The sequence below is a fragment of the Nocardioides astragali genome (genome assembly GCF_024436375.1).
In the GTDB taxonomy this organism is placed as follows: Bacteria; Actinomycetota; Actinomycetes; order Propionibacteriales; family Nocardioidaceae; genus Nocardioides; species Nocardioides astragali.
Map to the genome: position 1 here is coordinate 220828 of NZ_JAFMZM010000001.1, position 55483 is coordinate 276310.

At 70.6% G+C, this 55483-nt stretch carries 56 protein-coding genes, 2 tRNA genes and 2 pseudogenes (2 of these 60 running past the window's edge); 30 read left to right on the forward strand and 30 right to left on the reverse strand.

Annotated elements, in window-relative coordinates; translation table 11 throughout:
- The 3 genes from J3P44_RS01155 to J3P44_RS01165 all read left to right on the forward strand — a co-directional run.
- Positions 1–423, forward strand: partial view of a GNAT family N-acetyltransferase gene (locus J3P44_RS01155; protein WP_255888396.1) — the 3' portion only. The gene continues 123 nt to the left of window position 1, outside the view; only the last 423 of its 546 coding nucleotides appear in the window; the start codon falls outside the window, past its left edge; its stop codon occupies positions 421–423.
- A gap of 23 nt (positions 424–446) precedes the next feature.
- Positions 447–815 (forward strand): thiol-disulfide oxidoreductase DCC family protein, encoded by a 369-nt coding sequence (locus J3P44_RS01160; protein WP_255888397.1) that lies wholly within the window; start codon positions 447–449, stop codon positions 813–815.
- 148 nt (positions 816–963) lie between these two features.
- On the forward strand, positions 964–1602 hold the full coding sequence (locus J3P44_RS01165) for a VldE C-terminal domain-containing protein (RefSeq protein ID WP_255888398.1): 639 nt from the start codon (positions 964–966) through the stop codon (positions 1600–1602).
- Between the two features lie 34 nt (positions 1603–1636).
- On the opposite strand, the gene J3P44_RS01170 is transcribed toward J3P44_RS01165, so the two are convergent.
- Positions 1637–2740 (reverse strand): citrate synthase 2, encoded by a 1104-nt coding sequence (locus J3P44_RS01170; protein ID WP_255888399.1) that lies wholly within the window; start codon positions 2738–2740, stop codon positions 1637–1639.
- A gap of 93 nt (positions 2741–2833) precedes the next feature.
- On the opposite strand from J3P44_RS01170, the gene pdxH reads away from it, so the two are divergent.
- The 6 genes from pdxH to J3P44_RS01200 all read left to right on the forward strand — a co-directional run bounded on the left by pdxH (position 2834) and on the right by J3P44_RS01200 (position 10394).
- Positions 2834–3469: a pyridoxamine 5'-phosphate oxidase gene (gene pdxH / locus J3P44_RS01175; RefSeq protein WP_255888400.1), complete on the forward strand. Its 636-nt coding sequence runs from the start codon at positions 2834–2836 to the stop codon at positions 3467–3469.
- Between the two features lie 54 nt (positions 3470–3523).
- Positions 3524–4099 (forward strand): TetR/AcrR family transcriptional regulator, encoded by a 576-nt coding sequence (locus tag J3P44_RS01180; protein WP_255888401.1) that lies wholly within the window; start codon positions 3524–3526, stop codon positions 4097–4099.
- Between the two features lie 2 nt (positions 4100–4101).
- Positions 4102–5835, forward strand: coding sequence for an ABC transporter ATP-binding protein (locus tag J3P44_RS01185; protein WP_255889147.1), 1734 nt, complete (start codon positions 4102–4104; stop codon positions 5833–5835).
- Entirely contained in the window at positions 5832–7829 is a 1998-nt protein-coding gene (locus J3P44_RS01190) for an ABC transporter ATP-binding protein (protein ID WP_305121859.1), read from the forward strand. Before J3P44_RS01185 ends, J3P44_RS01190 begins: the two co-directional genes overlap by 4 nt.
- Positions 7830–8355: 526 nt before the next feature.
- Positions 8356–9942, forward strand: a complete 1587-nt coding sequence (locus tag J3P44_RS01195) for an MDR family MFS transporter (protein WP_255888402.1) — start codon at positions 8356–8358, stop codon at positions 9940–9942.
- Positions 9943–9950: 8 nt separating this feature from the next.
- The gene (locus J3P44_RS01200; protein WP_255888403.1) at positions 9951–10394 is read left to right on the forward strand and encodes a MarR family winged helix-turn-helix transcriptional regulator; all 444 of its coding nucleotides are present in this window, start codon (positions 9951–9953) and stop codon (positions 10392–10394) included.
- 18 nt (positions 10395–10412) lie between these two features.
- Here the strand turns inward: J3P44_RS01200 and J3P44_RS01205 are convergent, their stop codons facing one another.
- Genes J3P44_RS01205 through J3P44_RS01220 form a run of 4 tightly spaced genes read right to left on the reverse strand, consistent with a single transcriptional unit; the run spans position 10413 to position 14359 of the window.
- On the reverse strand, positions 10413–11999 hold the full coding sequence (locus J3P44_RS01205) for a glycoside hydrolase family 13 protein (protein ID WP_255888404.1): 1587 nt from the start codon (positions 11997–11999) through the stop codon (positions 10413–10415).
- 34 nt (positions 12000–12033) lie between these two features.
- Positions 12034–12741 carry a hypothetical protein gene (locus tag J3P44_RS01210; protein ID WP_255888405.1) on the reverse strand — a complete coding sequence of 236 codons (708 nt, stop codon included), beginning with the start codon at positions 12739–12741 and terminating at the stop codon, positions 12034–12036.
- 53 nt (positions 12742–12794) lie between these two features.
- Positions 12795–13796: a hypothetical protein gene (locus J3P44_RS01215; RefSeq protein ID WP_255888406.1), complete on the reverse strand. Its 1002-nt coding sequence runs from the start codon at positions 13794–13796 to the stop codon at positions 12795–12797.
- Positions 13793–14359 (reverse strand): RNA polymerase sigma factor, encoded by a 567-nt coding sequence (locus tag J3P44_RS01220; RefSeq protein WP_255888407.1) that lies wholly within the window; start codon positions 14357–14359, stop codon positions 13793–13795. Before J3P44_RS01220 ends, J3P44_RS01215 begins: the two co-directional genes overlap by 4 nt.
- A 169-nt stretch (positions 14360–14528) precedes the next feature.
- On the opposite strand from J3P44_RS01220, the gene J3P44_RS01225 reads away from it, so the two are divergent.
- Complete coding sequence (locus tag J3P44_RS01225; protein ID WP_255888408.1) at positions 14529–15209, forward strand: iron-dependent transcriptional repressor DtxR; 681 nt, start codon at positions 14529–14531, stop codon at positions 15207–15209.
- 70 nt (positions 15210–15279) lie between these two features.
- On the opposite strand, the gene J3P44_RS01230 is transcribed toward J3P44_RS01225, so the two are convergent.
- Genes J3P44_RS01230 through J3P44_RS01240 form a run of 3 tightly spaced genes read right to left on the reverse strand, consistent with a single transcriptional unit; the run spans position 15280 to position 18269 of the window.
- Positions 15280–16113, reverse strand: coding sequence for a Sir2 family NAD-dependent protein deacetylase (locus tag J3P44_RS01230; RefSeq protein WP_255888409.1), 834 nt, complete (start codon positions 16111–16113; stop codon positions 15280–15282).
- Complete coding sequence (locus J3P44_RS01235; protein ID WP_255888410.1) at positions 16110–16379, reverse strand: DUF2277 domain-containing protein; 270 nt, start codon at positions 16377–16379, stop codon at positions 16110–16112. The genes J3P44_RS01230 and J3P44_RS01235 overlap by 4 nt, the downstream gene beginning before the upstream one ends.
- 30 nt (positions 16380–16409) lie before the next feature.
- Positions 16410–18269, reverse strand: a complete 1860-nt coding sequence (locus J3P44_RS01240) for a beta-propeller domain-containing protein (RefSeq protein WP_255888411.1) — start codon at positions 18267–18269, stop codon at positions 16410–16412.
- Between the two features lie 52 nt (positions 18270–18321).
- Here J3P44_RS01240 and J3P44_RS01245 point away from each other — a divergent pair, with 52 nt between their 5' ends.
- Positions 18322–19482, forward strand: a complete 1161-nt coding sequence (locus tag J3P44_RS01245) for a saccharopine dehydrogenase family protein (RefSeq protein ID WP_255888412.1) — start codon at positions 18322–18324, stop codon at positions 19480–19482.
- Between the two features lie 2 nt (positions 19483–19484).
- Here the strand turns inward: J3P44_RS01245 and J3P44_RS01250 are convergent, their stop codons facing one another.
- A complete protein-coding gene (locus J3P44_RS01250; RefSeq protein WP_255888413.1) occupies positions 19485–19910 on the reverse strand; it encodes an SRPBCC family protein in 426 nt (141 codons plus the stop codon).
- Positions 19911–19948: 38 nt separating this feature from the next.
- A tRNA-Arg gene (locus J3P44_RS01255) sits at positions 19949–20024 on the reverse strand.
- A 179-nt stretch (positions 20025–20203) separates the two neighbouring features.
- Between J3P44_RS01255 and J3P44_RS01260 the strand changes: the two genes are divergently transcribed.
- Together J3P44_RS01260 and J3P44_RS01265 are read left to right on the forward strand one after the other, a co-directional pair.
- Positions 20204–21487, forward strand: a complete 1284-nt coding sequence (locus J3P44_RS01260) for an LCP family protein (RefSeq protein ID WP_255888414.1) — start codon at positions 20204–20206, stop codon at positions 21485–21487.
- Complete coding sequence (locus J3P44_RS01265; protein ID WP_255888415.1) at positions 21484–21666, forward strand: hypothetical protein; 183 nt, start codon at positions 21484–21486, stop codon at positions 21664–21666. The genes J3P44_RS01260 and J3P44_RS01265 overlap by 4 nt, the downstream gene beginning before the upstream one ends.
- Positions 21667–21693: 27 nt before the next feature.
- Here J3P44_RS01265 and J3P44_RS01270 read toward each other — a convergent pair whose 3' ends face one another.
- From J3P44_RS01270 to J3P44_RS01280, 3 genes are all read right to left on the reverse strand, one after another.
- Positions 21694–22047 (reverse strand): MscL family protein, encoded by a 354-nt coding sequence (locus J3P44_RS01270; protein WP_255888416.1) that lies wholly within the window; start codon positions 22045–22047, stop codon positions 21694–21696.
- Positions 22048–22112: 65 nt separating this feature from the next.
- Positions 22113–22745 (reverse strand): SAF domain-containing protein, encoded by a 633-nt coding sequence (locus J3P44_RS01275; protein ID WP_255888417.1) that lies wholly within the window; start codon positions 22743–22745, stop codon positions 22113–22115.
- A gap of 61 nt (positions 22746–22806) precedes the next feature.
- Positions 22807–23118, reverse strand: coding sequence for an FmdB family zinc ribbon protein (locus J3P44_RS01280; protein ID WP_255888418.1), 312 nt, complete (start codon positions 23116–23118; stop codon positions 22807–22809).
- Positions 23119–23225: 107 nt separating this feature from the next.
- Here J3P44_RS01280 and J3P44_RS01285 point away from each other — a divergent pair, with 107 nt between their 5' ends.
- Positions 23226–25868 carry a penicillin acylase family protein gene (locus J3P44_RS01285; RefSeq protein WP_255888419.1) on the forward strand — a complete coding sequence of 881 codons (2643 nt, stop codon included), beginning with the start codon at positions 23226–23228 and terminating at the stop codon, positions 25866–25868.
- Here J3P44_RS01285 and J3P44_RS01290 read toward each other — a convergent pair.
- Positions 25849–26469 carry a 5-formyltetrahydrofolate cyclo-ligase gene (locus J3P44_RS01290; RefSeq protein WP_255888420.1) on the reverse strand — a complete coding sequence of 207 codons (621 nt, stop codon included), beginning with the start codon at positions 26467–26469 and terminating at the stop codon, positions 25849–25851. The two genes, J3P44_RS01285 and J3P44_RS01290, sit on opposite strands and share 20 nt — an antisense overlap.
- 22 nt (positions 26470–26491) lie before the next feature.
- Between J3P44_RS01290 and J3P44_RS01295 the strand changes: the two genes are divergently transcribed.
- The 7 genes from J3P44_RS01295 (at position 26492) to J3P44_RS01325 (ending at position 31789) form a co-directional block, all read left to right on the forward strand.
- The gene (locus J3P44_RS01295; RefSeq protein ID WP_255888421.1) at positions 26492–27895 is read left to right on the forward strand and encodes a UTP--glucose-1-phosphate uridylyltransferase; all 1404 of its coding nucleotides are present in this window, start codon (positions 26492–26494) and stop codon (positions 27893–27895) included.
- Positions 27888–29117: a molybdotransferase-like divisome protein Glp gene (glp, locus tag J3P44_RS01300; protein ID WP_255888422.1), complete on the forward strand. Its 1230-nt coding sequence runs from the start codon at positions 27888–27890 to the stop codon at positions 29115–29117. Before J3P44_RS01295 ends, glp begins: the two co-directional genes overlap by 8 nt.
- Positions 29117–29596, forward strand: coding sequence for a cyclic pyranopterin monophosphate synthase MoaC (moaC, locus tag J3P44_RS01305; RefSeq protein ID WP_255888423.1), 480 nt, complete (start codon positions 29117–29119; stop codon positions 29594–29596). Before glp ends, moaC begins: the two co-directional genes overlap by 1 nt.
- A 13-nt stretch (positions 29597–29609) precedes the next feature.
- Complete coding sequence (locus J3P44_RS01310) at positions 29610–30086, forward strand: MogA/MoaB family molybdenum cofactor biosynthesis protein (protein ID WP_255888424.1); 477 nt, start codon at positions 29610–29612, stop codon at positions 30084–30086.
- Entirely contained in the window at positions 30083–30691 is a 609-nt protein-coding gene (locus J3P44_RS01315; RefSeq protein ID WP_255889149.1) for a GNAT family N-acetyltransferase, read from the forward strand. Before J3P44_RS01310 ends, J3P44_RS01315 begins: the two co-directional genes overlap by 4 nt.
- A 60-nt stretch (positions 30692–30751) precedes the next feature.
- Complete coding sequence (sepX, locus tag J3P44_RS01320) at positions 30752–31633, forward strand: divisome protein SepX/GlpR (RefSeq protein WP_255888425.1); 882 nt, start codon at positions 30752–30754, stop codon at positions 31631–31633.
- Between the two features lie 80 nt (positions 31634–31713).
- Positions 31714–31789, forward strand: a tRNA-Ala gene (locus J3P44_RS01325).
- A 107-nt stretch (positions 31790–31896) separates the two neighbouring features.
- Here J3P44_RS01325 and J3P44_RS01330 read toward each other — a convergent pair.
- The 5 genes from J3P44_RS01330 to J3P44_RS01350 all read right to left on the reverse strand — a co-directional run bounded on the left by J3P44_RS01330 (position 31897) and on the right by J3P44_RS01350 (position 36445).
- Positions 31897–32202, reverse strand: coding sequence for a tyrosine-type recombinase/integrase (locus tag J3P44_RS01330; RefSeq protein ID WP_255888426.1), 306 nt, complete (start codon positions 32200–32202; stop codon positions 31897–31899).
- A gap of 5 nt (positions 32203–32207) precedes the next feature.
- Positions 32208–32993: a tyrosine-type recombinase/integrase gene (locus J3P44_RS01335; protein ID WP_255888427.1), complete on the reverse strand. Its 786-nt coding sequence runs from the start codon at positions 32991–32993 to the stop codon at positions 32208–32210.
- 511 nt (positions 32994–33504) lie between these two features.
- Positions 33505–34611, reverse strand: a complete 1107-nt coding sequence (locus tag J3P44_RS01340) for a DUF4238 domain-containing protein (protein ID WP_255888428.1) — start codon at positions 34609–34611, stop codon at positions 33505–33507.
- A gap of 173 nt (positions 34612–34784) precedes the next feature.
- Positions 34785–35468 carry a hypothetical protein gene (locus J3P44_RS01345; RefSeq protein WP_255888429.1) on the reverse strand — a complete coding sequence of 228 codons (684 nt, stop codon included), beginning with the start codon at positions 35466–35468 and terminating at the stop codon, positions 34785–34787.
- 386 nt (positions 35469–35854) lie between these two features.
- Positions 35855–36445 carry an ABATE domain-containing protein gene (locus J3P44_RS01350; protein WP_255888430.1) on the reverse strand — a complete coding sequence of 197 codons (591 nt, stop codon included), beginning with the start codon at positions 36443–36445 and terminating at the stop codon, positions 35855–35857.
- Positions 36446–36625: 180 nt separating this feature from the next.
- Here J3P44_RS01350 and J3P44_RS24810 point away from each other — a divergent pair, with 180 nt between their 5' ends.
- The 5 genes and pseudogenes from J3P44_RS24810 to J3P44_RS01375 all read left to right on the forward strand — a co-directional run bounded on the left by J3P44_RS24810 (position 36626) and on the right by J3P44_RS01375 (position 39067).
- Entirely contained in the window at positions 36626–37174 is a 549-nt protein-coding gene (locus J3P44_RS24810; protein WP_305121863.1) for a carboxymuconolactone decarboxylase family protein, read from the forward strand.
- 221 nt (positions 37175–37395) lie between these two features.
- A complete protein-coding gene (locus J3P44_RS01365; protein WP_255888431.1) occupies positions 37396–38250 on the forward strand; it encodes a PNPOx family protein in 855 nt (284 codons plus the stop codon).
- A 37-nt stretch (positions 38251–38287) separates the two neighbouring features.
- Positions 38288–38404: pseudogene (locus J3P44_RS24815) on the forward strand (DUF1348 family protein); the annotation flags it as partial.
- Positions 38405–38429: 25 nt separating this feature from the next.
- Entirely contained in the window at positions 38430–38864 is a 435-nt protein-coding gene (locus J3P44_RS01370) for a DUF1348 family protein (protein ID WP_255888432.1), read from the forward strand.
- Positions 38780–39067, forward strand: coding sequence for a MarR family winged helix-turn-helix transcriptional regulator (locus J3P44_RS01375; protein WP_255888433.1), 288 nt, complete (start codon positions 38780–38782; stop codon positions 39065–39067). The genes J3P44_RS01370 and J3P44_RS01375 overlap by 85 nt, the downstream gene beginning before the upstream one ends.
- A gap of 104 nt (positions 39068–39171) precedes the next feature.
- On the opposite strand, the gene J3P44_RS01380 is transcribed toward J3P44_RS01375, so the two are convergent.
- Genes J3P44_RS01380 through J3P44_RS01415 form a run of 8 tightly spaced genes read right to left on the reverse strand, consistent with a single transcriptional unit; the run spans position 39172 to position 47582 of the window.
- A complete protein-coding gene (locus J3P44_RS01380; RefSeq protein WP_255888434.1) occupies positions 39172–40287 on the reverse strand; it encodes an SMP-30/gluconolactonase/LRE family protein in 1116 nt (371 codons plus the stop codon).
- Positions 40284–41630 carry an FAD-binding protein gene (locus J3P44_RS01385; RefSeq protein ID WP_255888435.1) on the reverse strand — a complete coding sequence of 449 codons (1347 nt, stop codon included), beginning with the start codon at positions 41628–41630 and terminating at the stop codon, positions 40284–40286. The genes J3P44_RS01380 and J3P44_RS01385 overlap by 4 nt, the downstream gene beginning before the upstream one ends.
- On the reverse strand, positions 41627–42430 hold the full coding sequence (locus tag J3P44_RS01390; protein WP_255888436.1) for an aspartate/glutamate racemase family protein: 804 nt from the start codon (positions 42428–42430) through the stop codon (positions 41627–41629). The genes J3P44_RS01385 and J3P44_RS01390 overlap by 4 nt, the downstream gene beginning before the upstream one ends.
- On the reverse strand, positions 42427–43860 hold the full coding sequence (locus J3P44_RS01395; protein WP_255888437.1) for an FAD-dependent oxidoreductase: 1434 nt from the start codon (positions 43858–43860) through the stop codon (positions 42427–42429). The genes J3P44_RS01390 and J3P44_RS01395 overlap by 4 nt, the downstream gene beginning before the upstream one ends.
- The gene (locus tag J3P44_RS01400) at positions 43860–44456 is read right to left on the reverse strand and encodes a cysteine hydrolase family protein (protein ID WP_255888438.1); all 597 of its coding nucleotides are present in this window, start codon (positions 44454–44456) and stop codon (positions 43860–43862) included. Before J3P44_RS01400 ends, J3P44_RS01395 begins: the two co-directional genes overlap by 1 nt.
- Before the next feature lie 44 nt (positions 44457–44500).
- Positions 44501–45220, reverse strand: coding sequence for an SDR family NAD(P)-dependent oxidoreductase (locus J3P44_RS01405; RefSeq protein WP_255888439.1), 720 nt, complete (start codon positions 45218–45220; stop codon positions 44501–44503).
- Positions 45217–46626, reverse strand: coding sequence for an FAD-dependent oxidoreductase (locus J3P44_RS01410; protein WP_255888440.1), 1410 nt, complete (start codon positions 46624–46626; stop codon positions 45217–45219). The genes J3P44_RS01405 and J3P44_RS01410 overlap by 4 nt, the downstream gene beginning before the upstream one ends.
- Positions 46623–47582 carry an isocitrate lyase/PEP mutase family protein gene (locus J3P44_RS01415; protein WP_255888441.1) on the reverse strand — a complete coding sequence of 320 codons (960 nt, stop codon included), beginning with the start codon at positions 47580–47582 and terminating at the stop codon, positions 46623–46625. The genes J3P44_RS01410 and J3P44_RS01415 overlap by 4 nt, the downstream gene beginning before the upstream one ends.
- Positions 47583–47719: 137 nt before the next feature.
- Here J3P44_RS01415 and J3P44_RS01420 point away from each other — a divergent pair, with 137 nt between their 5' ends.
- Complete coding sequence (locus J3P44_RS01420; protein ID WP_255888442.1) at positions 47720–48571, forward strand: alpha/beta fold hydrolase; 852 nt, start codon at positions 47720–47722, stop codon at positions 48569–48571.
- 114 nt (positions 48572–48685) lie between these two features.
- On the opposite strand, the gene J3P44_RS01425 is transcribed toward J3P44_RS01420, so the two are convergent.
- From J3P44_RS01425 to J3P44_RS25715, 3 genes and pseudogenes are all read right to left on the reverse strand, one after another.
- Positions 48686–49483 (reverse strand): IclR family transcriptional regulator, encoded by a 798-nt coding sequence (locus J3P44_RS01425; protein ID WP_255888443.1) that lies wholly within the window; start codon positions 49481–49483, stop codon positions 48686–48688.
- Between the two features lie 220 nt (positions 49484–49703).
- Positions 49704–50996 (reverse strand): TetR/AcrR family transcriptional regulator, encoded by a 1293-nt coding sequence (locus tag J3P44_RS01430; RefSeq protein ID WP_255888444.1) that lies wholly within the window; start codon positions 50994–50996, stop codon positions 49704–49706.
- 184 nt (positions 50997–51180) lie between these two features.
- Positions 51181–52197, reverse strand: a pseudogene (locus J3P44_RS25715) (multidrug effflux MFS transporter); the annotation flags it as partial.
- Positions 52198–52399: 202 nt separating this feature from the next.
- On the opposite strand from J3P44_RS25715, the gene J3P44_RS01440 reads away from it, so the two are divergent.
- The 3 genes in view from J3P44_RS01440 to J3P44_RS01450 are tightly spaced (each overlapping or abutting the next) and all read left to right on the forward strand, a layout consistent with a single transcriptional unit that may run on beyond the window.
- Positions 52400–53587, forward strand: a complete 1188-nt coding sequence (locus J3P44_RS01440; protein ID WP_255888446.1) for a sugar ABC transporter substrate-binding protein — start codon at positions 52400–52402, stop codon at positions 53585–53587.
- A complete protein-coding gene (locus J3P44_RS01445) occupies positions 53584–55137 on the forward strand; it encodes a sugar ABC transporter ATP-binding protein (RefSeq protein ID WP_255888447.1) in 1554 nt (517 codons plus the stop codon). The genes J3P44_RS01440 and J3P44_RS01445 overlap by 4 nt, the downstream gene beginning before the upstream one ends.
- Positions 55130–55483 carry the beginning of an ABC transporter permease gene (locus J3P44_RS01450; protein WP_255888448.1) on the forward strand. Its footprint extends 675 nt past the window's final position, so the window shows 354 of its 1029 coding nt (coding positions 1–354); the start codon lies at positions 55130–55132; its stop codon lies beyond the right edge, outside the window. The genes J3P44_RS01445 and J3P44_RS01450 overlap by 8 nt, the downstream gene beginning before the upstream one ends.

Sequence of the window (55483 nt, forward strand, 5' to 3'; positions counted from 1 at the left end):
GTGCAGGCCGAGTACGTCGCGCGCTACGGCGGCCAGGACGAGTCGCCCGTCGACCCGGCCGACTTCGAGGACCCGCTCGGCCAGTTCTTCGTGGGCTACCTCGATGGTGCACCCGTCGCGACCGGCGCCTGGCGGCGCAGCTCGGTGAAGGCGCTCCGCGCCGAGGTCACCGCGGAGATCAAGCGGATGTACGTCGTCCCAGCCGCGCAGCGCCGGGGACTGGCCCGCCGGATGCTCGCCCACCTCGAGACCACCGCCGCGGCTGCCGGCATCGAGGCCCTGGTGCTGGAGACCGGGATGAAGCAGCCCGAGGCCATCGCGCTCTACCTCTCCTCCGGCTACGAGCCGATCCCGGGCTTCGGCTACTACTGCGGCTCGGACCTGAGCCGCTGCTTCGGTCGGCGGATCACGTCCGCCGGGTGAGGTCGTCGCCGTAGTCTGGGGACGTGGACCGCGGACTGATGCTCAATGACGCCGACTGCGGCTTCTGCATGCGCACCGCCGCGCTGGTGCCACGGCTAGGGGTCGACGTCGACAGCGCCACGCTGCAGTTGGTCGACCTCGCGGCGTTGGGCGTCGACGAGGAACGGGCCCTGGTCGAGATGCCCTACGTCCACCCGGACGGTCGCGTGGACTACGGCCACCGCGCCTTCGCCGCGATCCTCGCCACCGGCCCGGTGCCGTGGCGGCTCGTCGGCCGACTGATGACGAGTCGGCCGGTCGATCCGGTCGCCCGACGCGTCTACCGCTGGGTCGCCGCCAATCGCTCACGGCTGCCGGGCGGCACTCCGGCCTGCTCCCTCGACGGACGCTGACGCCGGCTGGTGTGGAGGTCCGGGTCTCCGGTCCGAAAGGGCACGGTGAACTACAGCGTTGATGTTCGAGCAATCCACTGACGGTGGCTGGTGGGGCACCTACGGTCACTGAGCCGGAAGTGATCTCAGGGGAAGATGGGGCGTCGACATGGGGGCGATCGTGCGTGCCGTCATCCTGCTCTCCGTCTCCCTGAGCCTGGCGCTGGCCATGACGTTGAGCGGTTCGCTCGCCGCCTCCGCGAAGGACGGGCGGGACACCGTCACCTCCTCGGCGCCCTACCTCATGCCCGTCGAGCCCTACGCCGGCTACCAGCCGCAGACGACCTGCCTCCGAACGCCCAAGACGGGTGTCCTGATGCTGGCCGACTGGCTCGTCGCCCGCGGCGGGGGCTATGGCACGATCAGCCGGTCGTGCGAGGGCTCGAGCACCAGTGAGCACAAGGAGTCGCGCGCCTTCGACTGGATCCTCGACGCGCGCGTCGAGGCCGACCAGGCGCTCGCGGCCGCGCTGCTCGACGAGATCCTCGCCCCGGACGACACCGGCGAGCCGCATGCGCTGGCCCGCCGGATGGGGATCATGTACGTCATCTGGGACGACCACATGTACGCGGCGTACGACGGCTTCGAGCCCAAGCGCTACCTCAGCTCGGGCTGCCGCACCCGCCGGACCTGCTCACCGACGCTGCGCCACCGCGACCACATGCACATCTCGCTGACGCGCAAGGGCGCGCGCGGCAAGACGTCGTGGTACCTCGCTCAGCCGGCGCTGGCGTCCGTGGTCCCGTGACAGGGCTTCGTCCTTCCGCGACCGGCGGTGCGGGTCAGCGGCCCCAGGCCTCGTTCCAGCCCTCGACCTCGCTGGCCGCACGGGTGCTCGGGCCTGCGTAGACCGCGGACGGCCGGATGAGCCGCCCGGTGGTCTTCTGCTCCAGGATGTGCGCCGACCAGCCGCCGGTGCGGGCGCAGGTGAACATCGAGGTGAACATGTGCGAGGGGACCTCGGCGAAGTCGAGGACGATGGCCGCCCAGAACTCGACGTTGGTCTCCAGCACGCGGTCGGGTCGACGCTCCCGAAGCTCCTCGAGCGCGGCTTTCTCCAGGGCGACGGCCACCTCGTAGCGCGGTGCGTCGAGCTCCTTGGCCGTGCGCCGCAGCACCCGTGCGCGGGGGTCCTCGGCGCGGTAGACCCGGTGCCCGAACCCCATCAGCCGCTCGCCGTTGTCGAGGAGCTCCTTGACGTAGGCCGACGCGTCGCCGCGCTTCTCGACCTCCTCGATCATGCCGAGCACGCGCGAGGGCGCGCCGCCGTGCAGCGGGCCTGACATGGCGCCGATGGCGCCGGAGAACGCGGCGGCGACGTCCGCGCCGGTGGAGGTGATGACCCGGGCGGTGAAGGTCGAGGCGTTCATGCCGTGCTCGGCCGCCGAGGACCAGTAGGCATCGATGGCGTGGGCGTGCTGGGGGTCGGCCTCGCCGCGCCAGCGGATCAGGAACCGCTCGGCGAGGGTCGTGCCGGTGTCCACCTCGGTCTGGGTGACGACCGGCCGGCCGAGGCCGCGCGCCGACTGGGCGGCGTACGAGAGCACCATGACGGCGACGCGGGAGAGGTCGAGGCGGGCCTGCTCGTCGGAGATGTCGTAGGTCTGGCCCATGCCCAGCATCGGCGCGAGCATCGCGACCGCGGCCTGGACGTCCGCCCGGACGTCGCCGGTGTGGATGGAGATGTTGTAAGGCTCGGCGGGCGGCAGGCCGGGGTCGTAGGCGCCGTCGACGAGGAGTCCCCAGACCTTCTCGAAGGGCACCCGGCCGACGAGGTCCTCGATGTCCACGCCGCGGTAGCGCAGCGCGGAGCCCTCCTTGTCGGGCTCGGCGATCTGCGTCTCGAACGCGACGACACCCTCGAGGCCGTGCTGGATCTCGGTCATGCCACTCCTCAGTGATCGGGAGTCCCGGAGGGCAGCACGGGACGGCTCATTGTGCACCCCTGGTTTGGCCCGCCCGGCGCTACCCTCGGCGACATGGACCTCACCGGACTGCGCGAGGAGTACGCCCGGGGAGGCCTCGACCTCCCCGACCTGGCCGACGACCCGATCGAGATGTTCGAGCGGTGGATCAGCGAGGTCGTCGGTGCCGGCGTGCACGAGCCCAACGCCATGGTGCTCGCCACCGCGACGCCGGACGGGCGACCGTCGAGCCGGATGGTCCTGCTCAAGGGCGTGGGGCCGGAGGGGTTCGTCTTCTTCACCAACCAGGCGTCGCGCAAGGGTGAGGAGCTCGCGGCCAACCCGCGGTGCGCGCTGCTGTTCCCCTGGCACCCGCTCGAGCGCCAGGTGCGCGTCGACGGGGTCGCCGAGGTGCTCGACGCTGCGCGCGTGGAGGCGTACTTCCGGTCGCGACCGCGCGGCGCGCAGCTCGGCGCGTGGGCCTCGGCCCAGTCGCGCCCGGTGGCGTCGCGCGCCGAGCTCGCCGAGTCGTACGCCGCGATGGAGGCGCGCTTCGGCGACGGCGACGTGCCCGTGCCGCCCGAGTGGGGCGGCTACCGCGTCGTGCCCGAGGCCGTAGAGTTCTGGCAGGGCCGGCCCGGTCGGATGCACGACCGGCTGGTCTACCGGCGCTCCGGTGCCGGGTGGGTGGTCGAGCGGCTCGCGCCGTAGCCGTCGCGCCGAAATCCGTTTGTGAGTGAGTGCTCACTCACTTAGGATCGCAGGGTGACTCCTCGCGCGCGGCCCATGACTCCCGAGGACCGGCGCGAGACGCTGGTCGAGGCCACCATCCCCCTGCTGCTCGAGCACGGTCGGTCCGTCACGACCAAGCAGATCGCCGACGCAGCCGGGGTCGCGGAGGGCACGATCTTCCGGGTCTTCGACTCCAAGGACGACCTCGTGACCGCTGCCGTGGAGAAGGCCCTCGACATGGAGCCGTTCCTCGCCGACCTGCAGTCGATCGACCTGGACCAGGACCTGCGGACCAGGCTGACGGACCTCTGCAGGCACCTCCAGGAACGCTTCCGGGGCATCTTCCTGCTGATGACTGCGATGGGGATGGTCGGCCCGCCCAAGTCTCACCAGCAGATGGAGGCAGGCCGGCGGCGCGCCGAGAAGATCATGGTCGCCGTGGTCGAGGGCGACGCCGACCAGCTCACCTGCACCCCGGTCCAGCTCGTCCACATGCTCCGGATGCTGACCTTCTCCGGGACCCACCCCCACATCAGCGACGGGCACATCCTCACGCCCGAGCAGATCGTGGGGACACTGCTCGACGGCGTGCTGAGGAAGGACTCCTGATGCTGCTCGTGAGGCTCGTACGCACCTACCTCAAGCCGTACGCCGCACCGCTCGCCGCGGTGGTGGCGCTGCAGTTCGTGGGCACCATGGCGGCCCTCTACCTGCCCAGCCTCAACGCCGACATCATCGACAAGGGCGTGGTGACCGGCGACACCGGCTACATCGTGCGCCACGGCGGCCTGATGCTCGTCGTGTCCCTCGTGCAGATCCTCTGCTCCGTCGTGGCCGTGTGGTTCTCCGCGCGCAACGCGATGGGCTTCGGCCGCGACCTGCGCGCCGCGATCTTCCACCGGGTCGGCACCTTCTCCGCGCGCGAGGTGCAGCAGTTCGGCGCACCCTCGCTCATCACCCGCGAGACCAACGACGTGCAGCAGGTCCAGATGCTCGTGCTGATGGCCGGCACCTTGTTGGTGGCGGCGCCGATCATGATGGTAGGCGGCATCATCATGGCGGCCCGCGAGGACGTCGGCCTGTCCTGGCTGGTGCTCGCCGTGGTGCCGGTGCTGGGCATCTCGATCGGCCTGCTGGTGCGCCGGATGGTGCCGAGCTTCCGGCTGATGCAGGAGCGCATCGACGAGGTCAACCGCCTGCTGCGCGAGCAGATCACCGGCGTGCGCGTGGTGCGCGCGTTCGTCCGCGAGCAGCACGAGACCGAGCGGTTCCGCGACGCCAACGAGCAGCTGACCGAGGTCGCCATCCGCGCCGGCCGTTGGCAGGCTGCGATGTTCCCCACCGTGATGATCGTGGCCAACGTGGCGACCGTCGGGGTGCTGTGGTTCGGCGGACACCGGGTCGAGAGCGGCCACATGGAGGTCGGCGCGCTGACCGCCTACATCTCCTACCTGATGCAGATCGTCATGTCGGTGATGATGGCGATGTTCATGCTGATGATGGTCCCGCGTGCCACGGTCTGCGCCGACCGGATCACCGAGGTGCTCGACACCGCGTCGTCGGTGGTGCCGCCCGCCGAGCCGGTCACCGACCTCCCCGACCGGCTGACCCTCGAGCTGGATGCCGTCACCTTCGCCTACCCCGGGGCGGACGAGCCCGTGCTGCGCGGGGTGTCGCTGGCGGCCGGACCCGGTGAGACGGTGGCCGTCGTCGGCTCGACGGGCGCCGGCAAGTCGACCCTGGTCAACCTCGTGCCCCGCCTCTTCGACGCCACCGGTGGGACGGTCCGCGTCGGCGGCGTCGACGTACGCGACCTGCAGCCCGAGACGCTCTGGTCGCGGCTCGGGCTCGTGCCGCAGAAGGCATTCCTCTTCCGGGGGACCGTCGCCGACAACCTGCGCTACGGCAAGCCCGACGCCACCGAGGACGAGATGTGGGCGGCTCTCGAGATCGCCCAGGCCAGGGAGTTCGTCGAGGCCATGCCCGACGGGCTCCAGGCCGAGATCACGCAGGGCGGGTCGAGCCTCAGCGGCGGCCAGCGCCAACGCATGGCGATCGCCCGTGCCGTCATCCGCCGACCGGGCATCTATCTCTTCGACGACTCGTTCTCGGCGCTCGACCTGACCACCGACGCACGTCTGCGCGCCGCGCTGAGACCGGTGACCCGCGACGCGACGGTGGTGATCGTGGCGCAGCGGGTCGCGACCATCCGCCACGCCGACCGGATCGTGGTGATGGAGGACGGAGCCGTCGTCGGCACCGGCACCCACGACGAGCTCCTCGAGGACTGCTCGACCTACCGAGAGATCGTCGCGTCCCAGCTCACCGCGGAGGAGGTGGCATGACCGCCGACGTCGAGGCGCAGGCCGAGCCCGGCACGCTCAAGGAGACCGAGCGCGTCCAGACGGGTCCCGGCGGTCCCGGTCGCGGGCCGATGGGTGGCGGGATGATCGGCCAGAAGGCCGACACGTTCTGGCCCTCGCTCAGGCGGCTGCTCGCCCGGCTGCACCCCGAGCGCCACAAGGCGTACGCCGTCCTGGTCCTGACGCTGCTCAGCGTCGGCGCCACCGCTGTGGGGCCGTGGATCCTGGGCCGGGCGACCGACCTCGTCTTCGCCGGGCTGATCGGCAAGGACGTGCTCGCCGGCGGCGCGACCAAGGAGCAGGCGATCGAGGCCCTGCGCGCCCAGGGCGAGACCAACCAGGCCGACATGCTCGAGTCGATGAGGCTGACCGACGGCGTCGACTTCGCCGCGGTCGCCGACGTGCTGATGGTGGTGCTGGCGGTCTACGTCGCGGCGTCGCTGTTGTCATGGCTCGGCGGCTACCTGCTCAACGACGTCGTCCAGGGCACCGTGCTGCGGATGCGCTCGGAGGTCGAGGACAAGGTCCACCGACTGCCGCTGGGCTACTTCGACAAGCAGCCGCGCGGCGAGCTGCTGAGCCGGGTCACCAACGACATCGACAACATCAGCCAGACGCTGCAGCAGACCATGAGCCAGATGCTCAACTCGCTGCTGACGGTCTTCGCGGTGCTGGCGATGATGTTCTGGATCTCGCCGCTGCTGGCGATGGTGGCCCTGGTCTCGGTCCCGATCTCGATGTGGGTCACCGGCGCGGTGATGAAGCGCTCGCAGGGGCTGTTCATCCAGCAGTGGCGACGCACCGGCACGCTCAACGCCCACATCGAGGAGACGTTCTCGGGCCACTCGATCGTCAAGGTCTTCGGCCGCCAGGCGGAGTCCGAGCGGGTGTTCGCCGAGCAGAACGAGGAGCTCTACGAGGCGTCGTACGGCGCCCAGTTCGTGAGCGGCCTGATCATGCCGATCATGATGTTCGTCGGGAACCTCAACTACGTCGTCATCGCGGTCCTGGGCGGACTCCGGGTCGCCAGCGGCACGATGTCGCTCGGTGACGTGCAGGCCTTCATCCAGTACTCCCGCCAGTTCACCCAGCCGCTGACCCAGGTCGCGTCGATGCTCAACCTGCTGCAGTCCGGCGTCGCGTCGGCGGAGCGGGTCTTCGAGCTGCTCGACGCCCCGGAGGAGCCGGTCGAGGAGCAGGGGAGCCCCGCCGCGGCGTCGGACGCGCACGGCGAGGTCCACTTCGAGGACGTCGCGTTCTCCTACGACCCCGAGAGGCCGCTGATCACTGGCCTGTCGCTGGTGGCGGAGCCCGGCAGCACCGTCGCCATCGTCGGCCCGACCGGCGCCGGGAAGACCACGATGGTCAACCTGGTGATGCGCTTCTACGACCCCCAGTCGGGGCGGATCCTGATCGACGGCGTGGACATCGCTTCGATCCCGCGCGGCGTGCTGCGCAGCCGGATCGGGATGGTGCTGCAGGACACCTGGCTCTTCGCCGGGACGATCCGCGACAACATCGCCTACGGCCGTCCCGACGCCACCGAGGGGCAGATCCTCGAGGCGGCCCGCGCGACGTTCGTGGACCGCTTCGTGCACTCGCTGCCCGACGGCTACGACACGGTGATCGACGAGGACGGCTCCAACCTGTCGGCCGGCGAGCGGCAGCTGGTGACGATCGCCCGCGCGAACCTGTCCGACCCGGCGCTGCTGATCCTCGACGAGGCCACGTCGTCGGTCGACACCCGCACCGAGCTGCTGCTGCAGCACGCCATGGCGGCGCTGCGCTCGGACCGTACGTCGTTCGTGATCGCCCACCGGCTCTCCACGATCCGCGACGCCGACCTCATCCTGGTGATGGAGGACGGCTCGATCGTCGAGCAGGGCTCGCACGAGCAGCTGCTGGAGACCGGAGGGGCGTACGCCCGGCTCTATCGGTCGCAGTTCGAGGCGCCGGTCGAGGAGGCGGTGGGCTGAGCCCCGTTAATCCATTGAGGCCGTCCGCGTGCCGACGTACGGTGGTCGCACACGGAAAGGAGGTGATCCGAAGAATGAGTTCTTTTCGGATGAGTGAGGTGGCTGCCCGCTAGGCAGCCCGGCTACGCCGACAGCTGCCGGCGAAACCACAGCAGTCACCCGACCCGCAGGCCCCCGGTGTCATCCCCCGGGGCCCCTTTCCGAGGGGCAGCAGGCCTGCGGGTCGCTGCTTTTCCCGGCCTGTCTGCTCGTCAGACCGAGGGCCGCTCTCGTCGCGACACGCCCGGCCTACGCGTTGAGTCTCTGAGGAACTCAAGCGCGAGGGGAGGTCCTCTGGGCGCGACACGCCCGGCCTACGCGTTGAGTCTCTGAGCGACTCAAGCGCGAGGGTGCGCCCGCAGGGGGACGCGGGGATGTGGCGCGGCTCTCGTACGCGGCGACTAGGGGTGACGCCAACCGCGGGATATGGTTGTAGAGAGCAACTATTGTGATGCGCAACCACGCCGCAGCCGATCGAAGGAACGCAGTGACCCAGGCCCCCACCATCACCGCCGAGCAGAGCGGGGAGATGACGCACCGCCAGGTGCTCGAAGCGCTGAGCGGCCTCCTGCTGGCGATGTTCGTCGCGATGCTCTCCAGCACGATCGTCAGCAACGCGCTGCCCACCATCGTCGACGACCTCCGCGGCAGCCAGACCGGCTACACCTGGGTCGTCGTCGCCACGATGCTCGCGATGACCGCGACCACCCCGATCTGGGGCAAGCTCGCCGACCTCTTCGACAAGTTGGTGCTCGTCCAGTCGGCGCTGGTGATCTACGCCATCGGCTCGTTGATCGCGGGCTTCGCGCCGTCGATGGAGATCCTGATCGGCGCCCGGGTCGTCCAGGGCCTCGGCATCGGTGGCCTCACCGCGCTCGTCCAAGTGGTGATCGCCACGATGGTGTCCCCCCGCGAGCGCGGTCGCTACAGCGGCTACATCGGGGCGGTCTTCGCCCTCGCGACGGTCAGCGGGCCTCTGGTCGGTGGCGTCCTGGTGGACACGGTCGGGTGGCGCTGGTGCTTCTTCGCCGGCCTTCCGGTCGCGGCGCTCGCCTTCGTGGTCCTGCAGAAGACGCTGCGGCTCCCGGTCGTCAGGCGCGACGTCTCGATCGACTACCTCGGCGCATTCCTGCTCGTCGGCGGAGTGTCGGTCCTCCTGATCTGGGTGTCCCTCGGCGGCCAGAGCTTCGACTGGGTCTCCTGGACCAGCGCGCTGCTGGTCGTGGGCGCCGTGGCCGTCACTGCGGCGGCCGTCCACGTCGAGGCCAACGTCGCGACCGACCCGGTGATCCCGCTGCGCCTCTTCCGTGACCGCACGCTGGCCCTGGCCGCAGTCGCCTCGATGCTGATCGGCCTCGCGATGTTCGGCTCGACGGTCTACCTCAGCCTCTACTTCCAGCGGGCCAAGGACATGAGCCCGACCGAGGCCGGCCTGATGTCGATCTGCATGGTCGGCGGCCTCCTGGCCTCGAGCATCCTCAGCGGCAGGATCATCACAGCGACCGGTCTCTGGAAGCGGTGGCTCGTGGGCGGCATGGTCGCGGTCACCGCCGGCATCGCGCTCCTGGCCACGATCGACGCCGGCACCCCGCTGTGGCACACCGGCATCTTCATGGCCGTCCTCGGCCTGGGCCTCGGCGCCACCATGCAGAACCTCGTGCTCGCCGTGCAGAACACCATCGCGCTCGCCGACATGGGCGCCGGCTCGTCGGTCGTCGCGTTCTTCCGTTCCCTCGGAGGCTCGGTGGGCATCGCGGCGCTTGGCGCCGTGCTGGCCCACCAGGTCGCCGACGCCGTCGAGAGCGGCCTGCGGGCGTTGGTGGCCGAGCACCCAGAGCTCGCCTCGGACGTCGCCCATCAGACCGGTGGCATCCCGGACGTCTCGGGCATGCCGGCGCCGATCCGCGCGATCTTCGAGAGCGCCTTCGGCGACGCCACCGGTCACATCTTCTTGGTGGCGCTCCCGTTCGCGCTCGGTGCGCTCATCGCGGTGCTCTTCATCCAGGAGGTGCCGTTGCGCACCTCGGTCAAGCGCGATGATGAGCTCATGGCCGACTCACGCATGGACGAATGAGCAGCATCGTGAGCACCAGGAACGACGACCTCAGGCGCATCGAGTCCGAGGTCCGCACGCTCATCCGCCGGGTCAGGCGCGTGATGGGCGAACGTGCCCGCGAGGTTCACCCCGATCTCCACCCGATGACGTACGTCATCCTCGCCCACCTCGCGGCCTCCGGACCGCTGCGGGGAGCGGACCTGTCCGACGCGTTCGGCATGGACAAAGGCGGCGTCAGCCGGCAGGTGCAGGCGTTGGTCGACCTCGGACTGGTCGAGCGCCGCCCCGACCCGGAGGACCGGCGGGCCATCCTCCTCGACGCCACGGACGATGGCCGTGCGCGGCTGGCGGCGATGAGTCGCAGCCGCAGCGAGCGCTTCGACCAGCGGCTGGGTGACTGGAGCGACGCCGAGCTGGCCGCCTTCGCCGAACAGCTGGCGGCCTACAACTCCGCCCTCTCCGACGACTGACCTGACCCGCGGCCGCGGTCAGCGAAGCCAGGCAGCCGTGTCGGCCAGCAGCTTCCCGTCGACCGGCCCGCTCGCCATGAGCAGCTCGCCCTCGGGCAGCTCGACCGCGGCCGCGCCACAGTTGAGGAGGACCGTCAGCGGTCCGCGCCGGAACGCGAGCACGCCCGCGCCGAGGTCGAGCATCTCCACCTCGTCCCCGGCCGACCAAGCGAACTCGCGGCGGACCCGCAGGGCGTCGCGGTAGAACGCCAGCGTGGAGTCGGCGTCGGCGGCCTGCGCGGCCACGGTGAGCGGCGCCCAGTCCGCGGGCTGCGGGATCCACGGCTGCGACGAGCCGGGGCCGAAGTCGTACGGCGGCTCGGTGCCACCCCACGGGATGGGCACCCGGCACCCGTCGCGGCCGGCCTCGCCGGTGCGGAGGTAGGACGGGTCCTGGCGGTCCTCGGGCGCGACCTCGACCTGCTCGAGACCGAGCTCCTCACCCTGGTAGAGGTAGCTCGAGCCGGGCAGGGCCAGCATGGTGAGCGTCGCGGCGCGCCCGCGGGCCAGGCCCTGCGCACCGCCGCCGTAGCGGGTGACGTGGCGTACGACGTCGTGGTTGCTGAGCACCCATGTCGGCGAGGCCCCGACCGGCGCGACGGCGGCGAGGGTGCTGGTGATGACATCGGCGAAGGCCTCGGCCGACCAGTCGGTGAGCAGCCACGCGAAGTTGAAGGCTTGGTCGAGCTCGTCGGGACGCACGAACGCCGCCATGGACTCCGGCGTCTGGGTCCAGGCCTCGGCGACGGCCATCCGGTCGGGGCCGGCCTCGTCGAGGAGCCGGTGCCACGAGCGGTAGACGTCGTGGACCTCCGGCTGGTCCCACATCGGCTCGTCCTTGAGCTCGCGCGAGACCATAGAGTGGTCGGTGTTCACCTGCCCGGAGCTCGCGGCCGCGCCCTCGGCGAGCACCTGGTCGCGCAGGCCGGCCTCCTTGAAGAGTCCGTGGGCCACGTCGACCCGGAAGCCGTCGACGCCGCGGTCGAGCCAGAAGCGCAGCACGTCCTCGAACATCGCCGGGACCTCCGGGTTGCGCCAGTCGAGGTCGGGCTGGGTGGAGTCGAAGAGGTGGAGGTACCACTGGCCGTCCTCGACCTGGGTCCACGCGGGGCCGCCGAAGACCGAGCCCCAGTTGTTGGGCGGTCCGTCCGGGCTGTCGCGGAAGATGTAGCGCGCCCGCTCGGGGCTGCCCGGACCGGCGGCCAGCGCCGCCTGGAACCACTCGTGCTCGTCGGAGGTGTGGTTGGGGACGAGGTCGACCACGACACGCAGGCCGAGCTCGTGGGCCCGGGCGATCAGCGCATCGGCGTCGCCCAGCGACCCGAACAGCGGGTCGACGTCGCAGTAGTCGGCCACGTCGTAGCCGTGGTCGTGCTGCGGCGAGGTGTAGAACGGGGTGATCCAGAGCGCGTCCGCGCCCAGCTCGGCGATGTGCGGCAGGCGCGAGGTGATGCCGGGCAGGTCGCCGATGCCGTCGCCGTCACTGTCGGCGAAGCTGCGGACGTAGACCTGGTAGACGACGGCGTGACGCCACCAGTGCGTGCTTGGATCGTTCAAAACGGCCATGCGGGACATCCTCTCAAAGCCGCCCCGCGGCCGGTCAACTCCGCCGCGTGGACGTCCGACCACCGAACAGCCCCGGGTCCACGGCGATCCAGGTGTGCTCAGCGGTGGCGACGACACGCCCGTCGGAGTCGTAGAGCGTGGAGGCCGTGAACGTCTTGCGGCCGTCCTGGCCGCGTCCTTCCCCGACCACCACGTGCGGTTCCCCGATCACGGGGAGGTCGTCGACCCGTGCGGTCATCCGGCCGAGCACCATCAGCCGCTCGGCGAGGTCGCCGGCCCATCCGCCGATGCAGTCCAGCGCGGCCCAGGTCGTGGCGACCGACCCGCGCGGGTGCTCGTCGACGTACGTGTGCCAGTCCTCGCGGAGGGTGGGGTGCGGCGTCCAGGTCGCGGCGACCACGACGCCGTGCGGTCCGGCGCCGACGCGGCCCGGGAAGATCCGCAGCCCGTCGCCCTCCTCCCGCCCGGTGCCGCAGGCGAAGCAGGTGGGGAACGGATGGAAGTCGTGTCCGGGGTACGACGCCTCCGCGGAGGCGGCGACGTCTGGAGCGACGGGGTCGACCTCGACCAGCGCGCGCTCCACCCGCGTCGCCGTGGCGATCGCGGCACCGCCGAATCCCGCGTCGCACCGGTTGCCGGGTGAGTCGGCGTCGTCCAGGGCCGCCAGGGCGCCCGCCGTCCAGCCGCCGTTCCCCGAGTCGGGAGGTCCGCAGAAGCGCCGCGGCACGATCAGCTCGCTCACCGGCCTCACTGTGCCACGAACGTCACGTCCGATGGAGGGGCAACCTCCGCCCGTCACGGGCAGCCGAGACCGTCCTGGTAGCCCTCGGGGACGCGACCGGCGCCGACCTCGTCGGCGAACTGCCAGATCACCTCGGGATAGTCGCCCTCCGCCTTCATCTCCTGGAGCACCGGCCACCGGCGGCTGTCGGCCAGGGCGCCGGCGGCACCGCGGGCGGCTTCCCGGTCACCGTCAGACCTGGCCTCGGCGAAGATGTCGAGCCAGGCGCACGCGACGGCACCGGAGACCTTGGCGCCCAGCTGGTAGCGGTCCTTCTCCTCGAACGCCGGCACCTCGAACCCGCTGGGTGTTGCCATCCCGGCCATCATCTCGGCGACGACCGCGTCCTGCTCGTCGTCGGCGACGAACTCCTCGGGCAGGCGGGCCTCGAAGGTCGCCTCGTCCGTCCAGGCCAGTCGGCCGAGGAGCTCGACGTAGGACGCCCGGTCCATCCCCGAGCCACGGATCTCGGGGAAGACCTTGCCCGCGACCGCTCCGATGGTGGTGTGGTCGGTGGCGGAGTAGGGCCACAACCGGGCTTCGGACCCCAGGAGCTGCACGGGCGTGCCGGGGTCAATCTTCGGGGCGTCGATCAGCTGCCGGTCCTCGACGTAGGTGTCGTAAGAACTCGCTGCCCGCAGGTGGACGTCCAGCGCCGCGTCGCCGTTCTCGTAGCGGACCTCGCGCTCGCCGAGCGCGCCCGCGACGTACGTCACGGTCCACCCCTCGGCCTCGAGCGCGACCCACTCGCCCGGCGTGGCGGGAGCCGACGGGGAGGACGCGGGGGCCTCGCGGGCCTCCTCCGGTCCGGCCAGCAGCCAGGAGGGGACGCCCACGAGGGCCGCGACTGCAGCGGCGGCGGCGATCGGGACCAGCCACCGGCGGTGGTGGGGCTCGCGTGTCGTCTCAGGTCGGGTCTCGGTGACGGGTGTGGACATGATCTCCTCCAGGAGCTCGGCCCGAGCCGCCCGGAGGGGCAGCGCTGCGACGGCCTCGTCGGTGGGTCGCGGCGTCATCGCTCCTCCTTCAGGATCGGGATCGGTTGAGTATCTGGTGGATGTCCGGCGAAGGGCCGATCGTTGCCGAGCACCTCGCGGAGGCGAGCCCTGGCGCGGGACAGGCGAGGTCGTACGACGGTTGCGGGCTGGCCCAGCACCTCGGCGATCTCCCGCGCCTCGAGGCCTTCCCACAGGTGCAGTGCCAGGACCTCCTCGTCCCGGGCGCTGAGGCGCGCCATGGCGGCCACCACTGTCTGGTCGAAGGCGACCCGCTCGCTGATGTCGGGCACGACGGCAGCGAGGTCGCGCCTCAGGCGAGCACCCAGACGGTGGCGCCGCTGGTCACCCCGCCGCTGGTTGGCCAGCACTCGCCGCGCCACGCCGTACAGCCAGGGCAGCTGCGCCGCGTCCCTCGGCACGTGCTGCAGTCGCCGCCAGGCCACGAGGAACGTCTCGCTGACGATGTCGGCCGCGTCCTCCGGCCGGGCCGTGCGGCGCAGGGCATATCCGAGAACCGCGTCGAAGTGGGCGTCGTAGAGCGTCCCGAAGACGTGCTCCCGCGATTCATCCGTGACGGTCATGCCTCCCCTATGTCCGGTGCGCGTCTGATCGTTGCAGAGGATCTGGCCGTGGACTGCCGCAAGGAGCAATCGCTGAGGTGGCTCGCCAGAGGGGGTCGTCGCGTCGTCGTGCGACCACCTGAGCGGGACGTGGGACGTGGAACACAGGACATGGGACACAATGACCCCCGTGAGCGACCTGATCGACACCACCGAGATGTACCTCCGCACGATCTACGAGCTCGTGGAGGAGGACATCGTCCCGCTCCGCGCCCGCATCGCCGAGCGCCTGCACCAGTCCGGTCCCACCGTGTCTCAGACGGTCGCGCGCATGGAGCGCGACGGGCTGCTGACCGTGGAGGGCGACCGCCACCTCGAGCTCACCGAGGAGGGGCAGCGCCTCGCGACGCGGGTGATGCGCAAGCACCGCCTCGCCGAGCGGCTGCTCACCGACGTCATCGGGCTGGACTGGGAGCTCGTCCACGCCGAGGCCTGCCGCTGGGAGCACGTGATGTCGGAGACCGTCGAGCGGCGGCTGCTCGAGCTGCTCGACCACCCCACCGAGTCGCCGTACGGCAACCCGATCCCGGGACTCGACGAGCTCGGCGACGTGGGCGGCGAGGAGTTCATGGACAACGTCGAGCCGCTCTCGGTCGCCGCGGTCTCGGAGGACCAGCTGGTCCACGTCAAGCGGATCTCCGAGGAGATGCAGAAGGACGAGGAGCTGATGGGCCTCCTGCGCCGCGTCGGCGCCCTGCCGGGCCGGACCGTCACGATCGCGCGCACCGAGGAGGGCATCCTCATCGGGTCAGGCGGCGAGACCGCCGAGCTGGTGCTCGAAGCGGCCGCGCACATCTTCGTGCGTCGCTGAGCTGTGGATCAGCGATCCCCGGTCAGCCAGGGATCGCTGAAGTTGTCGGCCCGGGCACGGCCTGACAACCTCAGCGAGAGCCTGACAAGTCGCCCAGGAACTCGCTGCACCCCGCCTCGAGCTTGTACGTCGCCAGCGCGTCGCCGCGGGTCGGTCCGCGGTTGACGATGACGATCGGCGTACCTCCCGCGGCCGCCCGCTTCACGAACCGCAGCCCGCTCATCACGGTCAGCGACGAGCCCGCGACCAGCAGGGCGCCCTCGGTGCCCAGCGCCTCCACGGCGGCGTAGCAGCGGGCCACCCGGTCGGCAGGGACGTTCTCCCCGAAGAAGACCACGTCGGGCTTGAGCGGGCCGCCGCACTCGCACGCGGGCACCACGAAGTCGTCGGTCTCGTCGAGGTCGACGTCGCCGTCGGGTCGCGACGCCACCCAGCCGTGACGCGCGAGCCAGTCGGGGTTGAGCTCGTCGAGCGCCCGGGCCAGCTGCTCGCGGGACGACGTCGAGCGGCAGGACAGGCAGACGACGTCCGCGACCCGTCCGTGCAGCGCCACCAGCCGGCGCGAGCCTGCCGCCTCGTGCAGGCCGTCGACGTTCTGCGTGATGAGCAGCGCGGGGTCGAGCGCCGCAAGAGCGCGGTGGCCGTCGTTGGGGACGGCACGGCCCATCCGCTGCCAGCCCAGGTGCGACCGAGCCCAGTAGCGCCGCTGCGCCTGCGGGCTGCCGACGAACTCCTGGTAGGTCATCGGCGTCCGCGCCGGAGACCCGGGCCCGCGGTAGTCGGGGATCCCCGAGTCCGTGGACAGCCCGGCACCGGTCAGCACGACCAGGGGTCGGGTGGCGAGCAGGTCGAGCGCGGCGTCGACCGCCGTGGCCGTGACGCCGCCAGCCGGGCTGAGGGTCACGTGCCGTACCGGAGCTGGGCGCGGGCTCGGGCCTTCTCGGCCTCCACGTCGCGGTTCTTCGGGGGAGCGGTGGTGACCAGGTCCTCGAGCAGGTGCTCGGTGATGTGCGCGATCTCCTTCACCGCGGCATAGAACACCTCCTCGTTGGCCTGCGAGGGCTTGGTCGTGCCCGCCACCTTGCGGACGTACTGCAGGGCGGCGGCGGTGACCTCGTCACGGGTGGCCGGCGGCTCGAAGTTGTTCAGCGGTCGGATGTTGCGGCACATGGTCCGAGCGTACGTCGAACCCGGCGCGGTTCAGAGGGCGAAGAACGAGACGTCCTCACCCGTCACGAGCGCGACCTTGCCGGACACGAGCGGCACCAGCCGTACGTCGGCCACGTCGCTGCCGTGCTCGACCTCGACCATCCGGTTGGTCATCGACCCGTCGTCGAGCGAGAGCACCGAGACCCAGCCGGTGGTCCCGGTCCAGCCCTGGGACACCACCGTGAGCGCCACCCGCTGCTCGGGGAGCCAGGTGAACTGTCGAGGGTCGGTGCCGGCGCCCGCCACGCTGTTCTTCGGGTAGCGCACGACGTGGAGCTGCCGCGGGTTCGTGAGGTCCGTGACGTCGAAGAGGGCGGCCTGCGCGCCGCGGGTCATCCCGCTCAGCGTCGCGTCCTGGCCCACCCCGATGAGCCGTTGCTCGCCGAGGGGGTGGAGGTACTCCGAGAACCCGGGGATCTTCAGCTCGCCCAGCAGCTGCGGGGCGGACCGGTCGGTCAGGTCGATGGCGTAGAGCGGGTCGGTCTGGCGGAAGGTGACCACGATCGCGAGCTCGTCGAACCACCGGACCGACTTGATCTCCTCGCCGATGCCGAGGTCGTCGACGCGACCGGCCTCGACGAGGTCGGAGCCGTCCTCGCGGAGGGTGATCAGGGAGTTGTAGTTGCCGGTCTCGCTGCTCGGCCCGACCGCGACGCGCAGCGAGCCGCCGACGGCGTCCATCGACCAGCGGTCGGCAATGGTGCCCTCGACCGAGCCCGAGGCGACGAAGGTCGCGTCCATCCCGTCCAACGCGAACGCGAAGATCGGGGTGGTGCCGTCGGGCGCCGGCATGGTCATCCGGCAGTCGATGCAGTCGCCGAACCAGCCCCAGTCCGGCCCGCCGGCCGCGAGGTAGAACCGGTCGGTGGAGAAGTACGACGTGTCGGAGTCCGTCGCGACCGCGTGGGACGTACGGCTCGTCGGCCCGGCCGGGTCGAAGGCCACGACGGTGGTCGTGCCGAGTGCGACCTCCTCGTCGTCCGGGATCGCGACGTCCTCGCACTCGACGACCGGCTCGCCGTCGATGGTCGGCAGCCAGTCGGCCAGTGTCGTGTCGCGGACGAGGGCCCGGTTGCGCAGCCTCGACCGGATCTGCCCGAAGGTGCCGTCGGGCGAGGAGAAGTCGAGCTCGGGCAGGCCGTTCTGGAGCACCACGCGCACGACATCGCCGTGGAGCCGGACCGCGGACGCCCGGGCCTCGATGGTCGTGGTGTCCACGACCGTGGGTGAGGTCGGGTCGGAGAGGTCGACCGTGGTGAGGGTGCTGGACCGGCCGTCCGGTGACGAGCCGAGGACCACCGCCCGGCCGTCGACGAAGACCAGCTCGCCGCCCGGGTCTCCCATCCAGTCGTTCCCGCGGGCGTCGTCGAGCCGGGTCGAGGACAGCAGGGCGGGCTCGTCGCCGGAGACGTCGTACGCCAGGAGCTCGCCGTCGCGCATGCGGAGCAGCAGGGACCCTGCGACCTTCACGACGTCGGACTCGTCGACCCCGAGCTCCTGCACGTTGGTCCCCGACTCGTTGCTGGTCGTGCGCGACGTCGTGGCCATTGATCGCTCGCTCCCGGCGCCGGACTCGGTCACGCCCGCGTCACTCGACTGGGCCCCGAACATGACGACCCCGTCACCGCCCCAGCCGTAGGGGCCGACCTGCCCGAGCGCGCGGTCGACGTAGGAGTCGAGCAGGTCGTCGCAGCTCGCCGCGAGGCTCAGGTCGGCGTTGGCCAGCGAGATCGGTGGCGAGGTGGGTGGCTCGTCGGGGCCCGGGTCGCTGCCGAGCGCGTAGCCGACGCCGACCGCGAGGCCCAGGCTGGTGGCGGCGGCGATGCCGGTGGTGATCCTGCGGAGGCTCATGGTCGTGGGACGGCATGGTCGGGGCCGCGGTTCCCCGTGGCACGATGACGCGATGAGCGACGATCATCTCGACCGCCCCTTCGACATCGTGCTGTTCGGCGCCACCGGGTTCACCGGCGGCCTCACCGCCGACTACCTCGCCGCCCACGCGCCCGCCGACCTGCGGTGGGCGATCGCCGGTCGCAACGCCGACAAGCTCGAGGCCGTACGCCAGCGGCTCGGCGGTGATGTCGAGGTGCTGGTCGCCGACGCGACCGACCCCGCCGCTCTGGCCGACGTGGCGCGCCGGACGCGCGTGGTCGCCACGACGATCGGCCCCTACGTCGAGCACGGCGGGCCGTTGGTGGCGGCCTGCGCCGAGGCCGGCACCGACTACCTCGACCTCACCGGCGAGCCGGAGTTCGTCGACCGGACCTTCCTCGCCCACCACCAGACCGCCGTGCGCACCGGCGCCCGCCTCGTCCACGCGTGCGGGTTCGACTCGATCCCGTACGACCTCGGTGCCTTCTTCACCGTCCAGCAGCTGCCCTCGGACCAGCCGATCACCCTGCGCGGTGTGGTCCGCGCCGGCGGAGCCGTCTCCGGCGGCACCTTCCACTCCGCGCTCCAGCAGTTCGCACGCGCCAAGGAGATGCGGACGGCGTACGCCGCACGCCGACGCGCCGAGGTGCGGCCCGAAGGACGGTCGTCACGGGCCGTCAGCGGCAAGCCGCACCGCGACCCGGTGCTCGGCTACTGGCTGCTCCCGCTGTCGACCATCGACCCGATCATCGTCGCGCGCAGCGGCGCCGCGCTGCCGGCGTACGGGCCGAAGTTCCGCTACTCCCACTGGGCCGGCACCAAGACCCTGCGGTACGCCGCCGGTGGCGCCGCAGGCGTCGGGCTGCTCACGGTCGCGGCGCAGGTGAAGCCGCTGCGCGAGCTCCTGCTCAGCAAGGTGCCGCAGGGGTCAGGCCCCGACGAGGCGAAGCGCGAGAAGTCGTGGTTCACCGTCGACTTCGTCGGCGAGGCCGGCGGGCAGACCGTCCGCACCCGGGTGTCCGGCGGCGACCCCGGCTACACCGAGACCGCGAAGATGCTGTCCGAGGCGGCGCTGTGCCTGGCCTTCGACGACAACCCGGAGACCTCCGGCCAGGTCACCCCGGCCCAGGCCATGGGGGACGCGCTGCTCGCGCGCCTGCAGAAGGCCGGGATCACCTTCGAGAACCGCTGAGCTCACGTGGAGGACTCGGCGGCCGCCTTCATCGAGGCGGCTTCCGTCTCGACGTAGCGCCTCGTCAGCGAGCGCGTCATCAGCCAGCCGACCGGGGCCAGCGGCCCCGCCACGTGCACCGCGAGGGTGAGCCGGCTCCCCTCCGGGTGCGGCTCGACGAGGTGCGACGCGGTGACGGTGACGCCGGGCGAGTTCGACTCCCAGGTGAACGACGACCCGTCCGACAGCTCGGTGACGGTCCACACCCCGGCGGGCAGCTTCGGCTGCTCGATCCTGGTCCGGGACCCGAGGACCAGGGGACCGGCGTCGAGCCGCTCCACGGTGTCGACGGTCGGGATCCGCTCGGGCCAGCGCTCCACGTCGGTGAGCACCGACCAGACCCGATCCGGCGAGGCGGCGATGGTGACGGTGTGCTCGAGGCCCGGCATGGGCCGAGCCTACGACGACCTGCTGGTCCGGTCTGGTCTGGTGCCCCAGGCAAGAGTCGAACTTGCGACCTTTCGCTTAGGAGGCGGCTGCTCTATCCACTGAGCTACTGGGGCGTCGCCGGGACGCGCGCACGCGCACTCGGCGGAGAGCATCCTGCCACGACCTCGTACGTCCACCCCACCCGCGGGTTGCAGCGAGCGCGCGCCAGCGGCGTAGTCGAGGAAGGAAATCTTGCTCGGGTCGAGTAGGTTCAGTCCGTTCAGTCCGCCCCACCCCTTCGAAGGTGAGCCCCGTGTCAGAGGAGTCGCGCCCGGAGCCGCCCGTCGGCGCACCCAAGCGCAAGGGCAAGGCGCCGCGCAAGCACACGGTCGGTCGGGTCATCCTGATCAGCGCCGTCGTGCTCGCCCTGGTCACCGGTCTGGGCACGGTCTACTTCATCCGCCACCTCAACGGCAACATCACAGGCGTCTCGCTGGCGGAGCTCGGTGATGAACGCCCGGAGAAGCTGTACAAGGGCAACGGCCAGCCGCTCAACATCCTGGTGATGGGCTCAGACTCACGCGACTGCGACGGGTGCGGCATCGACCAGGAGGGCGGTGGCGGATCCGACACCACCATCCTCGTGCACCTGTCCGCCGACCGCAGCCGGGCGTACGCCGTCTCGATCCCGCGCGACTCGATCGTGGATCGCCCTGAGGTCGGATGCGACGCCGCGGCAGAGACCGACGTGATGTGGAACGCTGCCTACACCGTGGGCGGGCCCGTCTGCACGGTCGCTCAGCTGCAGGAGAATGCCGACCTGCCAGTCGACCACTTCGTGGTGGTGGACTTCAACGGCTTCGGCGACATGGTCGACGCCGTCGGGGGAGTGCCTGTCTGCGTCCCGGAGGACATCGATGACCCGGCGCACGCGATCTTCGTGCCGAAGGGTGATCCCTCGGTGCTCAGCGGCGACCAGGCCCTCGACTACGTCCGCGCCCGCTACGTCGGCGAGCTCGCGCAGCAGAACGACATCTCCCGGATCAGGCGGCAGCAGACCTTCATCGCTGCGCTCGTCCGCAGGGTGAAGTCGGCCGGGACGCTGACCCGGTTCGACAAGGTCGTCAACTTCCTCGACGCCGCCACCAAGTCCCTCACGACCGACACCGAACTGGACTCGGTGACCCGGATCGGCAAGATCGCGATGCAGCTGCAGAGCATCGGCCTCGACAACATCAAGTTCGTGACGCTGCCGACGGAGTACTACTCCCGGGATTCCGAGCACTGGGGCAAGGTCTTCTGGAAGCCGGAGGCCGCGCAGATCTGGAAGCTGATCAACGAGGACAAGGAGCTGCCGGCCAGGCTGATCGGCAGCAGCTCGATCAGCGCCGAGCCGCCGGCCAGCTCGCAGGAGAGCCAGACGCCGACCACCCCGCCTGGGAGCGAGTCGCCGTCCGAGACCGCGAGCGAGTCGCCCTCCGAGACCGCGTCGGAGAGCCCCTCCGAGACCGCTTCGGAGAGCGAGACCGCACCCCCCGAGACACCCGAGGCCCCCGCAACCACGGAGCCGGAGCCCGTCCCGGGCGTCTGCGCATGAGCACCAATAAGGAACCCGACGAGGGTGCCGAGCCGGAGTGGCAGCGCCGGCGTCGCCTGGCCGCGGCCTTCGGGGACGGCGTACCGGAGCAGACGAGCGACGACCGCGACCCCGGTGAGGACAAAGCCGGCAAGGGGGACGACTGGTATCGCGAGCAGGTCCCTCCGCACCACGGCTGAGCGGGTCCGTCCCGCCCGGGGGCGGGCTCAGACGGCGCCGTTGCGCGCCTTGAGCAGGTCGCGGATCTCCTCCAGGAGGGCGACGTCGGCCGGGGTGCCTTCGTCGTCGGCCGGGAAGAAGCGTCCCTTGGCCTTCGTGTAAGGCAGGACGATGAAGAAGTAGACGACCGCGGCCATGATCAGGAACGCGATCACCGCGTTGAGGAATGCACCGAAGCTCTGTTCCTTGGTGGAGAAGTAGGCGGAGCCCGTGTCGGGCAGCAGGCCTGTGAGCCACTCGGTGAAGGTCGTGACCACCGAGGCGAAGGCGAGCGCCATGATCAGACCGGTGGCGATCTCGATCAGGTTGCCCTTGAGGATGAAGTTCTTGAAGCCACTCATGTGTGCCTCCTGGTGATGGCCCCGAGAGAAGGGCCTCGAGCGAGCGAGCGGGCAGGTCCCCCACGCTAGCGGTCCCAGGACACCGTCAGGAACTGGGACAGCGCCGCGCTGCTGATGTCGATCGCCTCCGCGGCCGAGGCACCCACCACGACGAGCGCTCCGCCTGATCCTCCGGCCGGACCGTCGGGTGCGTCGGTCGGCGTGGCGAGGACGGTGACGTCGTGGGCCACGACGGTCGAGGCCCCGGTCCCGGGGTCGGTGGCCACGAGGTCGACCTCGTCGCCCGCCCGAAGCAGTGACGCCATCCCCGCGTCGGGCAGCCGGACGGGCAGGACCGTCTCGCCGGGCTGCGCCAGCGCCAGGCCGGGCCCGACGACACGTACGTCGGTCACCACCTCGCCGCGGCTGATCGGGGCCGCCAGGACCCGTCCGAGCGCTGCGGTCGCCGCACCGGGTGGGGCGAGGTCGGCCGGGAACGCCCGGACGACCAGGTCGTCCTCGTCGAGCAGGATGCCTGAGGGCAGGTCGCGAGCGGCCACGAGCACCTCGACGGTCGCCGCGGGTGGCGGCGCGACGGTCCGCAGGGCGACCAGGGTCGCGGCGGCCGCCAGGGCTGCGGCGATCAGCCGACGTCGGCGCCGCAGCTGGTGGCGTACGGCGCGCAGTCGGCGCCGCGTCGGTGGCAGTCCCGGGAGCATGGCCCGACGCTAGGTCGAACCCGCCGGCTCCCGCTCGGCTCCTCCACAGGGGAGTGGTGTGTCAGTCCGAGGAGGAGGACGACGACGAGGAGGAGGAGGCGGTGGCGGCAGGCGTGCTGGAGGACGTCGACGACGACGAGTCGGAGGATGACGAGGAGGAGGCGCCGGACTTGGCGGGCTCGGCCGACGACGAGCTCGAGCGGCTGTCGGTGCGGTAGAAGCCGGAGCCCTTGAAGACCACGCCGACGGCGTTGAACAGCTTGCGCAGCTTGCCCTCGCACTGCGGGCAGACGGTCAGCGCGTCCTCGCTGAAGCTCTGGAACTGCTCGAAGGAGTGGCCGCACTCGGTGCAGGCGTACTGGTAGGTGGGCATGTGGTGAGTCCTCGGCTGGAGCTGGAACGGCGAGCGGCAGGGCCCGCGCCGACGCGCTGGCACTCTGGCCCTTCGACTGCCAATGGTACGGCACAATGGGCGACGCGATGAGCGACCAGGCACCCACCCCCGCGCCCGACCCCGCCCCCGACGTGGCGGGCGCGCCAGAGATGCACTGGTGGCAGGCCTTCAAGATCGCGCCACGGGCGGTCCGCTGGTCGGCGTGGACGGCCGTCGGGCTCGTGCTGGTGCTGCTGGTGCTCGCTGCCGCCGTCGTGGGCGTCGTACGCCGTCCGCTGCCGCAGACCGACGGCGAGGTGGAGGTGCCGGGACTGTCCGCGTCGGTCGAGGTGATCCGCGACGACTCCGGCATCCCGCAGGTCTACGCCGACACCGACGCCGACCTGATGCGCGCCCAGGGCTACGTCCACGCGCAGGAGCGGTTCTTCCAGATGGACATCCGACGGCACGTGACCGCGGGGCGGCTCTCGGAGATCTTCGGTGTCAACGCGCTGGAGACCGACAAGTTCATCCGCACCATGGGCTGGCGCCGCGTCGCCGAGGAGGAGTGGGCGCTCCTCCAGCCCGCGACGCGCGACGCGCTGACGGCGTACGCCGAGGGGGTCAACGCCTACATCGCCGACCGGAAGCCCTCCGAGCTCGCCACCGAGTACGCCGTCCTCGGCCTCAGCGGCCTCGACTACACGCCCGAGGAGTGGGAGCCCCTCGACTCCCTGGCCTGGCTCAAGGCGATGGCGTGGGACCTGCGCGGCAACATGGACGCCGAGGTCGACCGCGTCCTGCTGTCGCTGGACCACACCGAGGACGAGATCGCCGCGCTGTGGCCGGAGTACCCGTACAACGACCACCCGCCGATCGTCTCGGGCGGCGGGGTCGTCGACGGCGTCTTCGAGCAGAACGCGACGGGCAACGCCACGCGCAACCCCCGCCGACCGGCCTACCCGGTCGAGGTCGTGGCCGCCCTCGAGCGGGTGCAGGACCGGTTGGCCGAGATGCCGGAGCTGGTCGGCAGTGGCCGCGGCATCGGCAGCAACTCGTGGGTCGTCGACGGCGAGCACAGCGCCACCGGCAAGCCGCTCCTGGCCAACGACCCGCACCTGGGCATCAGCCAGCCCGGCGTCTGGATGCAGATGGGCCTGCACTGCCGGGAGCTCAGTGCCGAGTGCACCCTCGACACCTCCGGCTTCACCTTCTCCGGCGTCCCGGGCGTGATCATCGGGCACAACGCCGACATCGCCTGGGGCTTCACCAACCTCGGGCCCGACGTCACCGACCTCTTCCTCGAGCAGACCGAGGGCGACGACCGCTACGTCCGCGACGGCGAGTCGCAGGCGATGGAGGTCCGCACCGAGAAGATCGAGGTGCGCGGCGCGGCCGACGTCGAGCTCCGGGTCCGCGAGACCATCCACGGACCGTTGATCAGTGACGTGTCCGCGGAGTTCGCGACGGTGGGGGCCAACGCGCCGACCGACGAGCCGGGCGAGCGCGGCACCGGGTACGCCGTCGCGCTGGCGTGGACCGCCCTCGACCCCGCCCCGACCGCGGACGCCATCCTCAACCTCAACCGGGCGTCGAACTGGGACGAGTTCCGCGAGGCCGCGGCCGACTTCGCGGTGCCGGCGCAGAACCTCGTCTACGCCGACCGCGAGGGCCACATCGGCTACCAGTCGCCCGGCCGGATCCCGATCCGTCGTGCCGGCAACGACGGCACCATGCCGGTCGAGGGCTGGATCAGCGCCAACGACTGGACCGGTGACTACGTCCCCTTCGACGGCCTGCCGAGCGTGCTCGACCCGGAGGAGGGCTTCATCGTGACGGCCAACCAGGCGGTCGCCGGCGAGTTCTACCCCTACCTCCTGACCAAGGACTGGGACTACGGCTACCGCTCGACCCGCATCCTCGACGCGCTGGCCGCCGAGGGCGAGCTGTCCCTCGAGGAGATGGCGTCGTTGCAGCTCGACTCGGCCAACCCGATGGCCGAGACGCTCGTGCCCTACCTGCTCGACCTCGAGGACCTGCGCTCTCCCTACTACCGCAACGCCCAGGACCTCCTCCGCGACTGGGACTTCACCCAACCCGCCGACAGCGCGCCCGCGGCGTACTTCAACGTCATCTGGCGCAGGCTGCTCGAGCTGACCTTCCACGACGACCTCCGCATTCGCACCTGGCCCGACGGCGGCGACCGGTGGTTCCGGGTCGTCAGCGAGATGCTGGGCGAGCCCGCCGGGCCGTGGTGGGACGACGCGGAGACCGACGAGGTCGAGACGCGCGACGACATCCTGCGGCAGGCGATGGTCGAGGCCCGCGACGAGCTCACCCGCCTCCAGGCCCGGGACCCGCGCCGGTGGACGTGGGGCCACATCCACCGGATGAACCTACGCAGCTCCACGCTCGGCGACTCCGGCGTCGCGCTGGTCGAGCGGCTCTTCAACCGCGACGGCTGGCAGGTCGGAGGCGGCTCTTCGATCGTCGACGCGACCTCCTGGAACGCCGTCGAGGGCTACGAGGTCACCGCCGCGCCGTCCATGCGGATGGTGGTCTCCCTCGCCGACTGGGACGACTCACGGTGGATCAACCTCACCGGCGTCTCCGGTCACCCGGCGTCCTCGCACTACTCCGACCAGACCGAGCTCTTCGTCGCGGGCGAGACCCTGCCGTGGGCCTTCACCCGCGAGGCGGTCGAGGCCGCCGCGGACGACCGGCTGGTGCTCACGCCTGGGTCCGACTGAGGTCCGCCACCCCACCAGCAGTCAGCACGAACCCGACCCGTACGTCGTGGGGGTCGGTCGGCACGACGAGCCCGACCTCGTCGTCGTACAGCACCACCGCCACGGGCGTCCCGTCCGGCACCCGTGCCAGCGCGCGGTCGTACGACCCGCCGCCGCGCCCGAGCCGGTCGCCGGACGCGGAGACGGCCAGCCCCGGGACGATCACGACGTCGGCGGACCGGACCGCGTCGACGCCGAGTCGCTCCCCGGTGGGCTCGAGCAGGCCGCGGGAGGCGGGAGCGAGGCTCGCGGGGCCGGTGTAGAGAGTCCAGTCGAGGTCGTTGTCGGGACGCAGCACCGGCACGACCACCCGCTTGCCGGCGGCGACGAGGGCGTCGAGGAGCAGGCCCGTGCCCGGCTCGCTGCCGACGGAGACGTACGCCGCCACGGTGGCGGCCCGGCGTACGGCGTCCCAGGCCAGCGCAGCACCGGCGACGTCCGCGGCGAACGCCGCCGCAGCGTCGAGCGGACGGCGCTTCCGGGCCGCGAGGACCTGGTCCCGGAGGGAGGTCTTGGCGGCCCCGCTGTCTCCCTGGCTGTCTCCCCAGTCGTGCCCGTCCACATGAGCAGCCTACGATCGAACCATGGCAAGCAAGGGCAGCGCCCACGGCCTCGACCTCGCACGCGAGAAGATGCGGGAGGCCGGGGTCGACGAGGTGGCGATCGACACGTTCGCGCACTACTACCGACTCCTCGAGCACGGCGAGACCGGGATGATCGCCGAGAGCACGATCGAGCCGCTCGACATGGAGGCCTTGGCCGATGTCGACGTCCCCGACGAGGTCGCGGCCGAGGCGATCCGCCAGACGGCCGTCATCAAGCTCAACGGCGGCCTCGGCACGTCGATGGGCATGGACCGCGCCAAGTCGCTGCTGTGCGTGCGCCGCGGGCTCAGCTTCCTCGACATCATCGCCCGGCAGGTGCTCCACCTCCGCAAGGAGTACGACGCGACGTTGCCGCTGATGTTCATGAACTCCTTCCGGACCTCGGCCGACACCATGGAGGCCCTGGCCCGCTACGACGACCTCCCGGTCGAGGGCCTGCCGCTGGAGTTCCTCCAGAACAAGGAGCCCAAGCTCCTCGCGGCCGACCTGCTCCCGGCCTCCTACCCCAAGGCCCCCGAGCTGGAGTGGTGTCCGCCCGGCCACGGCGACATCTACACCGCGTTGCGCGGCACCGGCCTCCTGGCCCGGCTGCTCGATGCCGGCTACCGCTACGTCTTCGTCTCCAACTCCGACAACCTCGGCGCCGTGGCGGACGCCCGCGTCGCGGGCTGGTTCGCCCAGAGCGGTGCGCCGTTCGCGATCGAGGCCGTGCGGCGCACTCCGTCGGACCGCAAGGGCGGCCACTTCGCCCGCCGCAAGGCCGACGGGCGGATCGTGCTCCGCGAGTCCGCGCAGACCCTCGACGCGGACAAGGAGGCGCTCGCCGACCTCGACCGCCACGAGTTCACCTCGACCAACAACCTGTGGTTCGACATCCAGGCGATGGTCGAGGCGCTCGACGCCCGCGGCGGCATCCTCGGACTCCCGCTGATCCGCAACGTCAAGCACCTCGACCCCACCGACCCCTCCACGCCGGAGGTCATCCAGATCGAGACCGCCATGGGCGCCGCGATCGAGGTGTTTGAAGGTGCGCGCACGATCGAGGTCGGCCGCGACCGGTTCGTCCCGGTGAAGACCACCGACGACCTGCTGGTCCTGCGCTCCGACGTCTACGACCTGGGCAAGGACTTCGTGCTCGACCAGGTGGGCGACGAGATCCCGTACGTCGCGCTCGACGGCGACTTCTACAAGCTGGTCGGTGACTTCGACAAGCGCTTCCCCGAGGGCGCTCCCTCGCTGCGCGAGGCCGACTCGTTCACCGTGGAGGGCGACTGGACCTTCGGCCACGGCGTGAAGGTCGTGGGCGACGTCGCGCTCAATGCGAAGGCGGCCAAGCGGATCGAGGGCGGCGCGGTCCTGAGCGAGCAGGAAGCGGATGGCTGACCTGTTGCCCGTGGCCGACTACGTCGAGCGCATCCTCGCCACGGTCTCGCCGCTGCACGCGTTCCAGCAGCCCTTGATGGAGGCCCTCGGCCTGGCGCTGGCCGAGGACGTGGTGGCTCCGATCTCCCTGCCGAGCTTCGACAACTCCGCGATGGACGGCTATGCCGTGGTCGCCGACGACGTCGCCGGTGCGACCGAGGACTCCCCGGTCACGCTGCCGGTCGTCGGTGAGATAGGTGCGGGTCAGTCGTCGATCCTGGCGCTGTCACCGGGCTCCGCGGTCAAGATCATGACCGGCGCCCCGGTCCCGACGGGGGCGACCACCGTCGTGCCCTACGAGTGGACCGACCGCGGGGTGGCACAGGTGCGCATCGAGCGCGCGGGCAAGCCCGGACAGCACATCCGCCCGACCGGTGACGACATCGCCGAGGGCGACATGCTGCTGGAGGAGGGCACGGTCCTGGGCCCCCGCCACCTCGGCATGCTGGCGGCCGTCGGCCGGGCGACCGTCAAGACCCGCCCCCGTCCCCGCGTCGTCGTCATCTCCACCGGCTCCGAGCTGCGCGACCCCGGCACCCCGCTGGGGCACGACTCGATCTACGACGGCAACTCCTACCTCCTCGCCGCGGCCGCCCGTGCCGCCGGCGCGATCGCCTACCGCGTCGGCATCGTGCCCGACGAGTCGCACGCCTTCACCGAGGCACTGAGCGACCAGCTGGTCCGCGCCGACCTCGTCGTGACGAGCGGGGGAGTGAGCGAGGGCGACTTCGACGTCGTCAAGGAGTCGCTGTCGCACCACGGCACCATGTGGTTCGGCGGCGTCGGCATGCAGCCCGGCAAGCCGCAGGGGTTCGGCACCATCGGCGAGGACGACACCCCGGTCTTCACGCTGCCCGGCAACCCGGTCTCCTCCTACGTCTCCTTCGAGATGTTCGTGCTGCCCGCGATCCGCCGGATGATGGGCAAGCTCCCCTACGTCCGCCCGACCTCCCGAGCGAGGCTCACCCACGGGCTCGCCTCGCCTGAGGGGAAGGTCCAGCTGGTGCGGGGCCTCCACGAGACCGACCGCGGCGGCACCTTCGTCTCCCCGGTCGGCGGTCATGGCTCGCACCTGATCGGCGACCTCGCGACCGCCAACTGCCTGATCGAGGTGCCGGCCGACGTCACCGCGATCCAGGCCGGGGAGATGGTCGCGATCCGCCGGCTCGACGAGGAGTTCTGATGGGCGGATCCGAGAGCCGACTGACCCACGTCGACGAGACCGGCGCCGCTCGGATGGTCGACGTGGGCGACAAGCCCGTCACCGCGCGTACGGCGTCCGCGACCGGCCGCGTGCTGGTGAGCCGCACCGTGACCGACCTGCTCCGTGGCGAGGGCGTGCCCAAGGGCGACGCGCTCGCCGTGGCCAGGCTGGCCGGGATCATGGGCGCCAAGCAGACCCCGTCGCTGATCCCGCTGTGCCACCCGCTGTCGATCTCCGGCGTGACCGTCGACCTCGCCGTGACCGACGAGTCGGTGGACATCACCGCGACCGTGCGCACCACCGACCGCACCGGCGTCGAGATGGAGGCGCTGACAGCCGTGTCGGTGGCCGCGCTCACCGTGGTCGACATGGTCAAGGCGGTCGACAAGGCCGCGGTCATCACCGACATCCGGGTCGAGACCAAGACCGGTGGCAGGTCGGGTCCATGGAAAAGATGAGGCTGTGGAAGCGATGAGCCTCCGCGCCGCGGTCGTGGTCGCGTCCAACCGCGCCTCGGCCGGCGTCTACGCCGACGAGACCGGTCCGCTGATCGCGGACTGGCTGCGCGAGCAGGGCTTCGAGTGCGACGAGCCGGACGTCGTGCCGGACGGCGACCCGGTGCGCGAGGCCATCGCTGCGGCCGTCGACGCCGGGGCCCGCATCGTGCTCACCACCGGCGGCACGGGGCTCACGCCGACCGACCGGACGCCCGAGGCCACAGCGCCCCTCCTCCACCGCCAGGTCCCCGGCATCGCCGAGGCGATCCGCGCCGCGGGAGTCGCCAAGGGCGTGCCGACCGCGATGCTCTCGCGGGGGCTCGCCGGCATCGTCGGCGACTGCCTGGTCGTCAACCTCCCTGGTTCGCGCGGGGGCGTGACCGACGCGCTCGGCGTCCTCGAGCCGGTCGTGCGGCACGCGGTCGAGCAGGTCATCGGGAGCGACCACTGAACGCCCCTCCCGGCTGGCCGGCGCGGCTCGAGTCGCAGGAGGTCGTCGTCCGGTCGCTCCGCCGAGCCGATGCCGACGAGTGGCAGGCCGTACGTGCCCGCAACCACGACTGGCTGCGGCCGTGGGACGCGACCGTCCCGCCCGGGGCGGCGCCGCGCCCGACGTCGTACAAGATGGTGGTGCGCTCCCTGCTGCACCAGGCCAAGCAGGGGCTGTGCCTGCCGTTCGTCATCGAGGTGGAGGGCCGCTTCGTCGGGCAGGTCACGGTCAGCAACGTGGCCCGCGGCTCGGCCCAGTGGGGGTCGATCGGCTACTGGGTCGCCGCCGACGTGGCGGGTCGCGGCGTCGCCCCTCGCGCGGTCGCGCTGGTGATCGACCACTGCTTCGGGCCGGTGGGCCTGCACCGCGTCGAGATCTGCGTCCGGCCGGAGAACACCAACTCGCTGCGCGTCGTGGAGAAGCTCGGCCTCGAGCAGGTCGGCTACTCGCCCCGTTTCCTCCACATCGACGGGGCCTGGCGCGACCACCGGATCTTCGCGGTCACCGTCGAGGAGTGCCCGGAGGGCATCATGTCCCGGCTGACGACACACCAGTCACACCAGTAGTTCTGCGACACACCACTTGACATCCGTCCCGGTCGTGCTCCGCGCTCCTACGCTGCGATCGTGGACCTGAGCGCTCTCATCTTCGTCGCCCTTGCCGTGGCGTGGGCCGTCTACCTGATCCCCAAGGCTCTCAAGCATCACGACGAGGTCGTCCGCAGCCGGTCGGTCGAGAAGTTCTCGCACACCATGCGAGTGCTGGCCCGCCGCGAGCCGGTCGACCGACGCAGTGCGCGGCTCGTGGTGGCCCCGATCCGCGCCGCCCTGCGCCCGCCCGTCGAGACCAAGGCCCACGTGGCACCCGAGCCTGTTGCGCCGGCGGCCGCTCCTCGTACGCCGTCCCCGCAGGCCGAGCGCGCGTCCGCGCGGCGCGCGGCGAAGCGTCGCCGCAACGTCCTGGCCCTGGTCGTCCTCGCCAACGCCGTCGTCATCGGTCTGGCGGCCGCGTCCGTCCTCATCTGGTCCTGGGTCGCCGCACCAGCGGGCGTGCTCGTCGCGTGGCTGGTGGCCTGCCGTCTCTCCGTCCGCGCCGAGCGCCGCCAGCGTGCGGCCCGTTCCGCGATCGAGATCGGCCTGCCGCCCCGCGTCGAGGAGGAGGAGGAGGTCGGCGACGTCGAGCTCACCGGCGAGATGCCGATGACTCCGCCGTCGCCGCGCGCGCCGACGGTGCCCGCGGTCCCCGCCGAGTCCCCGGCCACCGAGACCCCCGCGGTCGCCGACGGCGTGCCGGTCGTGGGTGGCTGGGACATGGTGCCCACCACGCTGCCGACCTACGTCACCAAGTCCACGGCCCAGCGTCGTACGGTCTCGACGATCGACCTGGACTCCACCGGCGTCTGGTCGAGCGGTCACAACGACGAGGCATCCGCCCTCGCCCGCTCCGCCGAGCAGTCCGCCAAGACCGCTCGCGAGGCGGACGAGAAGCGTCGCGCCAGCGGCGCCTGATCGACCTCGGCTGAGGGGGCGGGCCGATTCGGCGGCCCCTCTCGGGCTCGTGTATCTTGGCGTCGCGCCGTGAGGCGCATGGGGCTGTGGCGCAGTTGGTAGCGCGTCTCGTTCGCAATGAGAAGGTCAGGGGTTCGAATCCCCTCAGCTCCACCACGTGACGAAGAACCCGCAGGTCGCCCTGACCTGCGGGTTCTCGGTTTTTTCCTGCCCTCACGCCGCGGGACTGACACCGGTGATGTTCGTCGGCAAAGTGCGTCCGCTTACCCCCCGCGTCCCCCCGGCCCCGGTGCTGCCCGCGCGGGGCCGCGGCGGGGGCCTCGGCCGGGGTCGTTGAGGCGCTCCAACCCGGCTTGGTCGGCCGAGGTGCCCAGGAAGTGCAGGTACCGGTTGGTGGTGGCGATCGACTCGTGTCCCATCCACGCCTGGACCGTGCCCGGGTCCACGCCCCGTGCCAGCCACAAGCACGCCGCGGTGTGCCGCAGGTCGTGGATCCGGCGACCGCCGCCGGTGCGGTCCCACTTCACCGTCCGCAGCACCGCCGTGCGGTGCAGGCGGGCACCGCCCACCGTGGTCAGCAGCAGATCGTTCGGCTCTTGGAGACGACCAGCCGCCGGATGATCGGCAGGATCCGGTCGGCCACGGGCACCCGGCGCCCGCGTCGGCCCTTGGTCGCCTTCACCGCCCCGCCCTCGGTGTGCGAGCGGCGGACGAGCAGACCGGCTGTCGGCACCTCGACCACGTCCTCGACCAGCACCGCCCGCGCCTCGCCCCACCTCATCCCGGTCCAGCCGAGCACCAGCAGCACGTCCGCCAGGTGTGGGTCGTGCTCATGCCACAGCGCATAGGTGGCCTCGAGTTCCGCCTCGGTCCACGGCCGCATCTCGGTGGGCTCCTCCGAGGACCGGGGGACCTTCGTCCCGGTCACCGGGTTCCGCACGATGATCTTCTCTCGCACGCACCAGGTGAAGAAGCTGGACAGGCTGGCGCGGTACCGGACCACCGATCGTTCGCCGAGGCCGTGCTGGATCAACGCCTCGAACGAGCGAGCCACCTCGCGCTCGGAGACGGCCGACACCTGCATGGCCTGCAGGCTCGTGGGGACCAGCCGCTGCAGGGCCTGGTCCGTGCGATACGTCTTGGCCGCCACCGTGAACTCGCGGATGGCCAACCACTCCTCCAACAAGGCCCGCACGAGACGGCGTCCAGTGCGGGGATCAACCCCACCGGCGAGGACAGCCCTCTCTCGCGCGAGCCAGTCGCTCGCCTCCCGCTTGGTGTCGAAGGTCCGGCTGGCGACGAACTGCCGGCCGCTCTTCAGTCGGGCTCGGAACCGGCCGCTGGGAGTCTTCTCGATCATGTGCGTCGTCCTCCTCGCGGCGCGCCTACGACGCCCGCGCGAGCCACTGCTCGACGTCGAGGCGCCGATACCGCGGACACGTCGGGGTCATCCACGTCACCCGCGGACCCATCCCACGCTGCCGCCACCGGCACAACGTCGACTCCGACACCCGAATCCACTTGGCCACTTCACTGCTGGTGAGGATCTCCTCCACCGTTTCCATCTGGTCACCTCCGACCACCCGGGGCGGCACGCGCCGCCCGCGATTCTCTGATGGTCACCTATGAACGCGTCGCCTCACCGAGCGATCAATGTCGCCTGTGGAATTCCTGCGTTGCTTCCGCATCTGGGGATGCAGTCGCCGCAGGGACGCTCCGGACTCTCACCGTGGACCACCCAGCCGTGGCGGTTCTTGGGCGCTGCTCAGCGCCCAGAATGACGTAGGCCGACCAGCCGCCGTTTTAGGCAATGTCTGTACGCATCGTCAGCGTCCTGGAGGAACGAAGATGACTCGCGGCGCGGCGTGGGTCTACATCTTGTCCACTTGGCGGCGTCCGGGGATGGGCCACGGGAGATCTTTGATGCTTACGCCACGTCGCTCGCCGCTAGCGGGGCTCATCCGCCCCCACGCTTCGCGCTGTTCGTCAGTCATATCGCTGAACAGGCCCTTTTCACGGATGAGGTCCGAGGCATCGGACATGGATGGTTCGATCGATCTATCCGGGTCAGGAAGGTGGAGTCGTCCAAGGGGGCTGTCCTCGGGATGGTGATGCACGTACTTTCGAGCACCCAACACCGTCTCTTGGTTGATGGAATCGGCCACCTGAGTGGTGCCGTCATGCTGGAAGTCGGGCACCTTCTCCAGCCCGGGCGGCAAGGACGGGAATCGATCGTGCGGCTGGATGGTCAACGCGGCGCGGCGGCTGAGCGGTATCAGGAAAAGCTCGGCGGTGGCGATACCCACACCACTCCACTCCGGGTGGTCGTCCCCCGGCACCAGGTTCACGGGGTGGTCCGAGGTAACGATGGATCGGCGATTGAATCGGAACACAGTCCAATGGCAGTCGTGCAGGTAGGCCGCCATTCTCGGTAGCAAGTCCATCAGGATCCCAATGTGCTGCTTGACGTCAGGTACGAGGTCCGGCCCGCCCGGCTTCGTGATGTCCTCCCACTCATGATCCAGTTCCGCGTCCGGTATGTCCCTGGACTCGGCACCTTCGATCAGTTCGCGCAACGCTTCCTTGCCCGCAGTGCCGACAATCAACCGTATGAACTGGGCGTTCATACTTCCCTGACTGGCCCGCACGTCCTCCGCCCTCAGGTGCTGGAGCGCGATCCAGGTTGCGAGAGCCACGCGGTGGTCGCCTGTGATGGGCCACGTTCCACTCAGCAGTTTCCGAAGCGCCTCTGAGGCAGGCCCTTCAATCTCGCCGAAGACCTTCTCGAACACGTCGGACTGTGTGCCGTCGGGCAGTGTGATCGTGTAGAAGTCTTTGATCACAGCCGCGTCACCGGTGGACAGAACATGCTCCGATTCGCCTGGCAATGACACGCGACGAACACGCCCCGTGTCGCTGGCAAAGCCGTTGAGATAGAACCGCGACACAACATGCTGTCGCCGAACCCGTTCCACCACGCGATGCCTCCCCTGTGTCCTCTCACCGTACGTCTCGCCGCCGACAGTCACCGTCCAGTTGCCCTACATCTGCCGGCCTGCGGTGTCTTTTAGGTCTGCGAGGCATGCCGCCGCTAGCGAAGCGCGGACGCGAGCCCGCCGGGCAGCCGCCGACAGGTCGGGGCGGTCTAGCGCTAGGGAAGCGGGTACATCTCCCACCCGCTCGACCCGAACCGGTACAGGTTGTGGGAGAACGACGAGACGAACCACAGCACGTCGAGGCCGGGCGACAAAGTCAGCGGCACGGTCGGAATCACCGGCGGCGTGCGCATCAATCCCGCCCATTGTTCGAACGGCAGAGCGCCCTCCCCAAGGATGAGGAACAGATGTTTCTGCATTCCGGTGGCGCGATTGAGTTTGTCGATGTGGCGCACTTGATTCGGCTCACTAAGCACGGCCTCGATCACGGAGGCCAAGCCTGCAAGCTCAACGTCCACCGCCCCACCACCCCCTGGGGGAAGCACTTCGAAGGCGTAAGGCGATCCGTCCGCGGAAGTCGTGAGGTCAGGACTACCCCACAACTCGACCGAGGACTTGAGTAGCCAAGCGATGTCCGGGTCTTGGTGTTCCCACGGGTAAAGGACGCCGGTCTGAGTGATGCCCCGGTCCTCGCAGTACCGGACGATTCGGTCGTAGCGCTCCCGCAACTCAGGGATATCCCGAGGCGAACCGATGTCCGCTCGCCAATACCAGCTGCCGGGATTCGGCCATTGGTTGTTCTCGGCTCCCAGGATCGCATCGCGCAGTTGAACACCCTCCGCCGAGTGGCTAGTCACTTCCAAAGCTGCCTGGCTTCCGTCCGCCAAGGTCAGCAGCACGTCGAAAGCTCCTTGCCTACCTCTGACGTCATACGCTTCCGCGGTGCAGCCCAGCGCCGCACATACCGCGACCGCGGCAGCCCGCTCCTGCGGGGATAGGCCGTCTAGGGGATTCGCCTCGCTCACAGATTGAGGCTAGACGCCGTTTCTGACAATGCCGACTGGATTCGCATCGTCAACCGCAGGACCAGTTCGAGGGTGGTCCGCTTGCGAACGCCATCCGTCGCTCAGCACAAGGGCGCACGCGATTCCGGCCAGCACATGTGCGGCGACGTGCCTCCCGCGTCTTAGCCCCTCTGCCGGCGGCTGAGGAGACTCGTGCGGCATTCCGCCGCCTATGACTGTCAAGCGCGGGAAAATGCGTGCAGGTGTCAATCCGACTCGGATCAGACGCTTGCAGCCTTCCGTCGTCGGTAGTGACGGGCGGCGCGAGCGCGGTTGCCGCAGGCTGAGGAGCACCACTCGCGGCGGTTGTGTTCCTTGGCAAAGTACAGAACGCAGCCCGGCGCGAGGCAAGCACGCAGCTCGGGCTGGTTGCCGCTCGCGAGCATGGCGATGAACTCGGCCGCAAGCATCGAGGCGATCGCCGACCCGGCCGGCTGGGCGAGGTGCAGGGTGCTGACAGGCTGGTGGCCGACAGGCCAGTCGACGGCCAGCCACGACGGCGAGGCGGCCACGACCTGGTTGAGGACCTCGAGCGCCTGGCCACGGTCAGAGATGGGCGAGGCACCAGCTGTCCGGGGATCCTGGGTGGCCTCGGCCGTCAGCCTTCGCAGCGCATCACGCAGCCGACGCAGTTCGGTGGCCGCGTTGTCGAGGTCGACCGGCCGGTCGGAGTCCAACCACGTCGCAACGCCGGGCGCACGTTCTTCCAGACGCGCACCGACGGCCCGCAACCAGGCGAGCGCCTCGGCATCAGTGCTGAGCGCGTCGTGAACGCCGCCACGGTCGGCCCAGATGGTGTTCATCAGCTCCACGGGAAGTGGCTCTCCGAGCAGTGGCGCCTGGGTCGGCTCAACGGCGGTCGTCATGCCACCACACTACCGCACCTAACGGATACCGCCCATCCTAACCGTTTGACTCGATCGTGAGCATATGCCAGTGTTGCTAACGGTTAGTGGATCCACTATCCGTTAGAACATCGAGAGGAAGCCTTAATGTCGAAGCTGCCCCAGATCGACCCCGCCACCGCCACCGGCGCCGCTGCCGAGCTCCTGGCCCAGGTACAGAAGACCCTCGGCGTGACGCCGAACATGACCAAGGTGATGGCCAACAGCCCCGCGCTGCTCAACGGCTACCTCGCCCTGTCGGGCGCCCTGGGCGGCGGCGTGATCCCGGCGCCGGTGCGGGAGCGTCTGGCCCTGGCCACCGCCGAGGCCAACGGCTGCGAGTACTGCCTGTCGGCCCACACCTACATCGGCGCCAACATCACCCACGTCGACGCCGACGAGCTCGACCGGGCCCGCGATGGCAAGTCGACCAACCCGCACATCGAAGCCCTGCTGACCCTGTCCAACGCCATCCTGGGCACCCGCGGTGCCATCGACGACGCCGACCTCGACGCCGCCCGCCACGCCGGCGTCACCGACTCCGAGATCGGCGAGGTGGTCGGTCACATCGCACTCAACGTCCTGACCAACTACTTCAACACCCTCAGCCAGGTCGCCAACGACTGGCCGGTCGTCACCCCCCGCCTGGCCGCCTGAACCAGCGCGTAGCGCCACCCGCGGCGCACCAGCACTCCCGCGTGGCCCGTGCGCACACCAGCACGGGCCACACGGGGTCGCCGGCGTCCAGAGACAACCCCCGCAGACAGGAGAAGACCTTGACCCCACACCGGCTGCCCGTCCCGCCTGGCTTTCACGAGGGCGAGCTCGCGGTACAGCAGCAAGCCGGGGTCCGCGCCGCGGCCTCCCGACTGCGCGCCATGCTTGATCCCGCCAACCTCAGCGGGGGCGCCGTCCGCTTCCTGGCCAGCCAGACCTTCGCCATCCTCACCGGACGCGACCACGACGGAGTCCTGTGGACCTCACCCCTGACCGGACCCGCCGGGTTCCTCGAGGCAACCGACCCAAACACCCTGCGCGTGAACACCGCGCCGTCGCCGGGTGACCCGCTCCACGCCCTAGATGCCGGCCAGCCGGTCGGGCTGCTGGTCATCGACTTCACCAAGCGCCGGCGCTACCGCATCAACGGCTGGCTCGCCGCAACCGCACAAGGACGCGGGGCAGGGCTCACCATCGAGGCAGACCAGGCCTACGGCAACTGCCCCCAGTACATCCAGCCGCGCGACCTCACGCCTGACACGGGCGGGAGCACCAGCCCAACGCACGCCGGCATACCACCCGCCGACGACGCACAGCTGTCCGAGGACGACATCGCCCAGGTCACCACCGCGGACACATTCTTCCTCGGCACCACCCACCCGAAGCATGGCAACGACGCCTCGCACCGCGGAGGCCCGCCTGGCTTCGTCCGGATCCATAACCACGCTCACCTGTGGTGGCCGGACTACGCCGGCAACAACATGTTCAACAGCCTCGGCAACCTCGCGGTCGATCCGACTGCCGCACTGCTGTGTTGCGACTTCACCACCGGACGCACCCTTCACCTCTCCGGCACCGCCCAGGTGGAACACACAGACGCCGGTGTCACCGGCGACGACGGCGACATCGGCCGCCGCGTCACCTTCGCCGTGGAGCGCACCCGGACCGGAGCCCCGCTACCCCTGCGCGCCGCTCCCACCGCCGGCCAGCCCCGCAACGCCGTCCCGACCGCCTGAACCCACACCCCGCCCACCGACCGAGGAGACACTCACAATGCCCGGGACCCGCTCGCCGTTCCCGCCCTTCGACCTCGACAGCGCACTGACCAAAGTGCAGGCCGCCGAGGACGCCTGGAACACCCGCGACCCCCACCGCGTCAGCCTCGCCTACACGCCCGACTCCGTATGGCGCAACCGTGACACCTTCGTCACTGGCCGCGACGCCATCTGGTCCTGCTCACCGCAAGTGGAAGCGCGAGCAGGACTACGCACTGCTCAAGAGCCTCTGGGGATTCCACGACAACCGCATCGCCGTCCGCTTCCAGTACGAATGGCACGACCACGCCGGCCAGTGGTTCCGCAGCTACGGGAACGAGCTGTGGGAGTTCGACGAGGACGGACTGATGCGCCGCCGCGAAGCCAGCATCAACGACACCACCATCAACGAAGCCGACCGTCGCTGGTTCGGACCACGCCCCGAGCACGAACGCGGCATCGAGTTCTGGACCCACCAGGACATCCCCCTCCGGCTGCGATGGCCGGCGAAATGGCGACCCTCGCCCAGCGCACGAACGCCACTCTTCCGCGGCTCTCGCACGTCGTACGACGGCTCGAGGATCGCGGCTTGGTGAAGCGGGTGCCGTGCCCCGAGGACGGCCGCGCCACCACGCCCTCCTCACTGAGGCCGGGCGGAACGCGGTTGTTGACGCCGCGCCTGGACACGTGGACACCGTGCGCACCCACGTGCTCGACCCCCTCGCCCGCGAGCAGCTCGAACAGCTCCGCGGCATCGGGGATGCGTTGCCGACCAGGCTCGACCCCGACGGACGGATGACCGCCCGGGATGACCCTGACCGCATCTCGTAGGAACGAGTCGCCGCGCAGCACCCGTCAAAAGCACGGCGCCTCGTCCGGTGAGGTACTTGTGGCCACGCCTCGTCAGCGGGCTCGCAGGACTGCGATCCGCTCCCCCTTGACGCTTCCGATCCAGATCTGGCCACTGACGGGGGCCGCGACGGTGGGGACGCGGAACCGCTTCGTCTGCGAACGGAAGATCGTGCGGACCCGCATGGTGTCCGGATCGACCCGGAGCACGCGGATGCCGGCGGGGCATTCGGCGATGTCTCCACGCTGGCATGCAATGAACTGCGGCTCGGTGATGTCCTGGCCGGTCAGGAGTAGGCGCCCGTCGGCTGTCCAGCGCAGGTTGTCAGGCTTCAACGGTACTGACACGGAGACTTTGGCATTGCCCGCGAAGCCACGGCGCAGCGGGATCCGATAGACCTTCCGCTCGCCCCAGGCGGCCACCACCACCGACGCGCCGTCGGGGGTGACTTCGATGCCGTTGGCGCCGCCGAGGGCGGACCGGGGAACCGTCCGCCAGCCACGGCGCCGGCTCCACTCACGTACGTCGCCGGTCTTCTCCCCGGTGAACATGCCGGCGAAGGGATTCGGCGAGGTCGGGTCAAGGAAGTTCGACACGACGAAGCCAGCTGACCGAGGCAGCGGAGCCACCCCGTTGGGGAACGTTCCCTCCGGCATCTCCGCGCACCCGATCCAGGTCAGGCGCAGCACCTGACCCGTCTTCGCGTGCCCGACCCGGAACACCTCGATGGCCTCGCGGCCGCCATGGTTGACGACGTACAAGGTGGAGCGACCACGCTGATCTGTCTCGATGTTGATTCCGTGCGGTGAGGCCTTGGCCGGGTCGGGAGGGCCGGGACAGTCGGCATAGGTGTCCTTGTCCCATGCGGTGCGCCAGGGGCTGTCGGGCCAGATCTCGGTGACGCTCCGCGTCCTGGTGCTCATCGAGTAGAGGTGACCGACGCTGCCCTCGGCCAGGGGGTCCGCGGCGAGGCCGCTCACAACGACTTGGCGGGTGCCGGGGACAGCCACGACGTCCTCGGGCGATGGTGGTGCGGGCACAAAGGAGAGACGATAGGTGACCCGGTCGACGGGGCCGATGGCCTGCGCGCCGGGAGCTGCCGCGGCGACGAGCGCGAGTGTCGATGTCAGGACGAGTCCGACGATCCGGTGTGGGGCAGTGTTCCTCAACTGGTGCTCCTCTGGTGGGTGGGGTGACTTGTGGGGACGCCGGCCAAGGCGTTGCCGACGATCCAGCCCATGCCGAAGGCCGAGAGCAGTCCGTTGCCGGAGCTGTAGCCGTCGGACGACGGGCCGGCCAGGCCGCAGGCCGTGCCCCCGGCGGCGTAGAGCCGAGGGATCGGGTTGCCGTCAGCGCCAAGGACTCGTCCGGCGGGGTCGACCACGACACCGCCCTGGGTGGTGAGCACCCCGTGGGTGACCCAGGCCAGGTGGTACGGCGCTGCGAGTCGCCGTCGTCCCGCCCGGGGGAGGAGCGACTGGTCGAGCACCTCGGCGGAGATCTCGAGTCGTGCGGCGAGCGCCGCCGTCGTCGGAAGCTGCTCGATAGCCCCGGCGGCCAGCGAGTCACGCATCATCTCCGACGCCACTGTCGCGGCCATCGCCGTCGCGTCCCACACCATGGCGGCGCGTTCCCCAGGCTGCTGCTGGAGGATGCCGGCCATCGAGGAGTAGCCGTGTGCCTCCTCGTCGACGAACCGCAGCCCATCGGTGTCGAGCAGGACCGCGCCGTTGAACTGGAGGGCGGGGGAGACTCGCGTGCCGTGACCGACCACGACGAGTCCCGATCGCAGTGCGGAGCCCATGTTGCGGAGCTGCGCGCCGAGTCCGGTCAGCCAGACGATCGCGTCGCCGGTGTTGGTCGACGTGCCGCCGTGGAAAGGGGCGCCGAGATGGGGCAGATGCTGGGCCATGAGGAAGGGATCGGCAGCGAAGCCGTCCGTGGCGACGACCGTCGCGGCTGCCGTGACTTGCTCTCGCGCACCGTTCTGTTCCACCACGAGGCCGCTGATCCCAGCCGCGGAACCGAGCAGTCCGACGACCGGGCTCTCGTCCACGAACGCCACGTTGGGTTGGGCGTCCAGCAGCCCCCGCAGGTGACGGACCAGGCGAGCGCCACCCAGCCGTCCGGTGTCGGTGTGCAGGCGCGGCACTGACATGCCGGCTCGGGGCATGTCGGTGCCAATCTCCATTGGGTAGCCGGTGTCGGCGATCCACTCGACGATGTCGGGAGCGACCTCGCAGAGGGCCTGGACGACCGGCCGCCACTCCTCGTCACCGCTGGCCGCCAGGATGTCGTCGGCATGCTGCTGCGGCGAGTCCTCGATGCCTGCGTCCCGCTGGAACCGGGTGCCGCCGGCCGCGAGGGAACCGCTCGAGATCGCGGCGTTGCAGCCCTCGCGGGTCGACTTCTCAAAGACCGCGACCACGAGGTCCTCGTCGAGGGATGCACGCAGCGCCGTCATGAGGCCCGCGGCGCCGCCCCCCGCGACGGCGACGTCGACGTCCGTCACGCCAGGGACTCCGGGACGCCGTAGAACGAGCGCGCTGCATCGACGAGCTCGCGCGACGGCTGGGACCCGTAGAACCCCACCCGGCTCGGCCGGATCCCGCTCGAACGGTGCTGTGCGCCGCGGAGCTCGGCGACCCGCGCGCAGGTGCCGAGCGAGTCCAGGACGGGGGCTCCGTCCACCTCGACCAGGCCCTGGTCGGCAAGGAACACGTTGAGCGGACCCTCGCCCGGCACGATCACGGTCGCCCCTGCGGCGATTGCCCGGCGGGCGGCCGCGGCGAAGGCGTCCAGCAGCGGCTGCGGGTTGTCGTACGCCGCCATCACGTCGGTGAAGCCGGCCTCCACCTGCACGATCGGGCCGACGAGCTGGTCGAGACGGTAGTTGCGGAAGTTGCGTCGCAGCTGCGGGACCAAGGCGCCGATGAAGTTGACGATGCCGACGCAGTCGCCGAACTGGGCCGCCATCAGCACCGAGGTCTGGCCGAACGCGACGACCGGGATGTCGACGAGCGTGCGGACCTCTTCGAAGCCGGTGTCGGGGATGGTTCCGATGAGGAACGCGTCGTAGCCCTCGTCCTGCGCGCGCAGCGCCGCTTGTACGAACTGCTCTCGGTGGAGGCCGGAGAGGTAGACGTGGCCGATGTGCGTGCCGGGATAGTCACTCGGATAGGTGCCCTCGGCCATCCCGTGCAGGTCCATCGTGGTGTCCGGACGGACCTGGCCGGCGAAGTGGCGGTGGAGCGCGTCGCGATAGTGCGGCACGTCGTCGAGGACGGTGAAGCTCTGGTGCCAGATCCTCATCCGCGCGCCGCCTCGCGTCCCGCGATCCGGCCGAAGGTCGCTCCGCGCAGCACGGACGTCGAGCCGGTGTAGTTGGAGTAGTAGAGCCCGGTCATCTCGCCGGCCGCCCACAGGCCACGGACCACGCGGCCGTCGTTGTCGACGACCTCTGCCGCGGCGGTGGTCTTGAGACCGCCGAAGGTGAACACGTTGGCGGCCATGATCGGATAGGCCTCGAACGGACCCACGTTGATCGAGCGCGCCCAGTTCGACTTGGGCGGGGCGATGCCGCTGGTCGCCAGGCCGTCGGGCGCGAGCGGCGAGAAGTCACCCTCGCCGCACGCGGCGTTGTACGACGTCAGCGTCCGCGCGAGCGCCGCGGCCGGCGCGCCGATCGCGGCCGCCAGCTCTTCGATCGTCCCCGCCACCAGCGGCGGGACCTCGGTGCGGATCCCGGAGCGGATGTTGGGCACGGCGAGCGCCTGCTGGTCGAGCACCACCCACGCGATGCCGCCGGGCTGGGCGGCGATGTCGCGGGTGGTTCGCTCGTACCACGCGTCGATCGGGCCGCGGGCCTCGTCGACGAACCGCTCGCCTTCGGCGTTGACGAGCACGCCGTAGGGAAAGCAGAAGATCGCAGCCTCGGGCTCGCCGGATCGCGGGTCGACGGGCTCGGCGTGGAAGAGCGAGAAGTTTCCGGCCGTGGCGGCGCCGACGGCGAGCGCCATCTCGATGCCCTCGCCCTTGTTGTAGTTGCCACCACGGGCCACGGGACGGGAGGTGAGCGCCCGGTCACCGTGGTAGCGGGCCATCATCTCGGCGTTGCCCTGGTAGCCGCCCGAGGCCAGCACGACGCGTCCGCCGAAGGTGACCCCGCCGGCGGGAGTGTCCGCGACGACGCCCTCGATGCCAGAGGCGCCGGTGACGAGCGAGCGGGCGGTGGTCTCAAAGTGGAACTCGACCCCGAGCCCGCGGGCCGCCTTGCCCATGCTCTCGACGATGGCGAGCCCACCGCCGACCGGCGCCATGCGGGTGGTGGAGGTGGTGAGGAAGGGTGTCGGCAGGAAGTCGTAGCGCACGCCATACGTGCCCATCCAGGCCAGTGTCTCGGGTGCGGAGGCCGCGAGCTCGGCGACGTAGTCGGGGTCGACGGCGTGGTGCGCCTTGTAGAGCGGCGAGCGCCGCTCGGGGGAGCGCGCCGCGTCGGCCATGATCGACGGGTCGGGGTGGCCCATGAAGTCGTCGACGAGCGTGTCCTCGAGCCCGTCGGCGGTCTCCTCGAGCGACTTCATCCGCAGGAACGCCTCGGTGTAGCGAGTGTTGCCGCCGGTCTCGGCCTCGGGCGACCGCTCCAGGATCGCGACGCGGGCCCCGGCCTCCGCGGCGGCGCAGGCGGCGGTCAGGCCGGCGACACCGCCGCCGACGACCACGACGTCGTAGTCGTTGCCCATCACATTTCACCCAGCAGGGCGACCGACGTGGTGACGGTGCCGAAGAGCGGCAGCATGTTCTGCACGGAGAAGTCGTGGAAGTCGGCGCGGAACGACGCGCACATGTCCTCGACGATCGTCACCTGGAGTCCGGCGTCGCTGGCGTGCCGGGCCGCCGACTCGACGACCAGGTTGGTGGCGACGCCACCGAGCACGAGCTCGGTGATGCCCTCGGCGGCGAGGACATCGCGCAGCGGCGTACCGACGAACGGGTCGACGCAGCCCTTGTCCACCACCGGCTCGCCCTCGATCGGCGCCAGCTGCGCGACGATCTGCGCCTCGGGGGAGTCGGCGAGCATCGCCCGCTGGTCGGGGTAGGCGTCGAAGCGGGGGAGGCGGTTGGTCCGCAGGGTGTACGTCGGGTCGAAGGCGAGGCGCACGTGCACCACCAGCCAGCCGGCGGTGCGGGCCGCGGACAGCACCTTCTCGGCCGTGGCGAGCACGCCGCGCTCGGCGACCTGCGCGGCCAGCGGCGGCATTCGCAGGTGCGGGCCCTCCTCGCAGAGCGCGACCTGGTAGTCCATCAGGAGGAGCGCGCGGTCCGGGGCGTTCGTCATGGTCGTCTCTTTTCGGTGCGGGGAGGGTGCGGGTGGGGTGCGGGTCACCAGGCCGACCAGCCGCCGTCGACGTACAGGACCTGTCCGGTCACGTACGACGAGGCGCTGGAGGCCAGGAAGAGGAGGGGGCCGGCGAAGTCGGCGTCCGGGTCGCCGAGCCGACCGAGCATCGTGCGGTCGCAGAACCAGTGGAGCCGCTCGGGATCCGCGCCGAGCGCGGCGGTCATCTTGGTGGGGTAGAAGACGCCCGGGGCCAGGCAGTTGACGGTGATCCCGCGCGGGCCGAGCTCGGCGGCGAGGGCACGGGTCACGTTCGCGACGCCGGCCTTGGAGGCGTAGTAGGCGGACTCGGCGATCGGGCCGACGCGCTCGGCGTAGACCGTGCTGAGGTTGACGATCCGGCCCCTGTTACCCAAGGCCGGCGCGACCTCGCGAGCGAGCAACCAGCTGCCGGTCAGGTTGACGCGGACCACGTGCTCGAACTCCGCAACTGTCGTCTCGTCGTAGGCCTTGCGGAGCATCACGCCGGCGGCGTTGACGAGCACGTCGATGCGGCCGTGCCGCTGGAGCACAGTCGCGACCAGAGCCTTGACCGATGCCTCGTCGGTCACGTCGACGGGGAGGAGGTCGTCGTGACTGTTGAGCTCGGCGCGCACCACGGTCGCGCCGTGGTCGGCCAGCGCGCGGGCGGCGCGCTCGCCGAGGCCGCCGGGCGCGGCTCCGACCACGAGAGCCACGTCGCCAGTCAGGTCGAAGGGGCTCACCACTCGAGCTCACTCTCCTCGGCCGCGGCGCGGGTGCCGGCGAGACGACCGAAGATGCCGGCCTTCCCGATCGAGGTGCCGGTGATGTACCCGGCGCCGTGGAACCCCCCGATCACCTCGCCGGCGGCGTACAGCCGGTCGATCGGCTCTCCGAACACGTCCAGCACACGCAGGTGGGTGTCGACGGTGAGCCCGCAGTAGGTGGCGAGCACGACGCTGCCCGACGGGTGGGCGAAGAAGGGCGCCTGCTCGAGAGGGAGGGGTGTCCCGACCGATCCCGACAGGTGCTCGCGCCCGAGCGGGTCGGGGGTGCCGGCGCGGATCGCGGCGTTGTAGTCGCTGACGGTCGTGACCAGGGAGCCGGACGGAAGGCCGAGGCGTTCCTCGAGCTCCTCGACGGTCTCGCCGCGGACGAGCAGGCCCGAGCTCTCTCGGCCGGCGAAGTCGTAGATCGGGACCTCGTCGCTGGACGCGGCGAGCACGCGGCTGTCGAACACCTGATAGGTCGTCACCCCCGGCTGAGCGAGCGCCCGGTCGCCGATCTCCTTGTAGTTGCGGGACTCGTCGACGAAGCGGCGGCCCTCGCGGTTGACCGAGATGGCGCCCTTGTAGACCGCGAGGATGCCGGTGCCGTCCTCGTCCGGGTGCATCTCGTGGAAGTGGCCGTAGGTGGCCTTGATGTAGGGAGTGTCCACCACGCCCGCGCCCAGCTGCCACGCCATCAGCAGCCCGTCGCCCTCACAGCCGGCGCCGCCGGCCCGGAGCGCGTGCTCCATCTGCGGGGCGAACCGGGCGAGCAGGTCGGGGTTCTGGGAGAAGCCGCCGGTCGCGACGACGACGGAGTCGGCCAGCACGCGCCGGGTGCCGTCGGGGGTGCGCACGTCGACGCCGACCACCCGGCCGCCCTCGTGCGCGAGCCGGTCGGCCGGAGCGTCAAGGACGACCCGCGCACCGAGCCGCCCGGCCGCCTTGAGCAGATGGACGAGCATCGCCGTCGTGTCGGTGGGGTGGGAGCGCGGCGCCGACTGCCCCGAGGCGGCGTGCACCTCCCCGTAGCGGACGCCGTGGGCCTTGAGCCAGTCGTACGTCTCGAGCTGGTGCTCGCAGTAGAGGTCGACGAGGCGCTCGTCGTTGCGGTGCTGCCCGACCTCCAGCAGGTCCTTGCGAAGCAGCTCGACGGAGTCCGCGATGCCCTGCGCCTGCTGCTCGGCGGTGCCGGCGAACGCGGACAGGCCGGCCGACTTGACCGTCGAACCACCGATCTCGGAGGTCTTCTCCAGCATCACCGCGAACTGGCCGCCCTCGGCCGCGGCGAGCAGCGCCGCACAACCGGCCAGGCCGGAACCCAGGACGAGGACGCCGACCCGCTCGGGCAGCTCGGTGTCGTAGGGCAGTCCCGGGATCATCGCCGGCCGTCCCACGGCCGGTCGAGCGCCGACTCGGCCGCCGTGAACTCCGGCAGGTTGACGAGCGCCTGGCGCTCGGCCCAGCTCGCCATCTGGTCCGCCCGCGTGGCGGTCTCACCGTGCTCGGCGAGGTGCGCGAGCGCAGAACGCGCGGCGAGCATCATCGAGCGCATCAGGTAGTTGGCGTAGAGGACGACGCCGAAGCCGAGGTCGGCATACTCCTTCACCGCGAGCTCGGGTGTCTTGCCGCCCTCCACCACGTTGACGAGCAGAGGTACCCCGGCTAGCTCGCGACCCACGAGCGCGAGCTCTTCGACGGTGCGTGGCGCCTCGATGAAGAGCAGGTCCGCACCTGCCTCGACGTACGCCTTGCCGCGGGTGATCGCCTCGTCAATGCCGTGCACGCTGCGCGCGTCGCTGCGGGCGATGATCACCAGGGCGTCGTCGGTGCGGGCGTCGGCAGCCGCGGCCAGCTTGGTCTGCATGTGTCCGGTCGGAATGAGGGCGTGGTCGTCGAAGTGCCCGCACCGCTTGGGCATCTCCTGGTCCTCCAGCTGGATCGCAGCCGCACCCGCCCGCTCGAGCAACCGGATCGTGCGCATCGCGGTCAGCGGACCGCCATACCCGGTGTCCGCGTCGACGACGACCGGCAAGCGGGTCGCCTCGGTCAGCCGGCCGACGTGGTCAGCGACCTCGCCGAGCGAGATCAGGCCGAGGTCCGGCACGCCGTACTGCGCATTGGCCAAGCCGGCACCCGTGGCGTACGCCGCGGCGAACCCGGCGGTCTCGACGAGTCGCGCCCCGAGCGCGTCGGTGATGCCCGGGACGACGAGCGGCTCGGGGGCCGCGATCGCCGCCCGCAGCGCGAGACGGCGCTCATGCGCGGTCGGCATCGGGCCGACACCCGTCAGGGCCTCGATGTTCGCTGCGTTCACAGCACGGTGCTCCAGCGTCATGCAGCGAACCGTGCCACCACGACCGGCCGTTGGTCTTCGATCGCGTCCCGCTGTGCGGCACGCGATCGGAGCGGGCCCGACGGTTGGGCACGTTCAATGGCCGAAGACCTCGAGAGAACCCCGAACAGGAGCAACCCATGAGCGCACCACTCACCGATGAGGGCACGACCCGCTTCGTCGAGACCCCCAGCTGGAAGCTGAAGTACAACGAGGCCGGCGAGGGCCATCCCGTGATCCTGCTGCACGGCAGTGGGGCCGGCGCGACCGGCTGGAGCAACTTCGCCCCCAACATTGCTGCCCTGGCCCAGGACTTCCGGGTGCTCGCCCTCGACGCACCAGGCTGGGGCCAGTCCGACGCCGCGACGTCCGACACCTACGACCACCCCGCCGCGGTGCTGGAGTTCATGGACGCCCTGGGCATCGAGAAGGCCGCGCTGGTCGGCAACTCGATGGGCGGGATGACGGCGATCACCTTCGCCGCGCGCTACCCCGACCGCATCTCCCACCTCATCACCATGGGCCCGGGCAGCTTCTTCTCCGTGCCCACCATGTTCGGGCCCGGCGACGGCCCGAGCGAGGGACTCAAGATCCTGCAGGAGGGCTACCGCAACCCCACTCCGGCGGTGATGAAGCGGCTCGTGGGGATCATGACCTTCTCCCCCGAGCACGCCACCGACGAGCTCGCCAAGCAGCGCGCCGACAACGCCTCCGCGCGACCTGATCACCTGGCCAACTTCCTGGAGAGCTTCGCCAAGCGCGGGCCGGTCCCCACCGCGGCGACGCCGCAGGAGATCACCAGCATCACGACGAAGGCGCTGCTCATCCACGGCCGTGACGACCGCGTCGTCCACTTCGAGCACTCGCTGCGCCTGGTCTCGATGATCGCCGACTCGCGCCTCGTGCTGCTCAACCGCTGCGGCCACTGGGCGCAGCTCGAGCACGCGCACGAGTTCAACCGCCTGGTGCGGTCGTTCATCACCGACAACTGAGCCGCTCACGACGTCGGCCCCCGACCGGGAAGGTCGGGGGCCGCCGTCGGTGCCTGGCGACGTACGACGATCCGGTTGCCCGAGCGGCCGGACCGTCACACGTCCCGACGCGGCTCAGGCAGCGAGGTCGCGCGAGATCGCGGCGGCGGTGCGCTGCACCAGGGGAGCAGCGTTGGCCGGGTTGAAGCCGATCGCGTTGCCGGACATGGAGATCGCACCGACTGCGCGTCCGTCGACCAGGATCGGAGCCGCGGTGCAGACGAGGCCGAGCACGACCTCCTCCCGGTCGTGCGCCACACCCTCGGCATGCACGCGACGCAGCGTCTGGAGGAACCGGGCCGGGTCGGCGACGGAGTAGCGCGTGCGGCGCTGCAGGCCCTCGTCGAGGACCGAGGCGATCACCTCGCGCTCGCTGAACGCGAGGATCGCCTTGCCCAATGCCGAGCAGGCGGCGTTCATCCGGCCGCCGACGCGGGTCGGGACACTCATGGTCTGGGGGCCCGCCATCTTCTCGAGGTAGACGACGTCGGTCTGCTCGAGCACGGCCAGGTGGACGGCGGCCTTGCCGCCGGCGCCGAGGAACAGGTCGGTCAGGTGCGGCGCCGCGGTCTCGCGCAGGCCCTCCGGGCGGCACAGCGGCACGCTGTTGCCCAGCTCGAAGAGCAGGCGGCCCAAGCAGTAGCCGCGGCCGTCGCGCTCGACGAAGCCGCTCTGTTCAAGGTAGGCGAGCAGCCGGAAGGCGGTCGACTTGGGGACCCCGGCCAGGCGGGAGATCTCGCTGACCCCGAGGGTCGGCCCGTGGGTCCGGAACGTGTCGAGCAGCTGGAGCGCCTTGGTGACCGAGGGCACGACGTCGCGCTCCAGCTCGGACGACAGGTCTGCCGACTGCTGCTCCATCTCGATGACGGTCATGTGCATCTCTTTCCGGCCCGATCCTGCTGGCGTGGGCGGCCGGTGTGACCGCTGCCACGTTCTGTAGTGATCGTTACTGTAGCGATCGTTACAGGGAAAGGGAAGCCCTTTCCTCATGTCGTTTCGGAGCGTGGCGGCAACATCGCAGTCCAGGCCGTCGTCCGGTTGCGATCTGCTGCCACCCGAGAACGGCGCGCGCGGCCCTCGAAGAGGCCGGGGCTCAGGCCTGGCGCGCGGGAGCGACGGCGGCTTCGAGGAGCCGCGTCACGAGGTCGCCGAAGACGGCCGGGTCCCACGTCTCGGTGTCGAGCTGATTGGAGAAGAACAGCCCGTCGGAGAGCGCCATGAGGGCGATCGAAGCCGGTGTCGCGACTCCGGCGAAGACAGGGCTGGCGTCGGCGAACCACTCGTCGGTCGCATGGCGGGCGTGCTGGCGCACCTCCATGAACCGCGCCCGAGCCGCGGGCGGGTCATCGCGGCGCAGCAGGAGCAGGAGGTAGCCGAGCCGAAGGAAGATCGGTTGGTCCACGAGGCTGCCGAGGCTGACCGACAGGTGGCTGCGGAGCTCGTCGGGCCACGAGCCGTCGGAAGCCGGCGGGTCCCACGCCGGCTGCTCGGCGTACCACTCGGCGTAGGAGTGCTCGACCACCGCACCGAGCAGGTCGTCCTTGTCGGTGAAGTGCCAGTAGAGCGAGCTCGCCGGCAGTCCGGCCTGCTGGCAGATCCGCGCGATGCTGGCGCCCTCGTAGCCGCTCTGTGCCGCGACCTCGCCGGCCGCGCGGAGCAGCCGGAGCCTGCTGTCGCGGCTCTCCGGCGCCGGATCGGTGGACGTACGACGAGGTGGTGGGGCCGGTGCCGGGACGTTGCCCGTCACCAGCTGGTGGGCCACCGCGTCGAGGCCCACCGCCAGGAATGTCAGCGTCTCGGCGACGTCATCGGTGGGCCCAGCGAGGCAGGCGACGAACATGCCGTCGAGCGCGGCGAGGGTGAGCCTGGCGAGCCGCACCGCGTGCCGCCGCCCGGCCTCGGAGCCGGCAGCGACGCCCTCGTCGGCTTCGAGCGCCGCGGCCCACCACTCCTCCAGCCGTTCGAGCGCCACCCTGCGGATGCCGAGGAACCGCTCGCGTGGAGCGGTGCCGACGGCGGGACCGGTCTCCAGCGCGAGGAGCAGTCCCATCCGCCAGTAGTCGAGGCGGTCGTTGGCGCTGAGCACGACCTTCTCCAGCTCCGCATGCAGTCGCGCGGCGCGGGGAAGCGAGATGTCCATCGTCGACCACGGGGTCGCGTGCGACCGCCAGACTTCGAAGCCGTGGGCGACTGCCTCGGCGATGAGCTGGTCCTTGCTGCCGAAGTGCCAGTAGACCGAGCTGGCGGGGAGCCCGGTCGCCTTGGTGATCCGGGCCATCGTCGTGCCGACGTAGCCCCGTTCGCCGGCCAGCTGCAGGGTCGCCTCGAGGAGGGCGAGGCGTGAGCTCTCTCCCCGATCGTTGGCGCGCGTTCGCTGCTTGGGCATTGCGGGAGTCTAGACCGGGCTCGGAGCAGCGACGCGGGTGCTGACAGCCAGGGCGAGGAGCGCTGCGACGCCCATCGCGAGACCCATCGCAAGGCCGGTCGTGCCGTTGATCGAGAGGAGGGGCCGGTACAGCGGCGCCCAGGAGGAACTGGCTGGTGCCGAGGAGTGCGGAGGCCGATCCGGCGATGCTGCCGTGCGGAACGAGGGCAAGTGCTGTCGCGTTGCCGAAGCTCATCCCCAGGCCACAGAGCACGAACCACAGGGGCACCAGGATGACGCCGAGGGACGCGTCGAGGGCAAGCGCGACCGCTTGGCAGCACGCCGCCGTTGCCAGCACGACGAGCCCGACCCGGAGCATCAGGGCCGGCCCGCGCCGGGCGACCAGCCGGGCGTTGACCTGGCCGCCGACGACCATGCCGATGGCGTTGGCGCCGAAGATCCACGAGAACGTCACGGGCCCGACGCCATGGTCTTCGCGGAACACGAAGGGGCTCATCGAGATGTAGCTGAAGAGGATGACACCCATGCATCCCGCCATGACGAGAAAGCCCAGGAACGCGCGGTCGCGCAGTAGGACGCCGAAACCGTTCGGCGAACCGGCTGCCCGCGGTTGCCAGGTCTCCTCGAGCAGCGCCAGGGTCGCCACCAGCAGCACGGCGCCGATGATCCCGAGCGTCACAAAGATGCCCCGCCAGTCCGTCACCCGCAGGAGCTGCCCGCCGATCATCGGGCCGACGACCGGAGCCAGGCCCATCACCAGGATCAGCTCGGAGAAGATCCGGGCGGCGCGTGCCCCGTCGTACACGTCGCGGACGACGGCCCGGGCGACGACGAGGGTGGCGGCAGCCGCGAGCCCCTGCGCGAGCCGGAGCCCGAGGAGCATGGTGATGTCGTCGGCCAGGGCGCACAGGAACGACGTGATCGCCAACAGCAGCACGCCGACCCGCAGCGGCGCGAGTCGGCCGATGCGGTCGCTGAGCGGTCCGGCGACCAATTGCCCCAGGGCCAGGCCGACGATCGAGACGGAGATCGTCAGCTGCGCCGCGGCCTCGGTGGTGCCGAGGGACCGCGCCATGTCGGGCAGGGCGGGCAGGTAGAAGTCGGTCACCAGCGGCGCGGCCGCGGTGAGGGCCCCCAGCAGAACCAGGGTGCGCAGCGGCAGCGTCCGCAGCTCGGTGGCACCACTGGTCGAGGTCGTCATGCGGCACAGCCTGTCAACGGGCGTCCGCCCGCATCACATCGCCGTTCCCCTCTCCGGAACGTTCCACCTGCAGGCACGCAGTGCTCACCACTCACGCCCAGTCCTTCGTACGTTCCCTTCACGGCCCCGACATGACTCAGGTCACAACGAGCTCATCCCAGGCTCGAACCAGGGCCGTATCCCCGAGACGAAGGAAACGCAGATGACCCACTCCCGTACGAGGACGCGCGGGTTCGCGATGGTGGCCACCTCGGTCGCCCTCATGACGATGCTCGGTGCGTGCGCCCAGGACAGCGTCAAGGACAAGGCGCCCACCGGCACCGCCGCCGACACCGAGGCGGGCATCGAGGAGGCCAAGGCCTTGCTCGAGTCGTGGTCCGCTCCGCTCACCGACTACCCCGAGGAGCCGGCGCTGTCTGCCCCGGTCGACATGGCCGGGAAGACCGTCCACATCGTCGCCCTCGGTGACCAGATCCCGGTCATCCACGGGGTGGCCGTCGGCCTGCAGGACGCGCTGACCGAGGTCGGCGCGACCAGCAAGATCTGTGACGGCAAGTTCAACCCGACCGCTGTCGCGGACTGCCTCAAGTCGGCCGGCGACCAGGGTGCCGACGCCGTCGTCTCGCTCTTCGTCGACTACGCGATGGCCGGCACCGCGTTCGACGCGCTGGCCGACAAGGGCGTCAAGGTCCTCGTCGGTGGCGTCGAGCCCAGCGGCGGAAGAGAGTCGGACGAGACCCTCGCCTTCTACGACAACACCGGTCGGGTCGACGCACTCTACGAGGCCATGTCGGTCTCGGCAGTCGCCAACGGCGGCGCCGACGCACAGATCCTCTGGCTCAAGCTGATGGATTCGACCACGACGCGCAGCGCCAGCGAGAAGGGCATCGCCAAGGCCGAGGAGCTGTGCCCGACGTGCAAGGTCGCCACGGCCGAGTTCACCACGCCCAACCTCGACAAGCTGCCCTCCGCCGTCAGTGCCGCGCTGGTTTCCCACCCCGACACCGACCTGCTCATCGTCCCCGTGGACAGCTTCGTGCCCCCCGCGCTCCAGGGTGTGCAGAGCGCCGGCTTCGGCGACAAGGTCAAGGTCATCTCGTCCAGCTCCGACCTCGCCGGCCTGCAGCGCATCAAGGACGGCCAGCAGGTCTCCGACCTGGGCACCCCGGTCATCTACGAGGGCTGGAAGTACGCCAACGGCCTGATGCAGCTGATGGCCGGCGACGAGGTCGCCCCCGTCGAGCCCGAGGACATGGTGACCCGTGATTTCAACGCCGAGAACGTCGGCGAGCTCGAGCTGTCGACAGACGCCTACTTCACCCCCGACTGGTTCGGCGACGACTCGTTCAAGCAGGTCTTCCTCGCCGCCTGGGGAGTCGACGCGTCATGACCACGACTCGCCTGGAAGCTCACGGCGTGGGCAAGACGTTCCGCGCCGCCACTGTGCTGCGGGACGCCTCCCTCGTCGTGCGACCGGGCGAGATCCACGCCCTCGTGGGTCAGAACGGGTGTGGGAAGTCCACGCTGATCAAGATCCTGACGGGCTACCACTCGCCCGACGCCGGGATGAGCCTTGCCGTGGACGGGCAGCAGCTCTCGCTGCCGGTCCAGTGGCAGGCCGCCCGGGCGGCGGGCGTGTCGGTGGTCCACCAGGACCTGGGCCTGCTCGACGACCTGACGGTGAGCGAGAACATTGGCATCGGCGGCTTCGTGCACAGCCTGGTCACCCGCCGCATCGACTGGAAGGCGCAGGACGAGGTCGCCCGGGCGGTCCTCGAGCGTCTCGAGCTGCCCGTGTCACCACGCGACCTCGTCGGCGACCTGCCTGCCTCGCACCGGGCCGGCGTCGCCATCGCCCGGGCGCTGCGCGACACGGTCGCCGGCGAGGGCGTGATGATCCTGGACGAGGCGACCCGAGCCCTGCCTCGCGACGAGCTCGCCAGGTTCCACGCTCTGATCCGCCGCGTCGTCGCCACCGGCACGTCGGTGGTGATGATCAGCCACAACCTCGAAGAGGTGCTCTCGGTCAGCGACCGGGTCACTGTCCTGCGCGACGGAGACGTCGTCGGAGAGGGGTTGGAGACGGCCAGCCTCGACGAGGCGGCGCTGGCGCGGCTGATGCTCGGATCCTCGGTGGACCGGGTGATCAGGTCGGTCGCCGCCGACCCCGACGCGCAGGTCGTCGCCCGGATCGAGGCGCTCGAGCTGCCCGGCCACGAGCCGCTCACCCTGGAGATACGTCGTGGCGAGGTCATCGGCCTGACCGGTCTGCCCGGCACCGGGTTCGAGGAGGTGCCCTACCTCGTCTCGGGGGCCCGGCGCCCCTCCGACGGCACGATGGTGATCGGGGGCCGTCGCATCGACCTGCGCCGGTCCTCGGTGGCCGCTTTAATGAAGGCCGGGGTGGCGATGGTGCCCGAGCGCCGCGTGCGCGACGGGCTCGCGGTCGAGCTCAACGTCCGGGACAACCTCTCGCTGCCCAGCGTGCGGCGCAAGGGCCGGCCCTGGTTCGTGTCCCGCGGCTGGCAGCACCGGATCACCACCGACTCGATCCACCGACTGGCCATCCGTGCCCGATCGGGCCACGACCTGGTCAAGGAGCTCAGCGGGGGCAACCAGCAGAAGGTGCTCTTCGCCAAGTGGCTGTCTGTCGAGCCCGTCCTGCTGGTGCTCCACGAGCCGACCCAGGCCGTGGACGTCGGCGCCCGTGCTGACCTGCTCAGCACGGTCCACCGGGCTGCCGAGGAGGGGATGGGAGTGCTCCTGGTCAGCACCGAGCCCGCCGACCTCGTCGAGGCCTGCGACCGCATCTACGTCCTGCACCCCGGCCGTCCGCCGCGCGAGATGCGCACCGAAGACGCCGACGAGGTCCTCGAGGCCGTCTACTCCCAGCCCGCACCAGCCCCTACCCCCGCCGCCACCGGAGCACACCATGTCTGACACCTCGACAACGGCCACGGCCCAGCCCACGACGCCGTCCCCCCAGCAGCCCCCGGCCAAGAACGGTGCACCGGTCTGGCTGCACCAGCTCGCCAGCCGCTACGCCCTCATCGCGGTCTGGGCGCTGATGGCCCTCTACTTCTACGTCCAGGTGCCCGACACCTTCGGCACGCACGGCACCTTCTCCTCCATCTTCGGGTCCCAGCAGGTGCTGGTCTTCCTCGCGATGTCGGCACTGATCACCTTGGCCGTTGGTGAGTTCGACCTCTCGGTCGCCTCGGTGATGGGCCTGACCGCCACCACGATCCCGGTGCTGGCCGGCGTGCACGGCATGAACATCTGGCTC

What these genes read in the sequence shown, in the direction of transcription:
- J3P44_RS01165 (WP_255888398.1), top strand. Translation starts at nt 964, where the DNA reads ATGGGGGCGATCGTGCGTGCCGTCATCCTGCTCTCCGTCTCCCTGAGC.
- J3P44_RS01170 (WP_255888399.1), bottom strand. Translation starts at nt 2,740, where the DNA reads ATGACCGAGATCCAGCACGGCCTCGAGGGTGTCGTCGCGTTCGAGACG.
- pdxH (WP_255888400.1), top strand. Translation starts at nt 2,834, where the DNA reads ATGGACCTCACCGGACTGCGCGAGGAGTACGCCCGGGGAGGCCTCGAC.
- J3P44_RS01190 (WP_305121859.1), top strand. Translation starts at nt 5,832, where the DNA reads ATGACCGCCGACGTCGAGGCGCAGGCCGAGCCCGGCACGCTCAAGGAG.
- J3P44_RS01205 (WP_255888404.1), bottom strand. Translation starts at nt 11,999, where the DNA reads ATGGCCGTTTTGAACGATCCAAGCACGCACTGGTGGCGTCACGCCGTC.
- J3P44_RS01215 (WP_255888406.1), bottom strand. Translation starts at nt 13,796, where the DNA reads ATGACGCCGCGACCCACCGACGAGGCCGTCGCAGCGCTGCCCCTCCGG.
- J3P44_RS01220 (WP_255888407.1), bottom strand. Translation starts at nt 14,359, where the DNA reads ATGACCGTCACGGATGAATCGCGGGAGCACGTCTTCGGGACGCTCTAC.
- J3P44_RS01235 (WP_255888410.1), bottom strand. Translation starts at nt 16,379, where the DNA reads ATGTGCCGCAACATCCGACCGCTGAACAACTTCGAGCCGCCGGCCACC.
- J3P44_RS01240 (WP_255888411.1), bottom strand. Translation starts at nt 18,269, where the DNA reads ATGAGCCTCCGCAGGATCACCACCGGCATCGCCGCCGCCACCAGCCTG.
- J3P44_RS01245 (WP_255888412.1), top strand. Translation starts at nt 18,322, where the DNA reads ATGAGCGACGATCATCTCGACCGCCCCTTCGACATCGTGCTGTTCGGC.
- J3P44_RS01250 (WP_255888413.1), bottom strand. Translation starts at nt 19,910, where the DNA reads ATGCCGGGCCTCGAGCACACCGTCACCATCGCCGCCTCGCCGGATCGG.
- J3P44_RS01265 (WP_255888415.1), top strand. Translation starts at nt 21,484, where the DNA reads ATGAGCACCAATAAGGAACCCGACGAGGGTGCCGAGCCGGAGTGGCAG.
- J3P44_RS01270 (WP_255888416.1), bottom strand. Translation starts at nt 22,047, where the DNA reads ATGAGTGGCTTCAAGAACTTCATCCTCAAGGGCAACCTGATCGAGATC.
- J3P44_RS01275 (WP_255888417.1), bottom strand. Translation starts at nt 22,745, where the DNA reads ATGCTCCCGGGACTGCCACCGACGCGGCGCCGACTGCGCGCCGTACGC.
- J3P44_RS01280 (WP_255888418.1), bottom strand. Translation starts at nt 23,118, where the DNA reads ATGCCCACCTACCAGTACGCCTGCACCGAGTGCGGCCACTCCTTCGAG.
- J3P44_RS01285 (WP_255888419.1), top strand. Translation starts at nt 23,226, where the DNA reads ATGAGCGACCAGGCACCCACCCCCGCGCCCGACCCCGCCCCCGACGTG.
- J3P44_RS01295 (WP_255888421.1), top strand. Translation starts at nt 26,492, where the DNA reads ATGGCAAGCAAGGGCAGCGCCCACGGCCTCGACCTCGCACGCGAGAAG.
- glp (WP_255888422.1), top strand. Translation starts at nt 27,888, where the DNA reads ATGGCTGACCTGTTGCCCGTGGCCGACTACGTCGAGCGCATCCTCGCC.
- moaC (WP_255888423.1), top strand. Translation starts at nt 29,117, where the DNA reads ATGGGCGGATCCGAGAGCCGACTGACCCACGTCGACGAGACCGGCGCC.
- J3P44_RS01310 (WP_255888424.1), top strand. Translation starts at nt 29,610, where the DNA reads ATGAGCCTCCGCGCCGCGGTCGTGGTCGCGTCCAACCGCGCCTCGGCC.
- J3P44_RS01335 (WP_255888427.1), bottom strand. Translation starts at nt 32,993, where the DNA reads ATGATCGAGAAGACTCCCAGCGGCCGGTTCCGAGCCCGACTGAAGAGC.
- J3P44_RS24810 (WP_305121863.1), top strand. Translation starts at nt 36,626, where the DNA reads ATGTCGAAGCTGCCCCAGATCGACCCCGCCACCGCCACCGGCGCCGCT.
- J3P44_RS01365 (WP_255888431.1), top strand. Translation starts at nt 37,396, where the DNA reads ATGCTTGATCCCGCCAACCTCAGCGGGGGCGCCGTCCGCTTCCTGGCC.
- J3P44_RS01375 (WP_255888433.1), top strand. Translation starts at nt 38,780, where the DNA reads ATGGCGACCCTCGCCCAGCGCACGAACGCCACTCTTCCGCGGCTCTCG.
- J3P44_RS01390 (WP_255888436.1), bottom strand. Translation starts at nt 42,430, where the DNA reads ATGAGGATCTGGCACCAGAGCTTCACCGTCCTCGACGACGTGCCGCAC.
- J3P44_RS01395 (WP_255888437.1), bottom strand. Translation starts at nt 43,860, where the DNA reads ATGGGCAACGACTACGACGTCGTGGTCGTCGGCGGCGGTGTCGCCGGC.
- J3P44_RS01400 (WP_255888438.1), bottom strand. Translation starts at nt 44,456, where the DNA reads ATGACGAACGCCCCGGACCGCGCGCTCCTCCTGATGGACTACCAGGTC.
- J3P44_RS01410 (WP_255888440.1), bottom strand. Translation starts at nt 46,626, where the DNA reads ATGATCCCGGGACTGCCCTACGACACCGAGCTGCCCGAGCGGGTCGGC.
- J3P44_RS01415 (WP_255888441.1), bottom strand. Translation starts at nt 47,582, where the DNA reads ATGACGCTGGAGCACCGTGCTGTGAACGCAGCGAACATCGAGGCCCTG.
- J3P44_RS01420 (WP_255888442.1), top strand. Translation starts at nt 47,720, where the DNA reads ATGAGCGCACCACTCACCGATGAGGGCACGACCCGCTTCGTCGAGACC.
- J3P44_RS01425 (WP_255888443.1), bottom strand. Translation starts at nt 49,483, where the DNA reads ATGACCGTCATCGAGATGGAGCAGCAGTCGGCAGACCTGTCGTCCGAG.
- J3P44_RS01430 (WP_255888444.1), bottom strand. Translation starts at nt 50,996, where the DNA reads ATGCCCAAGCAGCGAACGCGCGCCAACGATCGGGGAGAGAGCTCACGC.
- J3P44_RS01440 (WP_255888446.1), top strand. Translation starts at nt 52,400, where the DNA reads ATGACCCACTCCCGTACGAGGACGCGCGGGTTCGCGATGGTGGCCACC.
- J3P44_RS01445 (WP_255888447.1), top strand. Translation starts at nt 53,584, where the DNA reads ATGACCACGACTCGCCTGGAAGCTCACGGCGTGGGCAAGACGTTCCGC.